The organism is Microcoleus asticus IPMA8, from assembly GCF_013179805.1.
GTDB lineage: Bacteria > Cyanobacteriota > Cyanobacteriia > Cyanobacteriales > Microcoleaceae > Microcoleus > Microcoleus asticus.
In genome coordinates this window covers 1-50,743 of sequence record NZ_SRRZ01000044.1, presented here as the reverse complement: position 1 = coordinate 50,743, position 50,743 = coordinate 1, and the positions used below count along the sequence as shown (strand labels likewise).

The following is a 50,743-nucleotide window of genomic DNA, read 5'->3' as shown; positions in this document are numbered from 1 at the left end:
TATGATTCAGGATGTCGCTCATGTTTCTGTCTCAAAAAAGCTTTACGATCTTCTTGTACCACAAAATGTTACTATTTTGGAGATGTCTATTGAATTTATATAATAAGACTCGTCTGGTTCAAAGGATACATCTCTTGCCCGGTCTCTGCGAGTTGCGCTTCCTACAGGAATATATTCAATTCCCATTTCACAAAAGTAGAGTTGTAGCAAAAAATTAAGAAGACAACTGATTGTCTCATGTGCTTCACCCAGTGTCATAAACTCGATCCACCCATCAAGATAAGTTATCCGCAAACCCGGAGAGTCGGCCATCAAAGATTCGACATCCTCAAATTGCTCCCAAGTATAATAACCGGGGAGAATCAATCGCTGTTCTGCAAGCGTACCTATTTCTTCTAAAATTTTTGCTCTCATAGGTATCACAATCCTACTTGAATATTACTAGCCCCTACCCAGCACAAACCAGGCAGGGGCATTAACTCACATTCTAACTTAATGAACTAGCTCGATCGCCCTTTTAGTCAACGCCTCAGCAGTCAACCCATTAAACGCCATCAACTGACCAGCACTAGCAGTAGTTTCCCCCCGCTTCCAAGCGAAAGTATCCCGCGGGCAATTGCTGCGGAGCATCACAGGTTCCAACATCCCAGAAGCACCGCCTGTCACGCCAATTAAGGCATCTCCGCCAAACATTTCGGCAAATTTCTCATCGCTCAAAAAGCCGCCGTCAGCTTCCGAACAAGTATCCCAAGCAACATCGCTAGCACGATACAAACGCCGAGGATTCACAACAGAAACAATCCGCACTCCAATGCCTTCTGTTTCCAAAAATGCCGCCGCTTCAAACACTGGCATTAACGTCATGTCGCCGACAACTGCAAACACAACTTTCTTGCTCCCCCCTTGATTGTGGGGAGCTTGCGGGGAATCGACTTCGTGCAGCACTATTGCACCGTCTTGCAAACCTTGGCGAGTCTGTTCAAAAGTAGTGCGAATTGGCAGTGGCGACTTGCTCGCAGTAATCACAACTCCCTTATTTCTAGCAGTCAAAGCCCACTCGTAACAAGCTTGAATGCTGTTAGCATCCGGTGGAAACAAAGGAAATACATTTCCGTTCCGCATCATCGCCGCAAAATAAGCCTCAATTTCCGGCCGCTGGTGCGTCCAACCGTTGCGGCCTTGTTCCAATGCACCCGCTGTAAATAAGGTGACAGTTGCCGGAGTTGGACGGCGCAATTCTGCCATTGCTTGGGTTACAGTTTGCCAAATTGGTAAACCGTTGATGGCAAAAGATTCGTAGGAACACCACAAACTCCGCGCTCCAAATAGCGATAAACCTACGGCTAAACCGGCGCAAGCATCTTCGCTCAAAGGTTCGTAAACTTGACCGTTTGGCGATTGATTGTACAGGTCATCTGTCGTCGGGTGAATAATCTTGAGAGCTTGGTTGATATTGGCAATTGCCGATGCTTCATTGCCGTCAGCATTAGTGACAATAAAAGTACGATCGCGCTCGCCAACTTTCCCCACCAAAACCCCCATTGCTGTTGTCGAAATCTTCGCTTCTCCCCCAACAGCAAATTCTTCCAAAGGCAATTCGCCTAAATCTGCCAGCGGCAATGTAAACTCAGTAACAACTGTTTTTGCCGCCGGCCCGCCGCCCGCACGCTCGCAATTTGTCCGTACCAACTCCCAAGCAGCAGCAGTCAAAGCGCGCTCTTTTAGAGCACTGACAATGTGCGGAGCATCCAGCGTATCTTTCGGATAAAGGTTGTGAGATTTTGCTCCGCGTGCGTGGACGCCGGCACCTTTCAACTGTTTGATAATAAACACAGTTAATTTGCCGCCGAGAGCAGATTTTGCCGCTTTGTCAACTCCTTGTAAAACAGCTTTGGTAAATGCCATCCGCTGTTTGAGCGAAAAAGCAGTGCTGTCAACATAATCTTCCGGTTGATTTTTATCGTCAAATTCCTTAGCATCAACTAAGATAACTTCTTCAAAACCATTGCCTTGCCAATAAGCAATCATTTCAGCATTAGTTTTAGTCGAAACCATGCTGTGATGTTCCTGAGAATATCCGTTCCAAACCAAGACAGGCAAAAAGTTAGTAATGCTGGGATAAGCAGTGTGGAAATGCGCCATGCTGCTCATCGGATAGGGTTCGCCCATACCGCCGTCGCCCATTGTGAAAGCAAACAGTTTTTCGCGGTGCAAAAGCGCTCCAGCCATTGCGAAATGCTGCCCTTGTCCGAGGGGGCCCGCCGGTGCTAAAAGGCCGGGAATGAAACCGGAAAGATGTCCTAACAAACCGTCTTTTTCTCGGAATTTATCGCGCACTTGCTGCACGTTAACAATTCCCATATCCTCCAAAGATCGATCGAGAAACATGGCACTGTAAAATCCCGGCGCGTGATGGCCGACTTCGGTGACAATGTTCTTGTGTCCGAGCATCACCAAAGCGGCATAAGCCTCAGCTTGGCTAGCAAAACCCCCCGGATGTCCCGATGCCTTGCTGGCGGTAACTTGCAGCGTCAGGTAGCGCAGGGCGTCTGCTCCCAGCATCGTTTGAAAGACGGCGACGGGATCGGCAGAATCGGCGATCGACTTGCTCCCCTCGGCGATCGCAGGTGCTTTTCCATAAGTCTCAAAACCAGGGACTGTTTCAGAAAAATATTGAATGCCTTCGCAAAAAGCGGGCGTTGTTGACGTTGCCTGCGGAGTAGTTGCTGTCATGCTTGATACCGGAAAAATTTGAATTGGATTAATGTAAGAGTAATTTTATAGCTTCCGTGTTCCAAAAAAGCATTAGTTCTATTATGTCAGTGATAAATAAGTAAAATCTCTCTATTTTTCAGCTAATAAATAGTTATTTGAGAACCCCGAATTATTAAAAAAGTCGGGGTTCTGTGTTTAGCCATTACTAATTCCTCTAAAACCTCAAATCGCAAATCTAAAATTGTTCCAGCCGTTCCCGGACATCAATATAAAGCACTGTACCGCTTTCAGAAAGAGAAGGCATAGCCTTTTGATTCCCCAACCAAACAAAAAAACTGCTAAGTGCAGGAGTTGGATCTTGATCGCGGCGCAGCGTGTAGATCAAACCCTCGCAAGGCCCATTAACGCGGCTAGTCGTGCAAATCGCTTTCTGGTTATTTACAATACCCACAGTGACATAATTTAGCTGTTTATTTCGGTTATAATTCTCAAGGCGCTGAGTCACTTGTTGGCAGCGAGTTAGAGGATCGTAGCCCGAACTAGAAAAGAAATTAGAATTCCAGCGAATCCAAGGCTCTCTGAACCCTTGCGGATTTTGATACACAGTCACCGGCTCGCCCGTTGAGGTATCGCACACAAATCCTCCATAAACCTGATTCGGTTGGTTTTGACCCGACGCGCTGCTGAGAGAAAGATTGCTAAGAATATCAAAGCCATTACGCTTATTTTGTGATACCAACGCCATAAAAGCATCGATTGGGATTGCCGCGTTCAACCCCGTTTTTATCTCCTCAATCTGACCGTTCCACTGACTCCTAATTGTGCCAACAGTATCCCCCTGACCGTGAATTCCTACCACCCTGCCATCAGCATCAAACACAGGCCCGCCGCTCATCCCGCGCCTGGTTACAGCTTGGTAGCGCAGACGGTACCCCGATGAGGCGCTGCCCAAGCGAGAAGAGATGATACCAGCAGTAAACTCAAGTTTTCGTTCAAATCCCGAAATTGGCAGCGGATAGCCAGAAACGTAAATAGCAGAACCGACAACAGCGCGTTCTGACTGGCCCATTGGTGCTACTGGATACTGTTCTCGGCTCTGAAACTGTATCAAAGCCAAGTCTATATCCCGGTCATTTTTCGGGAGTCGCTGTATTCTAATCGCAGCATAATCCTTCTCCAAATGAGTGCGAATGCTGTATTTTTGAGCGAGGCTTGCCACCACATGATTAGCTGTCAGAACAGTGTAAATATTACCCTGTTTGGCAATAATTACTCCCGATCCACTAGCAAAAAAACCCAGCGTGTTGTTGACTTCCACAGTTGTCAACATCGCTAGCTGGGCAATTTCTTCGGGTGTTTTGGCACAAGCAGCATATTGTTGGCTGACAACCGCAGCCACTGTTACTGCACCGGTCAAAATGATTGTCAGTGCGTCAAACCGCAAACCCCACGAATTCATCGCTAACTCCCTAGATCAGACGAGACGAACTGCAAATATATACTGATAGGAATTCCCCAACTGGATTTAACCATTTTTTCCAATAATTCCGTTGTCGGTTCACTTCCATCTTCAAAAGCATAGACTCCAAAATCTGGATCTCGATACTTACCTCGACCGTTAATCCCAACCAAGAAACCTTTGACATTAAAAATTGGGCCACCACTCATACCGATTTTAACCTCATTTGTATAACCCAAGCTATAACCTTGAGGCAAAGATTTGGGCAGCAGCAGTTCTACGACCCCCCCCGCTACAGCCAACACCTCAGCACCGGCAGGGAATCCGGCCGCCAGCAGCGGCTCTCCCACCGCTGCCGGCTCGGCGCTAATCGGTGCTACTTTATACTCGATCGCGCTGCGAAACTCAACGATCGCCAGATCGGTATCGCCCAGCCTCCTCGGAACTCCCAGCGGTTGGTGGAGGATGCCGTCGCCGGTGACAATTGTCCGATCGCCCCGGACGATCGCCACAACGTGCCAATTAGTAAGCACCGTATAGGTTTGCCCCTGCCGCCGGACGATCGTCCCCGAACCAAAAGATTTCCCCGTCTGGATGCGTACCGCTGTTTGACGCGCCAAGTTTTCCACATCCACCGCCGGAATTGGCAATGGGATTGAAAAATTGCCAATCTTTAAGGCAGTCCGGACGGCGGGAAAAAAAGGGGCAGTTCCGCCCCATCGGCAGTGTTTTCCCCTAGCTTTTCCCTGACATCAATGTAAGGAATTTTACTACTTTCAGCCACTGAGGGCATCCCGACCAGTCCTTGGCGCCAAGCCAACAAGTTATACAAAGAGCCGATCGGGTCTTGACCGGGCCTGAGTGTATAAATCAAATTTTGACACAGACCATTGATTTGATTGGCCGTGCAAATGACATTTTGACCGTTCATCTGACCCGCAGTAATGTACTTCAGCACCCGGTTGCGGCGATAGATTTCGAGGCGTTGACTCACTAATTGACACCGAGTTATCGGATTGTAGCCAGAACCGGAGAAATAATCGGAAGTCCACTCAATCCAAGGCTCTACGGCACCTTGAGGGTTTTGGTACACCGTCACCGGCGCACCGGTCGAGGTGCTGCACCAAAATCCACTTTCCCCGGGTGCAAGCAGACTGTAACTCGGTTGAGAAGCAACCGTCAGGCCGCTGAGGGCGATCGCTGTTGCCGCCACAACTTTTGTCAATAATTGCTGTTTCATAATGTTTTCACTCTTTTGGATGGGATGCGGCACAAAAATTCCCAAATGCTGCGATAACACCCTTGACGCGCCTGTTCATTACAGATCCGCTGACTTGGGAATTATGTTATTCGCGACTTGACCAGAAACCAAGTTTTTTTACGAAAACACTTCGTTGCAGCCCTTATGCTTGCTTAAAAAACCCGGTTTCTTCGGTCTTGATGCGTAAGTCCTGATATTGTTCGCGACTTGCGCATGACCTCTAACCGCCCCGAAGGGGAGCTTAAAATGCGCGCGCAAGTCTAAATTCTGTGCTCTTTCCTAGTAATCAAACTCAGGCTGCCGCAAACCGGAAAGAGGCTTTTCACCTCAGACATTGGGATGGCTCGAATTGCAACGGTACATCACACCACTGACAAGGTATTTGATATGACTTGCGATCGGCGTCGCTAGCTCGATCTGCTGAGATACGGAGACGGTAGGGTCGTACAAATGAAGGGTCTTACCCCTCTTACGTAATCTCACTCTCAAATAAAGGTATTAACAAGAACTCTTAACTTGTTTTCTTCTCCGTACTGCCAGAAATACTTCTAAGTGAGTGTAATCAGGAATTAAGTGCTTTCTACCACCAAAGTTCACCCTCCATACACTGACGTTTAGTAAAGTATTAAAAACTATGAACCGTATCTACAAACAGTTGGGGTATTTAGCAACTGGATTAATTCTGCTCGGCGCTAGCAGTTGTTCTAGCTCAGATGCAGCTAACTCGGCCGAAAACCAGAGCCAACCCCCAGCAAGCGCCCGTCAGTTCCTACACCTACAGCTAACGGGAAATCAAATTGAGTCTCGCTCAACTCAAGCACCTTCGCTCTCTAACTCTGTTGCCCCAGTTTTAGGCAGTTCGGTAGGAGCAGAGAATACTGTCACCATTAAGGTTTATAAGGTAGACAATCTGTGTCAAACTCTGAAGCCGGAAACAGTTACAGGCCCAGACAACCAGTTAATGTCATCGGCTGTTAATGAAGTGTTAAAGCAACAGGTTTTCGCTAGTCTTGGCTTGGTTGGTTATCGGCTCAGGATCGATCGCGACCTCGGAATAGCTACCGTGGATCTGCGAGCCTCGGGAAATTCCCGGCAGAAATTGCAAAATCTGTCTAGTTGTCAGATGTTAGGTTTGTTCGGGGGTGTGCGCCAAACTTTAACCAGTTACGATCCTTGGCAAATCAAAACTGTTCGTTTTACAGAGCTTGGAGAGGACATTTTGAGCACGGTTCGAGAATAATCTATTAAAATGATTGGAGATGGAACTTATACCATTTTCGATTGGCGATTTTCGATTGGCGATTGGCGATTTTCCCTTGGAAATGACCGCTCGCTATCCGGGTTAGAAGTTTCCGGCAGTTGCATTTTTTGGGAAACTCCTATTGCGCAATTTCCGGTTAAAAAGTGGAGTTCGGAGACTTTGAATAAACGTTCAAGGCCTGTTATTTGTGTCGATCGCGAGTTACGCACAAAAACTTCAGAAACCGGGTTTTTCTAACCAGGACAGCTCCCCAGGAGCGAGGTTTCTGGGCCCAAAAGTATTGATGTTCCCCAAGCCCTGTAACAAACAACACCGCAATTTCTATGACACTACCTGACGGCCCCAAAAACCCCCGCTTAGTCCAGCTAATTCAATGGATTGGCGATCCGCTGACATACATGGATCTATGTGCCAAAAATTACGGGGAGATTTTCACGACTCGATGGGGCAACCTCAAACCATTCGTCATGATCCACAACCCGCAAGCGATCCAGGAAATGCTCAACAGCAAAGCTTTTGACGCTCCAGGCGATATCAACGGTATTCTTAAACCCTTGCTGGGAGAACAATCCATGATTGTGATCTCTGGAGAAAAGCACAAACGCGATCGGCAATTATTAATGCCGCCCTTTCATGGGGAACGGATGCGGAATTACGGCAAACTAATTTGCGATATCGCTCAAGATGTTGCCAGCAAGTGGTCGGTCGATCGACCTTTTACGGCCCGCACCGCCATGCAAGAAATCACCATGCGGGTAATCTTGCAGGCTGTCTTCGGCCTGGATGACGGGCCGCGGTTGCAGCAACTGTCCCCGCTGCTAGCTGCGATTATCGATACGATCGGCTCTCCTTTGCGCTCGAGTATGCTGTTTCTAGACTGGATGCAGCAAGATTGGGGGCCCTGGAGTCCTTGGGGACGGATGAAACAGCAGCAGCGGAAAATTAACGAACTGATCGATGGCGAAATAGCAGAACGCAGACTGCAACCTGATGCCAACCGCACCGACATTCTCAGCTTAATGATGGCCGCGCGCGACGAAAACGGGCAACCGATGACGAATGAAGAATTGCGCGACGAGTTGATGACCCTGCTGTTTGCAGGCCACGAAACCACAGCAACGGCCCTAGCTTGGGCATTTTACTGGATTCACAGTTTGCCCTCGGTGCGCCAAAAGCTGCTGCAAGAATTGGACAGTTTGGGGGAAAATCTCGACCCGATGGAGCTTTCCCGCTTGCCTTATCTGAGTGCAGTTTGTCAGGAGACGCTGCGAATTTACCCGGTGGGAATGCTGACGTTTCCGCGAGTGGTACGATCGCCCGTGGAACTGATGGGACATCAACTCGAACCGGGTACGGTTGTTTTCGCCTCGATTTATTTGACCCACAGACGGGAGGATTTGTATCCAGAACCGCTGCAATTTAAACCGGAACGGTTTTTGGAGAGGCAATTCTCGCCTTACGAGTATCTGCCCTTTGGAGGCGGCTGCCGCCGCTGTATCGGCTTGGCGCTGGCGCAGTTGGAGATGAAACTGGTGCTGGCAACCATTTTGCGCGATTTCGACCTAGTATTGGCCGAGAAAAAGCCCGTACAGGCCAAACGCCGAGGGGTGACTTTAGGGCCTGCCGGCGGCGTGCGGATGGCCCTGCTGGGGCGGCGGATGCCGCAGCAGAAGCGTGAACCTGTTGCTAGTGGGGTTTAAAGTCGCAGCAGTTGCAGCGGGCGATCGAACTTTCAGCTTTGAGTGCAAACAATTTAGGGAGAATGTGCGATCGTCCGCCAATGCCGCGATTTTTTGTAGCACCGGCTACAGATAAATAGCTAGAATCCTTAACCTGTAACCCTCGCCCCCTCTCAATTTTCAAATTTTAACTCTAAAATAGTAGGAGCCTTGCAAACACAGCCTGAAAGCAAAAGTGGGTGATTGCAATAGTCCTCTTGATATCTCAAAAGCCTCCCTGCCATACTTTAAAAACATATGCATACCCTGTTATTCAGCAAGGTCGGAAGCGTGTTGGCATTGCCTGCAATCTTCCGGCCTCTTTATTTTTTGGGCTACTTCAGGCATTGGGTACAAGATGCAGAAGGCAAGGCAAAACTATAAATTCTCCCCATGTCCCCATCTGCCCCTCTCCCCAATCTAGAGCTTCTGCCTCTAATTGAAATAGCATCCGACACCAAGTTTAAGGAATCACTAAGGAATAATTAATAACTTCTTAAATGATCTCTTTCTGTGCTTCTCTCAATCTTCTGTTTTCAGAAATTCCGATACCGAGACAGACTTCGGGAGACTCTCCAGATCTTGAATTTCGCTTTCGTGGGCAAAAAACTCGACTTCTTTGTCGTCAATCTGGATCTGATAGCTAGCGGTAGCTGTCACAATCCGCCGCTTTTTTTTATCTTCTATTAAAACCCAACACACGACAGGTCTTACCCATCTTTCAACGTGCTGGCTTTGCTTCGTACTCCCAAATGCATACCAGCCTTTAGCTTCAATAATTTGAAGCACTTTAAAATCGTTACTTGCCATATATTTCTATCGCATTAACTTCAGTATTCTTCTTAGATATAACGGCTAGCTTGCTAAGCAGGGCAAAGGTTTGGCAATTCCAATCCGCACTAGACAGCCTGATTTTTAGGCAGGAGAAGCGGGTTGGCAGGGCCTTGTCTGCGTTGTTGCCTGCTAAATGTAGTGCGAGCTTTTTGTACTCTCCCACAATTACCGTAAAGTATCTATACCGCATCCTCAAAAAATATTCTCGCATTAGCCTCAACAGCAGCCAACTAGACCTTAGCTAGCTGCATCTAAGTGGATGCCAACTGCTTCTAACGCCTGGTTGTGAAAGCAATCTGCATACAATCTTGTTAAGACTTTTTGCTGCAATCAACTATCATCTTTACCCGATGGGGTAAAACTTAACTAGAGGTTGCCGCTTTCAATTCTAAGCCTCGGCGCGCCTAATTCCTAATTAATTGTATGGTGTAGTTGATAATTGCCAAACCGTCGATCGCACTAAACTACCGTGTCTGACTCTTCAATTACCATCACCGTTAAACTGTTCGCCGCCTTCGGTGAAGCCTACGGCGTTTCAGAACTTACATTAGAACTTCCTCCCGAAACCCCTGTGTCTCAAGTGCTCGAAAGCTCGATCGCCCAATACCCTCAATTAGAACAATGGCGCGATCGCACCCGCTTCGGCCTCAACCTGGAATTCGTCTCCCCCGACACCATCCTGCAAGACGGCGACGAAGTTGTCCTCATCCCTCCCGTCAGCGGCGGGTAGGCTAAGTTGGTCAATCAAAAATTCGAGGTTTTGTAGTTGTGTTCGATCGCACGACTGCCCAATTGTTAGCCCAAAAAAGATTTATTAAGTTTTGTAACAATTCCGTCGGCAAATCATCCTTGAGTTCGCTCTGGCTCGCGTGCTGGCCTGACAATCTGGATTTCCAGCCAGATCCTGAAAACAAGTCAAATCCTTGTGGGGTGGGCGTCCCGCCCGCCCAAATATCAAAGTTAAATACACCGCTGTTTAAATGAAAAATCAATCCCGACTAAAAAAATCGGGTATGGTTGACGGGGTAAATTGACCGTGCTAATCTTGCACAAGAATAAGAAAACATCGCAAAACTAGAGAGTTGAGCTATGACCCAGGCGACCAGAACCCAATCCACAGCAGCAACCTTCACAGCCCTCAAATGTAAAGAATGCGGCGAAGAGTACGAACTCCAAGCAAAGCACGTCTGCGATTGCTGTTTTGGCCCGCTTGAAGTCAAGTACGACTACGACGCCATCCGCCGCACCGTCACTCGCCAAACCATCCAAGCCGGCCCCAACTCGATCTGGCGCTACCGCGCATTTTTACCAGTCGCTACAGATAACGTCATCGATGTCGGCACCGGCATGACTCCTTTATTAAAATCCCACCGCTTAGCCCGCCGCCTCGGTCTAAAAAATCTTTATATTAAAAACGATGCCGTCAATATGCCCACTCTCAGCTTTAAAGACAGAGTGGTGTCAGTCGCCCTCAGCAGAGCGAGAGAATTGGGTTTCACAACGGTATCCTGTGCCAGCACCGGCAATTTAGCTAACTCCACCGCTGCGATCGCCGCCCATGCCGGACTCGACTGCGTAGTCTTCATCCCCTCCGACTTAGAAGCAGGCAAAGTCCTAGGCACTCTGATTTACAATCCAACTGTCATGGCAGTTCACGGCAACTACGACCAAGTTAACCGCCTCTGTTGCGAAGTCGCCAATACACATGGCTGGGGATTTGTCAATATCAACTTGCGTCCCTACTATTCCGAAGGCTCGAAAACCCTGGGCTACGAAGTTGCCGAACAGCTAGGCTGGCAATTGCCCGATCACATCGTCGCTCCCCTCGCCTCCGGCTCTTTGTTCACAAAAATTTACAAAGGCTTTCAAGAATTCACCGAAGTCGGTTTAGTGGATGAAAAGAAAGTCAGATTCAGCGGTGCCCAAGCTGACGGCTGTTCCCCCATCGCCCAAGCCTTCCGCGAAGGCCGCGATTTCGTCAAACCGGTCAAACCGAATACAATTGCTAAGTCGATCGCGATCGGCAATCCAGCCGACGGTATGTACGCCCTCGACATCGCCCGCAAAACAGGCGGCAACATCGAATCCGTCAGCGACACCGAAATCATCGAAGGCATGAAACTCCTAGCAGAAACCGAAGGCATCTTCACCGAAACTGCAGGTGGCACGACAATCGCAGTCTTGAAGAAACTCGTAGAAGCAGGTAAAATCGACCCCGACGAAACTACCGTCGCCTACATTACCGGCAACGGCTTAAAAACCCAAGAAGCCGTCCAAGGTTACATCGGCGAACCCATCACCCTCGAACCAAAAATAGAAGCGTTCGAGCGTGCCCTAGAACGCGCCCGCACCCTCGAACGCTTAGAATGGCAACAAGTTTCGGTTTAACAGCTATTAGTCAGTAGTCGGCAGTCATTAGTCATTAGTTGTTAAGCTTTTGACTGATGACAACTGACCGATCGCTGAGGACTAATGACTGAGGACTAATAACTAATAACTCATGACTACTGGCTAAGGACTAAAAAAATGACTGTCAAAGTTTTAATTCCCACTCCCCTGCAAAAATTCACCAACAATCAAGCCACCATCGAATGCGGCGGCGACAACATTTCCGAACTGATTGAATCGCTGGAAACAAATTGTCCCGGCATCAAAAAAAGCCTGTGCGATGAAAAAGGAGAACCCCGCAGATTTCTCAACTTCTACGTCAACAGCGAAGACATCCGCTTTTTGGATGGCTCAAAAACAGCCCTCCAAGATGGCGATGAAGTTAGCATTGTTCCAGCGGTTGCTGGTGGCTGATTAGTTTTAAAATAAACGCAAGCGAACGCAGATAGATTTAAATAAGTATCTGCGTTCACTTGCGTTTATTTACGGTTAAAAAACAACTCCCTCGCTACCCGAGGGAATTATACCAAAGCCGGGATTTGGTAAGTAGCTCTCATCACGTTTTAATTCCGCTGAAACGGTTTGTGAAAGATTCTCCAAGAATAAACCCTGCCCAAACAAAGCAGTAAAAGTAATCCCAAAAACCCAAAAAGCCACCGACTTTTTTATGCGGGCATTCCAAAAAATTGTAGCGATTGGGGGCTTTGTATAAGACTGCTTCCTGAAATACATCGAGTCGAAGTTCTTCAATCTTGACAAGTTTGAAGGTCTTACCGAGATAAATCTCAGGACTTACGTCGATCGATGCTGACGTTTTTTAGGTGCAGCTACTTACTTATGAAACCAAATCTAGGTTTGTAGTTGCGCTTGGGCGCCCAAGCGCAACTACAAATCTAAAACTTATTTCTTTGCGCAGTGCGTTAGGGAATTATCGCACTAGGAAGCTGCCCTTGCAGCAGTCCGGGGACGGCGCCGGCCCGTCACCTGATTGGCAGGAGATGGCAAGGATGGCGATGATGGCGATGATGGCGAGGGCGATGATAATAGCTTAGGTGCTTCCAGGGAACCCGGAGATACTTCTGCCTTTTCCGATCGCACAAAGGACGCTTCTTCAGGAATTTGCATCAGGAATACCAGCAAGGGATTGCTTTGAAGTTCCCGGCGCATCACTCGCTGAATAGCCTTTTCTATTTGCGTTTGAACTCCTACCCAGTCAACATCAACTTGTGAGTCTGAAGCAGCAGGTTTTACAAATTCTGACCAGCGATCGCTCAAAACTGTTTCAATGGTTTGAGTGATTAATTTGATCACAACTTCGCGATCGGCTGATGTCACTACACCTTTCAAGTGTACTTCCGGCTTAGCAACTAATTTGCCTTCCCAATTCAAAGCCGCCGCTACAGTTACAACGCCATCTCCAGCCAATTGCTGGCGTTCCTTGAGGACGTTCGCTTTGACAACGCCCGATCGAGAAGAATCTACCAATTCAATTCCTGAAGGCACTTTACCGCCCACTTGCATGGAATTTTCAGTTAATTCTACGACATCGCCGTTATCAATAATCACCATATTGCTAGCGGGAATGCCCATGCTTTGAGCCGTCTTGGAGTGCTGGATCAGCATCCGGTGTTCCCCGTGCACTGGCAAGAAGAACTTGGGACGAGTCATGTTAATCATTAACTTTTGGTCTTCCTGACAGCCGTGACCCGAAACGTGAATGCCTTTGTCGCGGCCGTAAACCACGTTTGCTCCCAGCATCATCAGTTTATCGATCGTGTTTACCACTGCGATCGTATTTCCCGGAATTGGATTAGCCGAGAAAATGACTGTATCGCCCTTTCTGATTTTCAGTTCGTGATGTTCGCCGTTAGCAATGCGAGTCATCGCCGCCATCGGTTCGCCTTGGGAACCTGTGGTTAAAATCAGAACCTTGTCATCGGGTAAATTGCGGATTTCTTTCAGAGGTTTGAAAAGACTATCTTCGCATTTGATGTAGCCGAGATTGCGGCAGTGAGCGATGACGTTAAGCATCGATCGACCAACTACTCCTACATACCGATTGTTTTTCTTAGCCAATTCTAAAACAATTTGCAAACGGTGTACCGACGAAGCAAAAGTCGTGATCATTACCCGTCCCGTTGCTTGAGCGATAATTCTGTCTAAATTCGGAGCAACAGAACGTTCTGAAGCAGTAAAACCGGGAACTTCCGAGTTAGTAGAATCGCTGATCAAGCACAGCACGCCTTTTTCGCCGTACTCCGCCAGTTTCTGCAAGTCAAAATGTTCGCCGTCCACAGGAGTGTGGTCAATTTTAAAGTCTCCGGTGTGGATCACAATTCCCACTGGAGTGTGAATTGCTACCGTGAAACTGTCGGCCATCGAGTGAGTGTTGCGAATGTATTCGACTAAAAAATGCTTGCCAATTCTTACCGTGTCGCGGGGTCTAACTGTCCTCAATTCTGTGCGGTGAGACACTCCCGCTTCTTCCAATTTTCCGGCTAGCAAAGCCATCGCCAAACGCGGCCCGTAAATCACCGGAATTTCAAATTGTTTGAGGTGATAGGGGATGCCGCCAATGTGGTCTTCGTGACCGTGAGTGACGATCATACCTTTAATTTTGTGGCTGTTTTCCCGCAGGTAAGTCATGTCTGGGAGGACAATATTTACACCGTGCATTCCATCTGTCGGGAACGCTAAACCTGCATCTAAAAGAATTATTTCGTCGCCGTACTCGAACACACAAGTGTTTTTACCGATTTCGTGCAGCCCGCCGAGGGGAATCACTTTTAGAGCAGATGCAGTTGTATTTTTGATCATGCGTATCCTTTGTTAGTTATTTTGTTATTTGTCTGTTGTCTGTCGTCTGTCGTCTGTCGTCTGCTGTTCGTTGGTAGGGCAATATTTTTCCAACTATTTATGGAAAACTCCCCTGGGGGTTTTACTATCCCCTACATTCAGTTGTCTTTTGCCTTCAGTCTTTAATCCTCTGTCTTTAATTTTTGACTGTTAGCTAATTACTAACAATTAATTACTAAGGACGGATGACTAACAACTAATGACCGATCGCAACCAATATTCAGTTGTCTGAAAACTCGTTCTTGCCTGTCTAGATAGCTGATACTGCGGCTAGCTGGCTCAGTACGTCCTTTAACTTTTGAGTCATCTCAACGGGCGGATCGCACAGGGGCAGACGGGTGGAACCTACATCCCAGCCTTGAAGTTTAAGAGCTGTCTTGACGAGAATGGGATTTGTGGTGAGAAAAAGAGCTTTAAACAGGTCAAAAAGTTGCAAGTGAATCTGGGTAGCGACTTGAACTTGACCGCTCTCGAAAGCTTCGATCATCTGTTGCAGTTGCTCTCCTACCAGATGGCTGGCTACGCTAACTACACCAGATCCTCCTACCGCCAACATCGGCAAAGTTAGGGAATCATCTCCAGAATAGATGGCAAATTCAGGGGATGTCAAGCACCGAATTTGACTTGCTTGATCCAAGTTGCCACTTGCTTCTTTTACGGCCACAATATTGGGGATTTCTGCCAATCTCGCAACCGTCTCCGGCAACATATTCTGACCGGTGCGACCGGGGATGTTATATAACATTATAGGGAATTCTGGAGCAGATTGCGCGATCGCCCGAAAATGATTGTACAAACCTTCTTGCGGCGGCTTGTTGTAATAAGGAACCACCTGTAAACAGCCGTCTAACCCGAGTTTAGCTGCTTTTTGGGTAGCTGCGACTGCTTCTGAAGTAGAATTCGATCCGGCTCCTGCGATTACAAAAGCCTTACCGGCCACCGCCTTTTGTACCACCTGAAATAATTGGTACTCTTCATCCCAGGTCATAGTGGGAGACTCGCCCGTAGTTCCGCACACTACCAAGCTATCCGTACCGCGATCGGCTAAATGAACTGCCAGTTGTTCTGCTACCGCATAGTTAACGCTGCCGTCTTCCTTAAACGGCGTAATCATTGCAGTCAGAACCCGTCCAAACTTTACCACACTTTCTCCGATTTTAGACTGTTGATTTTTGATTTTAAATTTTTGATTTCAGATGAAAGGTTTATCTAAAATCCCCCATTTCAATTTTCAAGTTGCCAGGGTTCCCCCTAATTAGAAGCCGCAGCCACTGGGGTTCGCAACAAATCTTTTTGGGCCAGCAACTCAGCTATCTGCACCGCATTTAAAGCCGCCCCTTTGCGGATTTGATCGCCAGACAGCCACATCTCCAACCCGCAGGGGTGAGAAATATCTTGGCGAATCCTGCCGACTAACACCTCATCCTTACCGCTGGCGTCTGCAGGCATCGGGAAATAATTAGCTTGCCAGTCTTCTACCACCTTAACCCCGCTTGCCTGCTTTAAGATTTCCTTGGCCTCGATCGCGCTAAAAGGCTCTGCAAACTCTAGATTAATCGCTTCCGAATGAGCGCGGAGTACGGGAACCCGCACGCAAGTTGCCGTAATTTTAATCTCGTCCGTACCAAATATCTTCCGAGTTTCGTTAACCATTTTCATTTCTTCTTCACAATACCCCAAATCGTTAATCGGGGTGTTGTGCGGAAACAAGTTAAATGCTAAGGGGTAGGGAAATATATCTGTTTTGGGCATTTCCCCCTGCAAAATTGCTCTTGCTTGAGCTTTCATTTCCTCCATTGCCCTCGCCCCAGCCCCGCTGGCAGACTGGTAAGTCGCTACCACTATGCGCTGTACCGGCTTAACTTTGTGAAGAGGCCAAACGGCAACTGCCATCAAAATCGTCGTGCAGTTGGGATTAGCAATTATACCTCGGTGAGCTGCCGCCGCTTGGGGATTGACTTCGGGAACCACTAGCGGTACGGTCGCATCCATGCGGAAAGCGCTAGAATTGTCAATGACCACTGCTCCGGCTGCCACCGCTTGCGGAGCCCATAATTTAGAAGTAGAGCCGCCGGCGGAGGCGAGCACCAGATCTACATTATCAAACGATCGCGCTGAAACTGCTTCGACCGGCAGCATCTCGCCGCCAAAAGGCAATGTAGTGCCTGCTGAACGTTCCGAAGCCAGCAGCTTCAAGTTAGAAATCGGAAAACTCCTGCTGTGCAAGAGTTCTAGCAACTCAGCACCGACTGCGCCGGTGGCTCCTAAAATGGCAACTCGATAGGATTGAGACAAATTACTTTCCTCCAAAAATTATACTCTAAACGATCGAAATCAAAAATTTAAATAACTGCAATTCTCAATATCAAACTTAATTAATGTTATGCGACATCAGGAGCATGAGAGGATGGCAATGGTGCAGTTAACCGAAACGGGCGATCGAACTTCCCGATCGAGCCGTGCGATCGTACCCAATGCCAGTTTAGCATCTTTTGCCGTTAGCGAAGCCCTCGAAGAGGATCGCCCCCCGCCAATCCGCACGTTCTGCCAGCAGGCGCATCCGTTGACTTTGACAGGCTGCCCAAAACATTGACATCTAAGGGCGATATGTGCTATGGTTCATCGGCGATTAGTGGACTTAACCTCCACTTTCCTAGCAGCAAAAGCTAGTATCCTCACACTAAAACTATTTGGCAAAAGCCAAAAAAGTAGCCGGTTACGACTTACAGTCTCATCCGGTAGAGGTGTTTGTAGTTGTGCCGCTACAAGTCAAAGCGTACAAACTTAAAATGCAGGCAAAGTCAGATTTGTATGTATTTTATTACACTATTGTTAAATATCAAAAAAGCCGATGAAAGTAACCCAGGAAAAACTTCCAGCTAGCCAAATTGGTCTGGAAATCGAAGTACCGTCAGAAAAGTCAAAACAAGCCTACGAGCAAGTAATTAAACAATTTGCTCGCGAGGTTAATATTCCTGGGTTCCGCAAAGGCAAAGTTCCCCGTCAAGTTTTGCTACAGCGCCTGGGTCAGACTCGCTTGAAGGCGACGGCTTTGGAAAATTTGATTAATGAGTCGCTGCAAAAAGCCCTCGAACAAGAAAAAATTCCGGCAATTGGCAGTTTTGAACTGCGCACCGAGTTTGAAGAATTACTAGCTAAGTTCGATCCAGAACAGCCTCTGATTTTTTCGGCTAAGGTTGACGTAGAACCCGAAGTGAAATTGGGTCAGTACACAGGTTTGCAGCTTCAAGCAGAAGAAGCTAAGTATGATGAGGCTCAGGTAGATGAGGTACTGGCAAAATATCGATCGGACAAAGCTACTCTAATCCCCGTAGAAAGCCGGCCGGCTCAGTTGGGAGACACGGCTTTGGTTGATTTCTCCGGTAGATTTGCGGAAGCACCCGAAGGCGAAACTCCCGCAGAAATTCCCGGCGGTCAAGCAGAAGATTTTCAAGTAGAATTGTCGGAAAATCAGTTTGTACCGGGCTTTATCGAAGGCATGATCGGGATGAATCCGGGAGAAACCAGAGAAGTTTCCGTGCAGTTCCCTGATGAGTACAGCAGTGAAGAATTAGCGGGAAAACCAGCAGTCTTTACGATTACCCTCAAAGAACTTAAGGAAAAAGAATTGCCGGAGTTGGACGACGATTTCGCCCAAGAAGTCAGCGAGTTTGAAACTTTAGCAGAACTCCGCGCATCCCTCGAAACTCGGTTTAAAGCAGAGCAAGAAAACAAGACATCAGCTAATAAGGAAAAAGCTATATCAGCAGCACTCGTGCAGCTAATAGAAGTGGAAATTCCCGAAACAATGGTCGATCGCGAAATCGATTATTTGTTGAATCAACAAGCCGTCCAATTGAAAAATTACGGCATAGATATTAACCAACTGTTTACGGAAGAAAATATGGGCCCGATGCGGGAACGCTCGCGCCCGGAAGCAATCGATCGGCTCAAGCAGACTCTAGCTCTGGCAGAAGTAGCCAAGCTGGAATCCTTATCTGTGGAAGACGCAGAAGTAGCAGCAGAAGTAGCAAAAGTTAGAAAGCAGTTTCCCAAAGGAGATTTTGATCCCCAAAGGTTGCAGGAATTTGTAAGGGAAGACTTGCTCAAACAAAAAACCCTGAAATGGTTGGAAGAAAAAGGGACAATCGAACTCGTCCCTGAAGGCTCTCTGAATCCGGCAGCAGAAGAATCAGAAGAATCAGACGCTGAAGTTTCAGAAGAAGAAGCAGCCACAAGCGTCGAAGTGGAAGTTGTAGGCGAAGAATAGAACTTAATGTGTTCAAATGTCCTAATTGGGGGCATGGAATCAACCGTGGTTTTAACCGCTCACCCGCAGCTTACTGCAAGCTGCGGGTGTCTATTAGAAGCAGCAACGATTTACAAGTAAGTGTTTTAACTCATTCACGCCCCCAGCGTTGTGCAAAGCGCACAAAGCAATCTCACGTACTCAAAACTCCGCATTTCCCCGATATCCGTTCAGAAGAGGCATAATAGTTAAAAGCTGGCGGCTTAATTTAAAGCTTTCATCAGCAGCAAATTGTCTAGAATCCTTGACTGGTGTCTTATGGTTGTATCTCAATCTTCCAATTACCTAATTACAAGCTATAACGATTTTGATGTCAGTACCAGCCCCAGCAATGTAGTGCCGATGGTACTAGAACAGTCGGGGATGGGCGAGCGGGCTTTTGACATTTACTCGCGCTTGCTGCGGGAGCGAATTGTGTTTTTAGGAACTCCCGTAACCGACGAAGTTGCTGACTCGATAGTGGCTCAGCTATTGTATCTGGATGCTGAAGACCCAGAAAAAGATGTCCAAATGTACATAAATTCCCCCGGCGGCTCGGTGACGGCCGGCATGGCAATTTATGACACAATGCAGCAAATCCGCCCGGATGTGGTGACGATTTGTTACGGTTTGGCAGCGAGTATGGGCGCATTTCTGCTGACAGCAGGAGCAGCCGGCAAGCGGATGTCTCTTCCGAGTTCCCGGATTATGATTCACCAGCCGCTTGGAGGCGCTCAAGGTCAAGCAGTTGATATTGAGATTCAAGCCAAAGAAATCCTTTATCATAAGCGTAAGCTGAATCAACTGTTAGCGCACCACACAGGTCAACCGATCGAGAAATTAGAGGCGGATACAGAGCGCGACTTTTTTATGTCAGCCGAGGAAGCCAAAAATTACGGTTTGGTCGATCGAGTTATCGAAAAGGAAAACCTTCCGGCGGCGGGAGAGAATGTCACTGCACTGAATTAAGAGGCTGTTATGTCTAAGTACGACTCCCATCTAAAATGTTCGTTTTGTGGCAAGTCTCAAGAGCAAGTACGCAAGTTGATCGCAGGGCCCGGGGTGTATATCTGCGACGAATGCGTGGACTTGTGCAATGAAATTTTAGATGAGGAGTTGTTTGACTCGAGTGCAGTGCCGGCAGCGGCAGTGGCTCCGAAGCAGGAAACGACGCAAAAGCGCCGCGCTACCTCGGGCAAAAGTATGTCGCTGAGCCAAATTCCAAAGCCGAGGGAAATTAAAAATTATCTCGACGAAAATGCGATCGGGCAAGATGAGGCGAAAAAGGTGCTCTCGGTGGCAGTTTACAACCACTACAAGCGCCTGAGCTTTATCCATGCCAAAAATAGCGGCAAACACCCGCCGGAAGAAGTAGAGCTGCAAAAATCGAATATTTTGTTAATCGGGCCCACGGGCTGCGGAAAAACTCTGCTGGCTCAGACTTTGGCGGATATGCTAGATGTACCTTTTGCGGTGGCAGACGCGACGACGCTGACGGAAGCGGGCTATGTCGGCGAAGATGTGGAAAATATTTTGCTGCGGCTGCTGCAAGTGGCAGATATGGACGTGGAAGAGGCGCAGCGCGGAATTATTTATATTGATGAAATTGACAAAATTGCCCGCAAGAGCGAAAATCCTTCGATTACCCGAGATGTTTCTGGGGAAGGCGTGCAGCAGGCGCTGCTGAAAATGCTGGAGGGGACGATCGCCAATGTACCTCCCCAAGGCGGCCGCAAGCATCCCTATCAAGACTGCATCCAAATTGATACCAGCAATATCATGTTTATTTGCGGCGGCGCCTTTGTCGGTCTAGAGAAAGTGATAGAGCAGAGAACGGGTAAAAAGTCAATGGGTTTTATTCAGCCCGGAGAAGCTCAGCCGAAGGAAAAGCGGGCTGCTGACGTTCTCAAGCAACTGGAACCGGATGATTTGGTGAAGTTTGGGATGATTCCTGAGTTTATTGGGCGGGTGCCGGTGGCGGCGGTGTTGGAACCGCTGGACGAGGAAACGCTGATGGCGATTTTGACTGAACCGCGCAATGCTTTGGTTAAGCAGTATCAAAAGCTGCTGAAGATGGATAACGTGCAGTTGGACTTTAAGCCGGATGCGATTCGGGCGATCGCCCAGGAAGCATACCGCCGCAAAACTGGAGCGCGGGCGCTGCGGGGAATTGTCGAAGAATTGATGTTGGACGTGATGTACGAGTTGCCGTCGCGCAAGGATGTTGCCCGGTGTACGATTACTAAGGAAATGGTTGAGAAGCGATCGACCGCCGAGTTGTTGGTACTTCCGTCTTCGCTGCCCAAGCCAGAGTCAGCTTAAAAGCAAGGTTTTCAGCACAGCCACTTATGGAATCTCGCATTCAATCATACCTGCGCTTTGCCGCGAGCCAGCAGCGCGACACCGAGCGGATCGGGCCGTTCCTCGCTACATTCAGCCGCCACAGTGCCAACCCTTATCTGAACTATGCAATTCCCGATGACGGCGCCGCACCCTCGCTCGCCGATGTCAACGCCCTAATTGCTGCCTACTCTCAGCGCGGGCGACAGCCGCGTTTGGAGTATGTCGCGAAACTAGCGCCGGCTGTCGAAGAAACGCTGATCTCCGCAGGTTTCACCGTTGAGGGACGCTTGCCGCTGATGACTTGCACTCCGGGTTCCGAGCAATTGCTTCCCGTCCCCCCGGGCATCGAACTAATTTTGCCAGTTTCCGAGGCCGAGCTCCTCGGTACAGCCGCGGCGCAACACGAGGCTTTCACAGAGGCTGCACCAAGCTCTGAAGACGTTGACACTCTTCGGAAAAGTCTGGCAGCAGGCAGCATCGCGGTACTCGCCCGCGTAGCAGCAACGGGCGAACCTGCCGGGGCTGGAATGTTTACTGTGCCGGCAAATCAGACGACAGAAATCGCCGGTATCGGCGTGCGCGTCCCTTTTCGCCGGCGGGGCATAGCAGGGGCCTTGACGGCCCGGCTGCTGCGAGAAGCTTTCGACGCGGGTGTTGCGGTGGCGTTTTTGATGGCGGGACACGAGGAGGAATTCCGAGTTTACACCCGCGCTGGATTTTGTGCGATCGGCGAAATTTTACACATTTCGCTGCCGCAAGCATAGATTTACCAATCTATAAAATCATCCTCATTTAACTCAGAAGATAACTCAGAAAAATCCGGTTCAGATTCTAATCTAAAAGTTTCCGACTCCCAAATCTCCAAGTCCTGCGATAAATCGACTACTTCCCCGTCAAACATATCAGCCAACTTCCTAGCCGAATTTGCGACATCTCGCGCGTCATCACGCACCGCTACAGCCTGAGCGTTAGAGTCATTTTGAGAGTCTGTAGAGCCGTTTGTGGGCGATAGCGATTCGGAAATTGCCGGCACATTAACCGCAGTATTTTCAGCCGCTGGCGGGTGTTTTTGTTCTTCTCCACCATTCCCCAAAAAATCATCTGTAATCTCAGAACCCGCCAAGTTCTGCACCTGTTGGCCCGCATCATCCGCAGGATTAGAATTCCTGGGATTTTCGCCAACACGTCCGTTAGAAGTTGGCAAATTATTGGGGCGGGAACTATTACTTTCACCGGGATTTGTCAAGCCAACTTTTACTGTTACTCGACGGTTAAAAACTTGCACAAAAGCTTCTTCTATATTAGCTACTTTGTCTTTAACCATATTGAGCAACGGCTGCGAACTAATCTTAACATGAGCAGTATCATTGCTAAAAATTACTAGCTGTCCGTGTTGGCGAAGCAGCGATTGAGTTCCGTGCGGTCGCACGCGGTCAAGTATCTGTTCCCACACTCGATTTAAATCGATTTCATCGGCTGAATTAGTCGGTGAATAAGTTGTTTGATTCGTTTCAGCAGTTGGTACAGGTGCGGGAATCGCAGCAGGAGGTGTGCTTTCTGTTCTATTAGCCACAGGTGGCAACTGAGGCGGAGGATTTTGCGAATTGGGAACTGATGATTGTTCAATATTAGATGTCTGGTTCCCCCCTTTAGCAAGGGGGAGTTGGGGGGGGTGAATTTGTGATGGAGCAACATTTTTCGCTGGTTCGGCTGCCGGTTGCTGCTGAGTTCTAATTGCTGAGGGCAGCAACCCCAACAGCGTTACTTCCAGCCACAATCGCGGCTGAGTGGTATTTTTAATTTGCACTTCGTGGGTTTGCAAATGTTTCTGACCTGCCAAAATTAACTCGGCATCCCAATTGCGGGCAAAATTGCCAAGTTTTTCCCAAGTTGTAGATGTTAAAGCTACTAAATCTGACCGTTTCGGTGCTGCTTTGGCTATTAGCAAATCTCGGTAAAAGCTGGCGAGAGTTTGCAGTACGATTAGCGGTTCCCGACCGCGATCCATGAGGTGGCGGCTCATGTCTATTAGTGCTGTAGCGTTATCTGTATCAATAGCTTGCAGCAAATCCATTAAATCATTTTCAGGGACTGCACCGACTAGATCCCAAACTTTTTCGACTGTTACTTGACCGGGAAATAAGCTCAGTTGGTCTAGCAAACTTTCGGCATCTCGCAGACCTCCTTGGGCCATTTGAGCGACCATTTGTACTGCATCACTGGCAATATTGATATTTTCTAATTGGGCAATTTTGTGCAAGTGAGCAATCATTGCTTCGAGGGGGATGCGGCGGAAGTCGAACTTTTGACAACGAGAAATAATAGTTGGTAATACTCTTTGTGGGTCGGTTGTGGCGAGGACAAATACAACGCGGTCTGGCGGTTCTTCTAATGTTTTTAATAAAGCATTAAATGCCTGGGTACTGAGCATATGAACTTCGTCTATTACATATACTTTATAGCGGCACTGTACGGGGGCAAATTGAGATCGTTCGATTAAATCCCGAATGTTATCTACTCCCGTGTTGCTGGCGGCGTCAATTTCGATGACATCTAGCGTCGAACCTCGGGCAATTTCTTGGCAAACGTTGCATTTGCCGCAGGGTGTCGGGGTGGGGGCAACCGTAGAAATACAGTTGAGAGATTTGGCGAAAATTCTGGCACTGGAGGTTTTACCGGTGCCTCTGGGGCCGGTGAATAGATATGCTGGTGCTATGCGCTCTTGTAGGATAGCGCTGGTGAGGGTTTGGGCGATCGCCTCTTGACCGACTAATTCGGCAAATGTCTGAGGGCGATATTTGTGGTGCAGGGGTTCGTAAGTCACGATCGAATATGGGTGGTATTAGCTGTAATCTTAGCTAAGGAGACGTTGTTCGATCGCACCACAGCTCGACTTTCACAGCAAGCCACCCGGTGGGCTTGCAAGGCGGGAGCGAGCGCACAGTAGGAATTAGCACCCTCCCAACGTCCGCGCCTCGATCGTCCGGGCGATCGACTGTTCTCCTTGATGTTTTCTGCTGTTCGCTCCCAGAGTTACTATTAATTTATGTGTATTTCTTTTTATTTTGCTAGAAACGGAGACCGCCGAACAAACATTTTTTTTCGCTCTATTGGTATAATATATTACAGACAATTCACCATTTCTTTTTGCCACTGCCAGCGCAGGATTTTCCGAGATTTCGGAAACCTGCTTGCTATTAAAGATAAAGTATTAATTAGAGGGTGCGTGCTCCAGTTGCAGAAATCCAGTTGTACCAAGATGATGGTGGAATGATGTCAATGTTGGTTGATCGAGTTGCACTACCAGCTCTACTCTGGAGTCCTGTATAAATATAGCGTCAAATTTTACCCTTTAAAAGCCCATGTCAACCCAAATAATCCTTGTAGAACCAAGGTTGGCAGTAGCCTCTCCCAAACCTAAACAGGCTAAACCCGGACATCCGTCCTCAGACCAACTCTTCATGGGAGCCTCGGGATTACTGTTGTTATTGCTTATCGGTTTAGCGGTGTTTACCAAGCTAAAACTCGACGATTTGAACAAAAAGCTCAAATTTGAGGAGTTTAGAAATCGAGAACTCCAGAAAAAATACAAAATGGCTCTGGAAACAATCTCAAAAATGGAAAAGAATCCCGACCTTATCCACTCCCGAGACTTTAATTTAGACTACTTGAGAATGCGGATGGCGGAAGAAGTTTTTCACTTTGGCATTGTGAACCAGATCAAGCAAAAAGTCAAAGACAAAATTAGTATTGCCCTACGTCCGACGCAGAGTGCGGTGGGAGAGAAAAACGGGTCGGCGGGCACCGGCAGGCAAGTGGATTCGATGTTTGATATCGAATACGAAACTGGCGATCCCGCAGTAAAAATAGAAAAACGAGTGCTGTTTCGGATTCAAATTAAGCTGATGAAACTGCCGACTCAGGCAACATCGGCGACAATTAATCAAATTATTGACTGTTTGGAAACTTATCTGAGTCCTTCTGACGACCACGACAGTTGGCAGCCGACAATTCAAGGTCGCATCGTTCATATTGAGTGGGATCAAAAAGCAAAGCCGACGCCGATGTTGGTGCTGGAACAGTCGAATGAAGGGGTGAATGTTACCTTTAGGACTACGAGAACGCCTGCAGGCCGACCTGCAAATGACCTTGAGAGGCAGTTGACAGGAGCGAAAGGCCAAAAAAATGGCAAAAGTAGTTCTAAAACTTCATCCAAAGGTGCAACAAAAAGTCCTGCTAAGGTAGGAGGAAAGCGTCCCGGTTCTCGCAAATAAGTTTAGGTGGATTAATTTTATTTTTCCGAAAGAACGCCTGTGGCAGCGGCTGTTGATGTATCTTGTGCGAGGTAGCCGTCTTCCATGTGAATAATGCGATCGGCTATGTCTAAAATGCGGTTGTCGTGGGTGACCAGCAAAATAGTGCAGTGCTGTTCTTTGGCCAAACCTCGCATAATTTCTACCACATCTCGACCTGATTTACTATCTAGGGCTGCTGTGGGTTCGTCGGCTAATACTAATTTCGGCTGGCTGACTAATGCCCGGGCGATTGCAACTCTTTGTTTCTGTCCGCCAGAAAGACTGTCCGGGTAATAATCTATTCTTTCTCCCAAGCCTACAGCTTGCAGCATTCCCTCTATTTTATCATTAGTTTCTTGGCGAGAAAGATGGCTGTGCAGTTCTAAAGACATCTGCACGTTTTGCCTAGCTGTCAAGCATTTGAGCAAATTGTGAGCTTGGAAAATATAGCCGATGTCGCGCCGGACTTTAACTAATTTATTTTTCCCGGTTCCCCGCAATTCTTGGTCGAGAATTTTAAGACTACCTTCTTGGATCGATCGCAAAGCTCCAATCAAGGTTAACAATGTTGTTTTACCAGAACCCGAAGGTCCAGTCATCAGTACGATTTCGCCCGGATAAATTTCGAGGTTGATGTCAAATAATGTCTGTTTGCGAAGTTGTCCTTCCCCAAAGGAATGATTGAGATTTTTAATTGAGACAACTGGTAAAGTATTCATTGGTAATTTGTAGATCTTAATTCGTAATTGGTAATTGGTATTTCCTTCTTCATTCCTTCTTTCTTCTTTCTTCTTCCTACTTCCTTCTTCCTTCCTTAAAAAATATCTGCTGGGTCAGCCGCCTGCAACTTCCTAACTGCGATCGCCCCCGACACAGAACACATGACAACTGTCATTGCAAAAACAGTTCCAGCTTTCATCAAAGTCATGTACATTGGCAAACTCGTAGCACTTCTCGCTAAATTGTACAGCATAAAAGAAACCCCAAACCCAGGTAAATAGCCAAGAATGGCCAAAATCAAAGCCTCTTGAAACACCACGCCCAAAAAGTAAATATCCTTATATCCCATCGCCTTCAGCGTAGCGTATTCCGGTAAATGATCGGTAACATCAGTATAAAGGATTTGATAAACAATCACTATCCCGACGATAAATCCCATTGCCGCGCCGAGAGTGAAAACAAATCCGATTGAGGTGCTTTCTTCCCAATATTTTTTTTCAAAAGCTACAAACTCTTCCTTGGAAGCAATTGTCACGTCTTGTGGCAAAGTTGCTCTCATTTTTTCAATAACTGCCTTGACATCCGTTCCAGGGTGCAAGTGAACAATTCCTATATCAATTAAACCTTTAGTTCTTCTAGTGTGAAAAATCCGCAGAAAGTTCAAATCGCTAGTAATAATATTCCCATCAGCACCGAAAGATGCTCCTAAAGTAAATAACCCTTCTACAGTAACGCGACGGTTATCTATTTCAGTTTCCACAGGCTTTCCCTGCTGGAAATATTCCGCTACTGGCCCAAACTCCGGGCGAGAAGCTTGGTCGAATAAAATTACATCCGAAATTTGGATTTTGTCCAAATTATTCTGGACTTCCGGCATATCAAAAATGGGATTAGCGGGATCGAAACCGATTACCATCAATTGGCGGGTATTGCGTTTTTCTGGTTCGGGATTTTTCCACAAGCCAAAGCCTAAATATACCGGGCTAATTCCTGTAACGCCATTAAAACTCAAAGCTTGATACAAGCGGCGCTGGGGAAAGCTTTTCATGGCTATTAAAGCCGTTGACTGAGGGCTGGTGATAAAAATATCCCCTTTTAACTTCGAGTGAAAGCTAATGGAGCTTTCAAATAGCGCGTCTCTAAATCCAAACTGCATAAACATCAGCAAGTCGGCAAATCCAATGCCGGCTAGCGCGATTACTAAGCGCATTTTTTCGCGCGTTAATTGTGCCCAAGCTAGCGGTATTTTTGCCATAAAAGTCGATTTTCTATCTTAGATTTTCAAGTTGGATTTGGGATTCAATAATTTTAGGACTTAAGCAGGGTGTTGAGAAACCGGGTATTTTACCCTTATATTTGATTCAAACCCTTAATCTCGGTAAAAAAGTCGGTTTCTTGAGTCCCCATGCGTAAGTCCTGTAAACGTAAAATTTAGATATTTATTTTAACTTCAACCTGTAAGTTTGTTAGGGCTGCAACTTTCTTGCTCGATTCGGGATCGAGGCGAATTCTTACTTCGACCACTCTAGCATCGGTGTCGGCTGCGGGGTCTGTATTGAGGACATCTTTTTTGCCGATTTGTTTGCCGATGCGATCGACTGTGCCTTCCAAAGTGCCTCCAAATACCGGGCTGCTGACGGTAGCGCGCTGGCCGTTTCGCACTTTGGCGATGTCGGTTTCGTAAATTTCTGCTATGACGTACATTTGATCGGTGCCGCCTAGTTCTACGATGCCGTCTTGAGTGTTGACACGTTCTCCTTGTCGGCTGTGAACTTTGAGGATGGAGCCGGATACGGGTGCTTTGACGTAGCTTAAGTTTAAGTCTACTTGAGCTTTTTGTTTGGTGGCGATCGCACTTTCAATGGCGGCTTGGGCAGCTTGCACGTCTTCGGAACGGACTTCGGCAATTTGGTCGAGATTTGCTTTGGCTTGATTGATTTGTTCTTGGCCGGTTTCTGCTTTTTGTTTGAGTATTGCTTCGGCTTGATTGATTTGTTCTCTACCAGTTTCTATCTTTTGATTTAAAGTAGCTCTAGCTTGGTTAATTTCCTGCCTGCCGGTTTCTAACTTGCGTCGGAGATTGGCTCGGGATTGATTGATTTCCTGCTTGCCTGTTTCTACTGTTTGTTTGACTGTCGCTTTTGTTTCGACTATTTGCTCTTGCAGTGTTTGCACTGTTTTTTCTAATACAGCTTGAGCTTCTTTGACTTTGTGGCGAGCCGTATCTACTACTAAGCGTTTGGTGTCGTAGGCGGAAGCAGAAATTGCGCCTGTTTCTGAGAGTTCTTTATTGCGTCGTTCCTCGGCTTCGGCGTTCGTCAATTCGGCTTTTAGTCGCTCGACTGTAGCGTTTTGAGAGGCAATTTCGCCGCGCAATTGAGCTTCTAACCTAGCCAATTTGGATTGCTGCACCTCTGTTTCTCTTTCTAGTTGTGCCTCAAATTTGGCAAGATTAGCTTGTTCGGCTTCGGTTTCTCTTTGCAGCGCGGCCTCGAATTTGGCGACGTTAGCTTGTTCGGCTTCGGTTTCTCTCCGCAGTTGAGCTTCTAATCGGGCGATATTGGCTGATTCGCCTTCGGTTTCTCTTTGCACTTGTGCTTCAAACTTGGCAACTTCTGCTTTTTGAGCGCCGACAACGCCGGTTTTCGCGCCTGCTTGAATTTTCGCTAATTCTGCTTGTTTGACTTTGATTTCTTTGTCGGCTTGTTGGAGGATTGCTTGGAGCCGATCGCGCGTATCGAGAACTGCTATGATTTGTCCTTGAATAACTCGATCGCCCTCTTCCACCTGCAAGAGTTCAATTCTTGCTCCCTCCGACGCCGAAGGGGCCGACAATTTGATAACTTCCCCCTGCGGAGTCAACCTACCCAAAGCTGTGACGCTGGTGGGGGTGGCTGCGGGAGTTGCAGCAGCCGTTGCAGCCGCTGCCTTTAACTCTTCGGCTTTTCTAATTTGAGATACTTGCCAAAAACCGACTCCTGTGGTAACGATAGTGGCAGCGATCGCTAAACCGATGACTCCTCGCCCTGGGGGTTTTAAAAATGATTTATCCTTGACCCGTGATTCCTTTCCCATGACTTATAAAGTAGGTGATTTCCTCATTAAGTTTTGCCCACCTACTATGAAGTAGTGTAAACCAAATTCAGCTATTTAGGAAAATCAAACAGCACCTCAGTCATGTAATGTTCGGCCCAATCTTGACCGAAAGCTTTTTCGAGTACGCGGCGGGTTTTGTCGTTTTGCTGCTGCTGGCTGCAGTAGTAAATATGAGCGTCGAGAATTTTCGATTCTTCGGCGGCAGAGACAGGTTCAGAGGCGACTGCCTGCTGGCAGTGAATTTCCACGTAGGATTCAACTATGTCCAGAAATCTGTTTTCTTCTTCCATCGACTCTGGCCGCACAAACAGACAAAATTCTGAGAAAATATCCCCCCATTCTGGAATTTGGCGGGGAGAAGAAAATTGATTGACCGGCAAAATTTCCAGTTGAGTTCGGTAGGTTTCCGACAAAGTTCGCTCTCGATTGAGGGGAGAAAGGTCTGCGATCGCGGCGCTAACTTGGCCTTTGCCTGCTACTATATCCGTACCGAACATCGGCAAAGCATAATTCGGTCTGGGAAACATCACGCAGTGCAGTATGTCAAGTACCGGCCCGACTTTAGCGAGTTCGAGGTGTATTTTGCGGAACTGGGGCGTTTGATAGCAGCGGTTTTCAATGATCAGTTTTTCTCCTTCCAAGCGCCCTTCTACGTATCCCAACTCAGCGGGCAGGTGGTAGGGTTCCAGGTCTAGATAGCGGTGCCATACTGCTTCCATCCGGTCTGCTAAATTGCGGATGAGGTAGTGCTGTTGTTCGCGGAGGGAAGGCTGGGATATTTCTAACATTCCTATTTATCGGGGGATAGCTTAATAAAACTTGATTCTACTGTTGCAGGATGCAGGAAAAAAGGTAGATACTTTAACAATATCAGTAGATTGACTTACGATCGAGCAAGTTTTACAGGAGATTTTGTATGTTTGGTCTGGGATTGCCCGAAATGGGCATTATTGCGGTAGTCGCTATTCTAATTTTTGGCCCCAAGAAAATTCCTGAGTTGGGAAATGCTTTGGGCAAAACGCTGCGGAGTTTCAAGGAAGGGGTAGGTCTAGGTGATGATGAATCGGTTCCGAAGGAGAAGGAGAATGAGGAAGAGGGTCAGCCGAAGATGTAAATTAGGTTTGTAGTGAGGAACTTATACCGAATCCGGGTTAGAAATCCGCGCTCTGACTCAGCGGTTGAAATTGATCGTACACAAACTTTCGCCCCTCTCTTGGAGACTAACAAATAAAGGGGGTATTTAAGCCAGATTTGGTATGAAGTCTGCGGTTGAAACCGCTCCTCAACAAAGTTTCGTTCCTCTCTAAAAGATTAAGAAATAAGGCGTGTTTAAGCCCATTTTGGTATTAAGTGTGCGGTTGAAACGCTCCTCAACAAATTTTCTTTCCTTTCCAATAGGCTAAGAAAGAAAGGGGTATTTAAGCCACATTTAATATTAAGCTGTACAGGAATTAATTTTGACTATTTTATTTCTTGAAACTATCGTGTGGGGGCAGTAAAACGCGCCCCAAAAGTTAAAGATAAATGCCGCAACAGCTTAGTTTGAGCGAGTTTTATGAGGGCTGAAGCCCACACTACGAATTTATTCTATAAATTTTTGTTCTCTAACTTCGAGGGAATAATCTTTGACAGCTTGGGTAATCGTTTCTCGCAAATTGGCGTAAGCTTTCGCAAAAGGCGGCTGTTTTTCAGAAAGTCCCAACAAATCGGAAGTAACTAAAACTTGACCGTCGCAGTGCGGCCCGGCCCCGATACCAATGGTAGGTATAGTTAATTTTTGGGTAATTTGAGCCGCTAAGTCTGAGGGAATGTGTTCTAAGACGATCGCAAAAGCACCAGCTTCTTGAAGCGCGATCGACTCTGCTATGATGCGATCGGCTGCTTGGGCAGTTTTTCCTTGTTTTTTATAACCGAGTTGGTGTACCGACTGCGGAGTTAAACCGACGTGTCCCATCACCGGAATTCCGGCGGATGTCAGTTGCGAAACTGTGGCGGCCATTGCTGGATATCCACCTTCTAATTTTACAGCTTGAGCGCCTGTTTCTTTCAAAACTCTCCCGGCCGAGTGCATGGCTTGCTGCGGACTTTCTTGGTATGTCAAAAACGGCAAATCGACAACAATTAATGCTTGTTCAACTCCACGGCGCACAGCTTTAGCGTGGTGCAGCATTTCATCGAGAGTTAGCGGTAGCGTAGTTTCGTAGCCTAAGACTGTCATGGCGAGGGAATCGCCGACTAGGATGATATCTACGCCTGCTCGATCGATGAGTTGGGCGATCGCATAATCATAACCTGTCAGGGCAACAATTGACCGCCCTTGTTGTTTCCACTGAATTAATTGATGAGTAGTGACTGACATTTTAGTGCAAAAATATAATATTATTTCTGGATATTACTTATAATATCAAATCCGGGTTCCATACTCGTCGATCATTCGGAGCTTGAAATCGCTTCTTGTCAAACCAAGTCCGAGCAGAGGGGGACTAAGAGTAAGAGGCGAAAATTATCGGGATTTTATACCCGAATATAACTTTGGCTTCCCTCTGCTGGCAAAACAATCAACCGCTGATTTTTCAAGTCTGGTTCTAAACCCAAATCTTCGAGGGGAATTAAGCCGAGTAAAGGTTCTTCTCCTGCGGGAATTTCTACACAATCATACCTGCCTTCCCGGCCAGCTACGGCAAGAGTGACATCTTTGAACAGACGAAATTTTCGGGTTCCTATTGCCGTATGTCCGTCGATTTCACCTAGCATTGGCAAACCCAACTGACTGATAATATCTGCTGGTAAGCAGAGTCGAGTTGCGCCTGTATCGACTAAGACGTTATCGATGGTGATAGAGCGTATTTGCTCTGCGGAGATGAACCCTCTTTCTCCCAGAATTTCATCGATGTGATTGGTGACGGTTATTGTTGCGGTGACTCTGCCCATTTTTTTGTCCTTTTGTTTTGCTATAGAATGTTTACGTTACTTTTCGACTAAATAATCTATAATTTAGGCTGCATATTGTACATTTTAACAATATTTGTAACTAAGAGCGATATTTTTATTTATTCCTGAATTTCTGCTAATAACTGTTCCCCGAAAGGATGTTTTTGCAATTGATCAAATGTCAAATGTCCTTGACTGATTCCTTCCCGCCACAACCCAACATAATTTTTCCACACAACCTGAATGTTGGGGTGGTTTGCGGGCAACTTGCTGCGAAGAATTTCCACAGCTTGCAAACACAGCGGTTCTGCTACCGAGTACCTGCCTTGGTAATAATAAAGTAAAGCTAAATTGCTGAGGTGAGTGGCTAAACTGGGATGGTCTTCGGGGAGCGAGCGCCTGTCTATTTCTAATGCTTGCAAATACAGCGGTTCCGCTTCCGAGTACCTTCCTTGGGATTGATAAAGTAAAGCTAAATTGTTGAGGCGAGTGGCTAAACTGGGATGGTCTTCTGGGAGCGTTCGCCTGCCTATTTCTAATGCTTGCAAATACAGCGGTTGCGCTTCCGAGTATCTGCCTTGGGATTCATAAAGTCCGGCTAAATTGCTGAGGCGAGTGGCTAAACTGGGATGGTCTTCTGGGAGCGTTCGCCTGCCTATTTCCACTGCTTGCAAATACAGCGGTTCCGCTTCCGAGTACCTTCCTTGGGAACGATAAAGTTCGGCTAAATTGTTGAGGTGAATGGCTAAACCGGGATGGTCTTCTGGGAGGGTTCGCCTGTCTATTTCTAATGCTTGCAAATACAGCGTTTCTGCTTCCGAGTAGCGACCTTGGGATTGATAAAGTCCGGCTAAATTGTTGAGGCTAGTGGCTAAACTGGGATGGTCTTCTGGGAGCGAGCGCCTGTCTATTTCTAATGCTTGCAAATACAGCGGTTCCGCTTCCGAGTACCTTCCTTGGGATTGATAAAGTCCGGCTAAATTGTTAATATTAGTTGCTAAGCAGGGATGGTCTTCTGGGAGGGAGCGCCTGTCTATTTCCGCTGCTTGCAAATACAGCGGTTCTGCTTCCGAATACCTGCCTTGGGAACGATAAAGTTCAGCTAAATTGTTGAGGTGAATGGCTAAACCCGGATGGTCTTCTGGGAGCAAGCGCCTGTCTATTTCTACTGCTTGCAAGTACAGCGGTTCCGCTTCCGAATACCTGCCTTGGAAATAATAAAGTGCGGCGAGGTAATTTAAACTACTTGATAATGCCCGTTCCACATCTAACTCTTGTTGAAGGGCGATCGCCTTTTTAAAATAGTCGATCGCCAATTCATACTCTTGCTGAAAATTTTCGCACTCTCCCGACTGTATCCTTCTGTCATAAATCTTCCCCATACTCGCATAAAGACTTGCCAAACTGGGGTCTTGGAGTCCTTTTTTCTGTTCGGTTCGCGCGATTAAATCCTGCAAATCTTCCAGCGGAATCAAACTCGGCGGTTCGCGATCGTCCTCTTCAACTATGGCTCGAAACGGTTCAAATTCTGTTTTGGGAACAGCCGCAGTTTTTTTCGTATCAAACCGAAATACACCTTTCCGCCAACTCCAAAAATCAGGAGACTCATTGCTAATCAGAATTTCAATTTGTCGCGTCACCCACAAGACAATCGAAAACGGAAACTCCCGCAATGCTTCCCGCGTCCATTGCAAATAACCAAAAAACACTTGTTGTTCCGATCGACTTTCGCCAAATTGTTTAAAAAACCGCAGTTTTTCCACACCCGTCACGGTGATCACGGCTTTTCCCCGCTGCTGCAAATATGCTTCTTGTTCGACTAAATTGGCGATCGCCGATCGCAAACTCGGTTCACCCCTCGCCAATTCTACGCGATAGCGGCGGATATCCGGTTCGAGTTGTGCTTCATAATCGGAAATCAGGCGATCGCGACAGTCGCTATCATCGCAAACTGCGATTAGCAAGTTGAGAATATCTTTACCCGCTTCAATTGACACGAGTAAATCTTCATAATTATCTTGGTTTTGACTGTTGAGATTCGACATAATTGTTTGTCATTTGTATCGAAGTCTCGATCCCCCTAAATCCCCCTTAATAAGGGGGACTTTGAGAATACTCTTCTCCCCCCCTTATTAAGGGGGGTTAGGGGGGATCGACTTTGGACTCAGACATTACCTTAGTCCCCCTTTGCGGAGACTTCGTTTGTGTAGAAGCGGTTTCAACCGCCCTTTCAACCGCCGACTATAAAAGAAATTATTCACGCGGAAAATCATCTCGCTGCTTTAACAATTCTAGCACGATCGGGTGAATGTCGTACCACAAAACACCATTGCGATACTCCAAAACATACAACCCGTGCAGCAAGTCCAAAAACCCTTGTGCTTTCGGGTCAGCAGGTTTAAAATCTCTGTAAGTTGCAATCAACATCTCATAATCAGTCGTTCCCAAACGGGTATCGAAATCGATCCGCAATTTATTAATCGCTTCCTCAAACACCTCAGCATTAATTTTAACTGCTGCTTCTGGATTCCGCCGCACCAACCGCAAACAAATGCGGCAGCATTCGTTAGCAATTCTAATCAATTCTCGCAATACTCCACCGCTGTATGCGACAACGCGCTCGAGTGTTTCCGGTTCGATCAATTCGCTTCCCAAACGTTTAGCTAAAATCTCTTTCAATCTCGCCGCCGGTTCCGCCATTGCAACAGCATCAGCATTCCGGCTTTCGCCGCGTTTAAACAGCTTTGTGACTGGCATGAACACGATTTGATCGTTAGTTTCCGTTTCCACGGTAGCGGCTAAAGAGACATCTCGCAGCGCGGAAATAGGAGTTGTTAAAATCATCCTAAAATTCGGCAAAAACAGCGCTTTGATATGTTCTTGATAAACTTGGCGGACGACACCTAAATCCAACTTGTCCAGGTCATCAATCACTACAATTACGTCTTTTTTCGCGCCTTCTTGAACTACGGCAGCAATCTCGTTAATTGTCGCCACCAAATCAGAAACTTTGCGAATAAATTCTTGTTTGATTTCTTCACGAATCGTTGCATCAGCTTTTAACTTGCCTGTAATCATCTTAAACAAGTCAAACCCCACCGATCCGCTGGCGCCCAATTCGTCAATTGTTGTTTTAGTTTTAGTGGCAAACCACTTCTCAAATGAGTCTTTAGTGGATTTTTTGATGGGAATTTGCTGTTTTTCGGCTGCATCCATCAACTGAACAGCGATCGCAAACAAAATATTGATATGATTAACATCCGACATTTCAATCAAGTCGGAAATTGAGAAAAAGACGGTAAAATAGCGATCGTCCATCTGGCGGCAAAACTCCGCCAACAGTGTAGACTTGCCGCAACCGCGATGTCCGCTAAAAATAATTTTCCCCCTACCGGAAGGGTCATCTTCGACTAATTGCTCTAATTGTTCGAGGACTTCCGTCCCGTATTCTACTCGGAAGTTTTTCACTTCTTTCGGAGTTATCAGCGGCGATAACTCCATATTTGCATAGGCTGTCCGAAAAGATTCTAGTAATATTTTTGACATGGCACTCTGAGGCTATTATTTAATGTTATGGATGATTATAAGCTTTCTAGCACCTAAATTGTAGATTTTTGGGCAGGTAAGATGCCAACCCTACAAGAGTTTTTTTGTCTCCGTAGATATCCCGGATTTTTTACCGATCGGTCATTTGGGTGCTGTCCCCGATCGAACTGGCGATCGCAAATCTTGCGTCAAATTCCAACATCCATTGCGATGCTCAAAAATATAAGCACCGGGTTCTCCATAAGTGCGGATCAGATCGCCATTGTTATCTTCTGCTTCCATATCTATACCAAACTCGGCTTTCACATAATCTACGCGGAATGTTTGGCGATCGATTTTTTTGACATTTATCTTCAGTTTATTGTTCAGTTGCTCGCGGAGGCTAAGTTTTTTTGTGGAAGAGTCCACATAGATGTACGAATAGTCGATTAAGCCAATTCTAAAATCATCGTAGTTTTGCTTACCGATGACCTTTAAAAGCTTGCTGGGATTTTGATAATCTCGGATTTGGATATCCGACCAAGTATAGGTATTGCGTATCTCTTTGTTTTGATAGTCGTAGCCTCTAACAAAGTCCCCGAAAAAGCTTCGGTATTCCTCTAGCGAACACGATACAGGCGCCGATTTTCTCGGACTCTCGATTTGCGAGACTTTGACATTTGCGATCGAATGTCGATCGGCTCTAACATCGTTTTGGTTTGTCCAAAAGTCAGGGATCGCATTGTGGCGTTGCAAAATTGCGGGATGATTTTGATTGTTTTGTGGGATGGGCGTCCCGCCTGTCCGCTGTATTTTCAAAGCAGGCGGGACGCCTACCCCACAAGAATCACCCTCAAATTTTGCAACGCCTGCATTCGATATTGCTACAGATTCCTGTGCTGTTTTGGCAGGATTTGAAGCTTTCGTAGAAGAGCCGGCACAGACTCCAATTAATGCTAGCAGCAACAGAGCCATCATCTTTCTGTAATTCATGCAGATTTGTCCTCCATCAATGCTTCAATGTGATGCGATCGAATCTCACAGTCCACAATTAGAAATAAACATCTCGCGTCGAATTGCTAACCATTCATTGCTGCTGGCTTTATCACCTATACTAATTTGCTGCCCTGTCGTTTGAGGATGACGGCTATAAAAAATTATATCTGCAAGGCGATCGTAGGTTTGCTCGTATGTTTCGCCGTTAATTACTGTGAATTCCCATCCTATATCTCCTGGTTCGGGCCTATTGCAGACTTCTTGTGCGGGCTTAACTCGCGGATCGATTTCTGCGCGTAATCTCTGCCATTCATTGATATAGTTGCGATCGCCAGCTTGCAGTTTGCGATTGTTGAGTTCAGGATTAACCTTGTAGAACAAGAAATCCGTTAATCTATCAACGGTTCGATCGCGCGATTCGGCTTTGGCTAGATTAGCCCCACCGAGCACAAGGGCGATCGCCAGAGTACAAACCATTGAAAATCTTGAGACTGGTTTAATTGACAGCGACTTGATTTGCATACTGATTTGGTATTTATTTTTACCGCCAACCCAACCACCTTAACAGCGGCACAATTAAATAATGACTCACTCCCAAACAAAGCCCGATCGCACTTCCCAACAAACCAAAAAATACAATTGAACCCCAAATTTGCAGCCAGCCTAATGTAGCGTTAGACAGTGACAAAATCCCCAAGAAACTCCCCGGAAAAATGTTCCAAGCATTCAGAAACAGAAACATTCCCGTAGAGAAAACAGCCACTACCAAAGCGTGAACTAATTGATGGCTGCGCAAACCCATTCCCACAGTCAGAGAGGCGATCGCAAAAGCTCCCAAAATAACCCCCTGCACGCCGCTAGAAGCTGTTGCTTCCATCCAGCACAAACCCGCCAACAAATAGCCCTGAGCTCCCATCAATCCAGACAGCCAATACTGTTTTTGCTGGCGAAAACTCCCCGCATCCGTCAAACCGATCGCAGTTCCCAACCCCGCAAACCCAAACAGCAGCACTTCGGGCCCGACAGCGAAAGTCATATTAGGAATTAATTGGTGCAAACCTTCATTCAGAAAACTGGCAATTTGCGGGCCTAGAGGCGAAGCATAGCCCAAAACCAAACCGCCGATCGCCCCCGCACTTCCACCAACGCCACCGAGCACCATTTCCCAGCCGGTATCCAGAGAAGCTACCACCATTTGGGCGATCGCGCCGAACAGCAAAACCGTCAAACTTGCCGTTTTTTGCGCCCCCGCCACCACTACTTGCCGGCAGAATTCTAAAATAGCTTGACCCGCAGGGGCGATCGCGATTTTGCCCTTACTCCTAGCATAAATCTCCTGCAAACGCGCCCTAACATCGCCAGCCGTCGCCGGACGCTGCTGTACGTTCGATCGCACCATATCGTCCAACAAATTCGCCAAAGCCGGACTCACAGATACAATGTGGCGCCACCGCAACTCTCCCGTCATCGGATCTTCAATTTCCGCCGGATACTTCCCCGTCAGCAAATGAATGCAAGTCCGCCCCAGCGCATAAAAATCCGTCGCCGGCACGACACCGCCTCCCACAATTTGTTCCGGGGGACTGTACCCGGGCGAAATCAACCGCGTCGAACTCGGAGAATCTTTCCCCACCCGTTCGACACCGCCCATTTGTTTAACTCCCCCAAAGTCGATCGCCACCAATTGCAGTCCGCCCAAACCCTTGTTAAGCAAAACTTGGGGCGATTCCGGGTCTCTCAGCATCAAATTTGAGGGTTTAATGTCGCGGTGAATAATTTGACACCTGTGCAATTCCTCTAAAATTTCCACAGCTTGACTCAGCCAACTAAACACCCATTCCTGCGGGCAGCCCTGAGGGTGTTCGTCGAGAACCTCTTCTAAAGTTTTGCCGTGAATCTTTTCCATTACCAAACAAGGCAGCCGCTTCGCAGCAGGATTTTCCTCGCCGCCTGCAAAATTTTGGGTTTGGACGTGAAAATAACCGTCAGGATCGACTCTAGGGACGCCAGGGTGCCGCAAAAGTGCCAAAACCCAAGCTTCTTGCTCGAACAGTTTCAGCGCTTTCGGGGCAGTTTCGAGCAACACTTTCAGGACGCGCTCGGTTTGAGTTTCTGTGTCCCAAACTGTGAAAATCGCTGCAAAACCCCCGGAACCGAGGCCTTGTAGAGGCACGTAGCGATTTTTTAGCCGCAGCGGTGCCCCGCAACTATGACAAAAATTGTTGCCCCAAGTCTGAGGGTAGGGTCTTGGGCAATCTGGATTGATGCAGTGGACGGCTTTTGAAGGGGGGTGAGGCACAACCAGAGTAAAAATGGGGCTAAATATCCATAGTAGACTTACGCGCTGCTAAGGCAGAAACCAGGTTTTCAGCGAGGTTAAATTGCTGTAACGACGGATTTGGTTTGAGAAACAAGCTTGCTGCACAAGTCCTGTCCATATTATGTGCTATGCTGTCGATTTTTGAGTTGGCGGTCTGAGAGTCACGGGATTTTAGATTTGAGATTTGAGATTTTAAATTGCTACATACTAAATTGTAGTTGAGATCGATCGGGCGATCGATCTCAACTGCCAACCACAGCTTTAGGTATTTCTAACTAATTTCCGCTGACTCATTACCCATTACCAATTCTGATTTTTAAGTATTAAATTCTTTACATAAACAGTATTTATCCGCTGTTCGGCTCGCTGCACAATATATTTCGATCGAGCGAAATTCCTCTTCCGGCTCTGCGATCCCCAGCCTTTCCTCCTGCATCCTTGGTCGCTTACATTCTATAAGATATGTTACAAATATTTTCCTAATGTAAAGCAAAATAAATAATACTTATGATGATTAAAAGAATATTAAAATTCCAGAGCGCCAGTTTATTGATATATTTTTAACAGCCTGCGATCGGGCAAAAAAATTAAGCGAATACTAGGAAGCGAGATATGGCTTACGCGCAAACCCAAACTCAATCAAAGGCTGGGTATAAAGCCGGAGTTCAAGACTATAAACTAACGTATTACACGCCGGACTACACGCCGAAAGATACAGATATTTTGGCTGCTTTCCGCGTCACACCGCAGCCGGGAGTTCCCCCAGAAGAAGCTGGAGCTGCTGTGGCTGCTGAATCTTCTACAGGTACATGGACGACTGTTTGGACTGACCTCCTGACCGACCTCGACCGCTACAAAGGTCGCTGCTACGACATCGAGCCAGTTCCCGGCGAAGACAACCAATACATCTGCTTCATTGCTTATCCTTTGGATTTGTTTGAAGAAGGTTCCGTCACAAACTTGCTGACCTCTTTGGTCGGTAACGTTTTCGGTTTCAAAGCCCTGCGCGCTCTGCGGTTGGAAGATTTGCGGGTACCCATTGCTTACCTGAAAACCTTCCAAGGCCCTCCTCACGGTATTACCGTTGAGCGGGACAAATTGAACAAGTACGGCCGTCCTTTGCTGGGCTGTACAATTAAGCCCAAATTGGGTCTGTCTGCTAAGAACTACGGCCGTGCCGTTTACGAAGTTCTGCGCGGCGGTTTGGACTTCACCAAAGACGACGAAAACATCAACTCGCAACCGTTCATGCGCTGGCGCGATCGTTTCTTGTTCGTTCAAGAAGCTATTGAAAAAGCTCAAGCAGAAACCGGCGAAGTCAAGGGTCACTACCTCAACGTAACTGCCCCCACCTGCGAAGAAATGATGGAGCGGGCTGAGTTCGCTAAGGAAATCAAAACCCCCATCATCATGCACGACTACCTGACCGGTGGTTTCACTGCAAACACCACCTTGGCCAAATGGTGCCGCCGCAACGGTATCTTGCTGCACATTCACCGCGCCATGCACGCCGTGATTGACCGTCAGAAAAACCACGGTATCCACTTCCGCGTGCTTGCCAAGTGCTTGCGGATGTCCGGCGGCGACCACCTGCACTCCGGTACAGTTGTGGGCAAACTCGAAGGCGAAAAAGGCATCACGATGGGCTTCGTAGACTTGATGCGCGAAGACCACATCGAAGAAGACCGCAGCCGCGGTATTTACTTCACCCAAGATTGGGCCTCCATGCCCGGTGTCATGCCGGTTGCTTCTGGTGGTATCCACATCTGGCATATGCCAGCCTTGGTTGAAATCTTCGGCGACGACTCCTGCTTGCAGTTCGGCGGCGGCACCTTGGGCCACCCTTGGGGCAACGCACCTGGTGCAACTGCTAACCGCGTGGCTTTGGAAGCTTGCGTCCAAGCTCGTAACGAAGGCCGCAACTTGATGCGCGAAGGCGGCGACGTGATCCGCGAAGCTTGTAAGTGGAGCCCCGAACTGGCTGTTGCTTGCGAACTCTGGAAAGAAATTAAGTTTGAGTTCGAGGCAATGGATACTGTTTGATGATTTTGGGTTTGAGATTTTAGGTTTTAGGTCGCAAACTTGCTGGGAAGTCTTTATCTTTGAAGAAGATTTACCAGTAAGTTTGCATCCAAAATCTAAAATCCAAAATCTAAAATTTGAGGGAGCTGGGGTCAAAAATGGATCTCAAACAAGTTGCGAAAGACACCGCTAAGGTGCTGGCAAGTTACCTAACCTATCAATCCGTGCGGATGGTGGTCGCTCAGTTGAGCGAAACCAATCCTCCTCTGGCAATCTGGTTGAACGACTTTTCCACTAAGGCCAAAATCCAAGATGGAGAAGCTTACATTCAAGAGTTGCTGAGGGAAAATCAAGATTTAGGATTTCGGATCATGACTGTGCGAGAGTATCTGGCTCACGATGTGACAGAATATTTGCCAGAAATGGTTTCTACTGGCATTCAACAGGCGAATATGGAACACAGACGCCAGCATTTAGAGCGAACTACGCAACTTAATTGGTCTGTTTCTAGCAGTAATCCTGAAACATCAATAGATTCTGAACCGAATCTGGATAATTTGTCGAGTTAATCGATCGACAAGTGCGATCGAACACACACCTTAGAGATACAAAAAATGAAGACTTTACCTAAAGAGCGTCGTTACGAAACTCTGTCCTATTTGCCCCCGCTGAATGACGCCCAAATTGCCAAGCAACTCCAGTACATCCTGGATCAAGGCTACATTCCCGGCGTAGAATTCAACGAAACCTCTGCTGCTGAAATGCGCTACTGGACTTTGTGGAAGTTGCCTTTGTTTGGTGCTCGCAGCGTCAAAGAAATCATGTCTGAAATTCAAGCTTGCCGCCAAGAAAATCCGACGTGCTACATCCGCGTCATGGGTTTTGACAACGTGAAGCAGTGCCAAGTGCTGAGCTTCATCGTCCACAAGCCTAACACCAGAGGCTACTAAAAAGTATTGGCTGGCTAATCTAAATTTTAGGTTAACAGTCATTGCAGATTAGAGGCGGGGAATTTTCCCTGCCTCTTTTTTTATGTTTGTACTAAGGACTTTAATCCTTCTTCTTCCTTCTGCTATAGCTTACAAATAGCTTTTAAAACTTGCAGCAACAAAATTGAAGGTTCAGGCTCCATCAAAGTCAGAAAGGGCATTAGGTGATAGGTTGGGGGATTTCCTCTGCGGATATTGACAAACTGATAAAACTCTCCGCTAGTTGCCAATCCCCAAACAGACTCTTGATCTTCTAAACTTTTAGAGGCGTAAGTTAGAAGTTGGGGCAAACCAGCGCGGGGAGCAATTAGACTATTTTTAGATTCTATTACTAAAATCCAAAATGGTATATCAGCGGCAATTTGTTTCTCTTTATTGATTGCTAAAATGTCAAATCTGCCTGTAATCGTTGTGTCTTCATCTTCTATAGTTATGTTAGCGATGTCTTGTTCTAGACTCATCTTGATTGGGCGGTAGAAGCCAGCCAATCGCATTAAGGGAAACGTAGTTAAAGCCTGTACCAGTCCTTCAGAGACTCTTTCCACTGAGAGGTATTCGCGAAAATCTTTGCGGATTTGGGCGAGATCTAACTGTTCTATCTCTGTTAAGGATTCTAAGGATAAAAAATTTGTGTACGTGTCATTATTAAGCTGCTCTTGGAATTTCAAAAATTGACTTACTTCACCGAGCGTTATATTTTTGGCGTTAATAGTTGTTGTCATATTTTGATAGGTATTTAAGTTTTAGTTATAATTATAACATAGAGATTGTGACAGTCAATTTGTACCATTCTTAGGAACAGGCAAGATGCCTGTTCCACGACATATTAAATTTTTTGTGGGGCGGGCATCTTGCCCGCCCATGGAAGTGACAAATGGGATAAATGCGAACCTAATCTATCCTTTCCATCACAATCCCATCAACTACTTCATAACCCCAATTAAAATGTCGATTGGCCAACTGCTGGGCCATGTCATATTCGCCAAAATTGCAGAGTTCAACTAACATTTGATATGCTTCATCTCTTTCTCGCTGCAACCTTTCCCCCCGCAGTTTTTCTCTCTCTTCCTCAGAAGGGTTGGATCGCTCTTCCCCCAGCGGATTGATCTCGCTAATTCGTTTCATATCAGCCTCATTAAAAAGGGATAGATTCTACGATTTCACCGTCAACTATTTCGTAGCCCCAGTCCGGGTTTGCAGCGATTTGTTTTTCAACTATACTTCGGCCGAGAGGAGTTTGGTAAGCTTTTTGCAAAGAGGAAATACTGGGAATTTCGGCGGGAGTTGGCGATGCTGTTTCAGCAAGTTTCGGCAGTGCTGGAATCTGGTCAGATGTAGATTGATTGAGGGCTAATTGCGGCGCGATCGCCCCTAATTTCCGCATCACGCTATCTTTGGTGATTTGCGGTTTTTCGTTGAAGGAAGAGGGCAAATATGGGGTGTCAACACCTTGGCTTTTGGCTTTGAGTGCATCATCAGCAATACGATCGCACTTTCGCAAAAATCCCTCCCACAAATCTTTCCCCAAAACCGGGTTTCTCAAGTCAGCACGAGCTCTGGAGACTGCTGCTTCTAACGGTTCTCCTTTGTGGACGTAATACTGAATTCGCTCCTCTTCAAAGGCCGGATAAGGCACTTCCGGCTCGATTTCCCAATCTCGCTTAACTTTCTGACTTTCTCCTAAAGGGATTCCGGCGACAAATTCCTCCCAAAAATTCGAGGTTAAGCCTTTTGTCATACCGTCAATAATTTTAAATGCCCATCCCGAAGGATGACCGAATCCTAAGCTGTGTTCTTTTGCGTATTCTTCTAAAGCTCGCTGAAAGTTGTGCAGTTGTTCTTGGGAGTTCCAAGGGCCGCTAAATCGGTAATTTGGGGTGACAGCAACCGCTATTTGCTGGCGGGGTTGCCCGAAATATTTGTCGGTTTTAACTGTATGATTTGGGGGTGATGTTTCGGGGAATATTTCTACAGAGTGATTGTTGTTTTCGCGGGTTGTATGTGTTATCATATCCGCAGCATTAATTGTCCCGAAGTTATTTAGTTTTTCCTCGAAAGCGTCAATGTCCGCCCAGAGTTCTAGGGTTTCCGTGTTGGGATTTGGTAGTTTTTCTTTCAGGAGCGATCGCACTTTGAGTTGCTGTCTCGCTAATTTCTGTTCTTCCTGATTTAAACCCGTGGCTTTTTCTATTTCACTGCTGTTAGTTTTCACCCATTCGCCGGAGTAAGAATGTTGTGCTTGCCATTGCAATAATTGGCACAGAAAAATACTGGCTGTGACTCCGCCGGTGATGTTGGCTAGTTTGGGATAGTAGATAGCGGGATTTCCTAGATTGCCTAAAAATATTCCTATTTTCATTTTGTATATTCTTAATTCCCTTGAATCGTAGGGTGTTTATGGGCGCACCTTACCTTCAATCCTAGCGTGCGCCTAGGCCCACCTTACCTCGACTAAACTAGCATGGATAAACTTAAGATTTTCTTTAAGCTTCTGTCTATTCCCGACTGAATGGAGTTTCTAGAGGAAAGATGGGGATCGCATATTCGATCGCCTGATTGACAGGACTGAGTTAAACGTAATAATAAATTATTTACTGTACAGATCCTCCCAAAATGAATCCAGAACGCCAAGAGGCTTATTTGAACTTAATCGAGCGAGTGCTTACCTGTCCCAACGGCCAAGAACCAGAGGTTTTGAGTTCCTGTTCCGATTTAATTGATGCGGGATTTGTGCAAATGCTAATCCAGATATCGGCTTCAATGGCCCGCGAAGGTGACGAAGATACTGCTAATTTTTTAGTGCAACTTGCTCGTTTGCTGGGGAAATCTTTGGGTTTGTCGCCGGATTTGGTGCCGGCGGGGTACAGCAGTGCACAGGGGTAGACAAGAATGGCGATCGCCTGGTTGTATCGTGTTTTGAGAAATGAGGGCGATTTCTTACCCTTGGGGATAGCTTCGCCTCACCTACTTTTTAAATGTAGCGATGGCTTTACAGTTGATATTCTAGAGGCTCGCAAAAATCATTCACCCCAGTTTTAAATACATAAATAATCACCGAAGTCACCAAAATCTCCGGGCAAGTTTTTGCTGCCACTAAATCTCTAAATGCTGCATTCAATTGTCCGTTTGTCAACTCTTCTTTAACCTCTGATTTGCAGATAGCAACGCGGCATCTTTTTGCCAACCCGTCTAACCAATTTTCTGATATATTCGGTTCTTGTCCGGCTTGAATTGCTAGAGATATCGCTGCATCTTCGATGTTACCTTCGCAATCTTCGATTTCATCGAGGGCTTTTAGGGCTGCGGGATATTCTGCTAATTGCGAGCGAAATTGGGCAATTTGTTGTGAGGTAATAATCACCATATTATTTTCCTGTTTTCTCTGCTTGCGGGACAATTTTAGCAATTAAAGGTGATATTATAGCATTTTTTTGATTTACGTGGGAATTGGGCGATCGAACTTAATTACCTTTTCCACGGATTTTTTGCACTTCGTAATAGTCGAGCTGGGGCTTGAACCCCGTATTAAAGCTTAAGTTAGAGCTATGAGGAGGGAGATTATAATTGACAAAAAGCGGCGCTAAAATAGGTTAGTATAACTCATATTTCTAGGGAGTTAGGAAAAATGACAACCGTTACTTTAAACTTAGATACTGTCGAACTAACAGACGAACAGTTTTACCGTTTATGCCAGATGAATCGAGATTGGCAATTTGAACGGACTGCTAAAGGAGAAATCATTATTATGTCACCAGTAGGCGGAGTTAGCGGCAATCGAGAAGCCGATTTAATTACAGATTTGGGCTTGTGGAACCGTCAAACCCAGCTAGGGAGAGTGTTTAGTTCTTCTACAATTTTTCGCTTGCCTAATAATGGCGATCGCTCTCCAGACGCAGCTTGGGTTAGCTTAGAAAGATGGTCTGTTTTAACAGCAGAAGAACAAGAGAAATTTCCGCCAATTTGTCCTGATTTTGTCATAGAATTGCGTGAAGCGAAGCTATCCCGAAGGGAATCGCGCACAGACCCCCTGCGGCCGCTTCAGGAGAAAATGCAGGAATATCTAAACAGCGGCTTGCGCTTGGGTTGGCTGATTAATCCACAAGACCAACAAGTAGAAATTTATCGCCATTCTCGCGAAGTAGAGATTGTACAATTTCCTGTGAGTTTATCGGGAGAAGATGTCTTGCCCGGATTTGTGCTTAATTTGCCGATGATTTGATATTGCCTCAAATTTTTCCTGTTTCCAACTGTATTTTCTTCGGACAAATATCATCATCGTACCAACCAGTCAAAGCCACCGCCAAAGCATCCGCCGCATCGTCGGGTTTCGGAATGTAACCCAACTCCAACTCCCGCGCCACCGCCTCTTGCACTTCCGATTTATCCGCATTACCGCGGCCGGTCAAAGCTTGCTTAATTTGAGCCGGCGTAAACTCGAACAGCGGCACTCCACACTGCGCCAATACTAGCGTCAAAACGCCCCGCGCTTGGGCTACAAGTATGGTATTTCCCATCTTGTAAAAAAACAGTTTTTCGGCAATTGCTAGATCGGGTTTAATCTGTTCAATTACCTCGTGCAAATCGTCGTAAATTGTTTTCAACCGCTGTCCCATTTCCTGTTTTGGCGTTGTTTGTATGACGCCGCAATCAATCAGGGAAACGCTGTTTTTATCTTGTTTGCCGGGGACAATTTGACAGGAAATTGCCCCGTAGCCAAGATTTGCTAAACCCGGATCTAATCCTAAAATTCGTTTTTCCATTGCAGAAATTAGTAATTGGAAATGGGAAATGAGGTATTAAAAATTTGGGAAATGTTTCATCACCACCAATTACCAATTACCAATTACCAATTACCCCTCAGTTGCTTCTAGGCCGAATACCCGATCGAACACTTTTGTCACTTTATAGCCTGAATCTATTGATTCTAGCGGGTCTTTCCGCAATCGGTGCCGCAAACACAGAGTCATCACCCGGCGAATATCGTCCACAGTCACCTCTGTGCGGCATTCCAAAGCCGTGAAAGCTTTCGCCGCGCGGTTTGTGACCAAATCGCCCCGCAGTCCGTCTACGTCCAATTCAGCGCAAACTTGGGAGATTTTTACTCGCAAATCTCGATCGATAGTTACCGATTTCAACCTTTCCTGAGCTTCCACCAACTTCTGCTGCATATCATCTTGTTCGTGTTGATATTTCGCGAGAAACTCCGGTGGATTTTGGTCAAAACTCGATCGCTGTTCGACAATTTCCACTCTTAAATTCGGGTCTTTTACAGTCCGAATTTCTGCGTGCATCCCGAATCTGTCGAGCAACTGCGGCCGCAATTCTCCTTCTTCTGGATTCCCGGAACCGATTAAAATAAACTTAGCCGGGTGGCGGATCGAAATGCCTTCTCTTTCAACAGTATTCCAACCGCTGGCGGCGGAGTCGAGCAAAACATCGACTAAATGATCGTCGAGCAAATTGACTTCATCAACGTAAAGAATGCCGCGGTTAGCTTTAGCTAAAAGCCCTGGTTCAAAAGCTTTAACACCTTCCGACAAAGCTTTCTCAATGTCGATCGTACCGCAAACTCGGTCTTCGGTAGCGCCCAAAGGTAAATCTACCATTTGAACTTTCTTGCGGGCGATTTTAAGGTCAGTTTGAGATAAAGTGCGATCGCGCACCTCATCGCTCATCAAATCCGGATCGGTGGGATGACTGTTAAAAGGATCGTCAGCCACCACCTCAATTTCCGGCAGCAAATCAGTGAGGGCGCGGATTGTGGTAGATTTACCAGTACCTCGATCGCCCATAATCATCACCCCGCCAATTTTGGGATCGATGACATTCAACAGCAGCGCCAGTTTCATCTCCTCCTGGCCAACAATCGCAGTGAAGGGAAAAACAGCGCGGCGGGCTGCGGTAGCGGTAACGGTTGGTAGAGCGCCCGCATTTAGGGTATTGCTGACTTCGGCAGTAGGACTCACAGGATAACTCAAAATATAATAATTGCTTGTTTATTGTGACATACAAGCGGACAACAATCGATCGGCAGCCTTGAAATCCAAGTACAGAGTTTGTCTGATTCCTCTCAAAACCCCGCCAAAAACAGACTATTTCTGAGACACAGAACGCGCAAACTGTAAAATTTGTTGCTGGCGTTCATCAGACAAACGTTCAACCATCGCAGCTAATAGCTCAGATACAGACAACCAACGCCTTTCTTTCGACTTCCAAACAACTAAAAAATGCTCGGTAGACAGAGTACACAAAGCTATCGTTTCGCCACAGCGATCGCTAAATTCTACCTCGTAATTTCCATCATCATAACAATCTACAATTGCCCCTCTAACACCCCGGTGTAAATTAGATTCAGGTAATGTTACTAACAATTAGACTGCATCAAATAATTCTGGCAGGATCGTGCTTACCTCCGAACGAATTATGAATAGATTCAATGTATTGCTCAATTTCCTCATCCGTGCAACTGACTCCATTCTGCCAAAGTTCATATTCACTGATATCGATATCTTCATTCCAAACCAGTGCATAACCACCAGGTTCAATTTTATAATTCCTGAAAAAGCCAGGATTGCTTAACATCGCAAACATCGGATTGTCTAATAACTTAGAGATGTTATATTTCTTAATTTCAAGATTGGCAAACTTGACAATCAAGGTGTTATCGTCAATAGCTTTAGCAGAAACAATGCGCTCAGGTTTCATAAAACAATCACAGTTATTTTATTTGTAATTGCTCAACCCCCTTGACAAGAAGACGAGATAGACATTAGATCAAGAAATGGAAAAACTCCCCGACTTAAAGCAACTATCGAACGAGGCGAAAGAAGCCTTGATAGTAGAGCTATGGCAAGAAATCCAAAAACTCACCGCCGCTTTAGCCACTACAGGGGAAGCAAAACCAAATAAAGTTCCCACCAAAACCAGCAAAAATTCTAGCACTCCGCCGTCGAAGGGATTCAAAGCCAATATTAAGCCATCGAAAATTGAGGGGGTAAAAAGAGCCGGGAGCGTAGGAAGAGCAGGAGGGGGAAGAGAACTACATCCTGAACCCGACCAAACAATCATCGCCCAACTCAAAAATTGCCCCCAGTGTGGAGAGAAAGTCACCACTGCTGCCCAAAAATTGCAATCTGTCTACGAAAACATCGAACTACCCCCAATTCACCCCATCGTCACCCGAATCGAACGTTATGGTGGTCAGTGTGCCTGCTGTCAGACCGAATATGTTGCACCTGTACCATTGGGGATGGAACCAGGTTCACCGTTTGGCAGTTCAATTCAAAGCTTAGTAACATATCTGCGTTACACTCATGCCATCAGCTATGAACGGCTGTCGTCCATATTGGCATCTGTATTTGGACTCAAGATATCAGAAGGAGCAATCGCCAACCTATTAGAGAAAGTCAAAACGAGTTTAGATGACCAAGTAACTCAAATACTCCATCGGTTGCGGCGGGCAAAATTAATTTGTTCAGATGAAACGAGTGCGAGAGTTAACGGACAAAATCAGTGGGAGTGGGTGTTTCAGAACCAGGATGTTTGTTTACACGTTATCCGCCCGAGTCGAGGGACTGGGGTAATTAACGAAGTTCTAGCAGAACACCGTCCTGATATCTGGGTGTCAGATTTATTTAGCGCTCAAAAAAATCACCCAGCCCCACAATGGCAAGTGTGTTTGGCCCATCAACTGCGGGATTGCCAATATGCGATCGATGCAGGGGACAGAATTTTTGCCCCAGCGATGAAGAGGTTATTATTAAGGGCTTTTATCATCCATCGACGACGAGAAAAAATCGACGATGCCAGACTCAATCGATATCGAGAAAATTTACAGGAAAGATTAACCGGGATTTTGAATTTAGCGCCACACCATCCGGATGGTATGCGGTTACGAAAACGCTATAGTGGGCTAATTGACAATTTATTTCTATTTCTGGAAGATGCGACAATTCCACCCACGAATAATAGTAGTGAACAGGCGATTCGGATGAGTGTAATATTCCGCCGTGTGACTAATGGCTTCCGTTCGGAATGGGGGCGAGATTTGTTTGCTGCTGTTCGTTCAATTGTTAATACTGGCAAGCGTCAGGGCTTGACTGCTTATCAATCTATTCAACAAGCTCTCTCTACTGATCGCTCCCTTTTTCGCCCTAGTTGAGCAATTACTTTTATTTTAATGGCGGAAGTTTACTAAACTCTTGACTATTCCACATATCCAGCAGTTCTTTCTGGTACAAGGTAGCCCATTCTATTACCAGCTTTTGAGCCCGATTCGGTAAATCTCCTTCAATAATTTCTAAAGATTAAATGCAGATCAAAGGAATGAAAATTTAATAACATCAGCGATGTATAATAAATAAATGAGTGAATATGAATAGGTTTATGTTGCGGTAGAGATGTCAAATATTATACCTACTTGGTTCTTCTTATGTCGCCCAGGATTTTTTGATTTAAATCATTTGTTACTAACTTAATTTATGTGTTACTCAGACGAAATTACGGATTTAATGCGAAAACATCATCAGTCTTTATCTGAAAAAGAGCAAAGAAAATATGCAGCGATAGAAGCCGTAAAACTTGGTCGTGGTGGAATTATTTACATAGCCCGAGTTTTGGGAGTAGACAGGAATACAATAGCCAAGGGTATTAAGGAATTAAAAACTGAATCAGACACTACTTTTAATCAACAGAGAATTCGCCGACGTGGAGGAGGAAGAAAAACG

The 50,743-nt window shown here is 46.6% G+C and carries 50 protein-coding genes and 1 pseudogene; 20 read left to right on the top strand and 31 right to left on the bottom strand.

The annotated features are described in order from the left end of the window. Positions 1-42 precede the first annotated feature (42 nt). The 5 genes from E5S67_RS13750 to E5S67_RS13730 form a co-directional block, all read right to left on the bottom strand. Positions 43-414, bottom strand: a complete 372-nt coding sequence (locus E5S67_RS13750; protein ID WP_246276777.1) for a PDDEXK family nuclease — start codon at positions 412-414, stop codon at positions 43-45. A 78-nt stretch (positions 415-492) separates the two neighbouring features. Further along, positions 493-2,733: a phosphoketolase family protein gene (locus tag E5S67_RS13745; protein ID WP_172188051.1), complete on the bottom strand. Its 2,241-nt coding sequence runs from the start codon at positions 2,731-2,733 to the stop codon at positions 493-495. 217 nt (positions 2,734-2,950) lie between these two features. Then, positions 2,951-4,174, bottom strand: coding sequence for a COP23 domain-containing protein (locus E5S67_RS13740; RefSeq protein ID WP_172188049.1), 1,224 nt, complete (start codon positions 4,172-4,174; stop codon positions 2,951-2,953). Between the two features lie 2 nt (positions 4,175-4,176). Continuing rightward, a complete protein-coding gene (locus E5S67_RS13735) occupies positions 4,177-4,824 on the bottom strand; it encodes a S1 family peptidase (RefSeq protein WP_216670426.1) in 648 nt (215 codons plus the stop codon). A gap of 23 nt (positions 4,825-4,847) precedes the next feature. Continuing rightward, the gene (locus E5S67_RS13730; protein WP_172187979.1) at positions 4,848-5,414 is read right to left on the bottom strand and encodes a COP23 domain-containing protein; all 567 of its coding nucleotides are present in this window, start codon (positions 5,412-5,414) and stop codon (positions 4,848-4,850) included. Between the two features lie 655 nt (positions 5,415-6,069). Here E5S67_RS13730 and E5S67_RS13725 point away from each other — a divergent pair. Beyond that, positions 6,070-6,675 carry a hypothetical protein gene (locus tag E5S67_RS13725; protein WP_172188047.1) on the top strand — a complete coding sequence of 202 codons (606 nt, stop codon included), beginning with the start codon at positions 6,070-6,072 and terminating at the stop codon, positions 6,673-6,675. Between the two features lie 344 nt (positions 6,676-7,019). Next, on the top strand, positions 7,020-8,396 hold the full coding sequence (locus E5S67_RS13720) for a cytochrome P450 (protein WP_172188045.1): 1,377 nt from the start codon (positions 7,020-7,022) through the stop codon (positions 8,394-8,396). Here E5S67_RS13720 and E5S67_RS13715 read toward each other — a convergent pair. Both E5S67_RS13715 and E5S67_RS13710 read right to left on the bottom strand, forming a co-directional pair. Then, positions 8,383-8,559 carry a hypothetical protein gene (locus E5S67_RS13715; protein ID WP_172188043.1) on the bottom strand — a complete coding sequence of 59 codons (177 nt, stop codon included), beginning with the start codon at positions 8,557-8,559 and terminating at the stop codon, positions 8,383-8,385. The two genes, E5S67_RS13720 and E5S67_RS13715, sit on opposite strands and share 14 nt — an antisense overlap. Before the next feature lie 377 nt (positions 8,560-8,936). Then, the gene (locus tag E5S67_RS13710; RefSeq protein WP_172188041.1) at positions 8,937-9,224 is read right to left on the bottom strand and encodes a hypothetical protein; all 288 of its coding nucleotides are present in this window, start codon (positions 9,222-9,224) and stop codon (positions 8,937-8,939) included. A gap of 493 nt (positions 9,225-9,717) precedes the next feature. On the opposite strand from E5S67_RS13710, the gene E5S67_RS13705 reads away from it, so the two are divergent. From E5S67_RS13705 to E5S67_RS13695, 3 genes are all read left to right on the top strand, one after another. Beyond that, positions 9,718-9,978 (top strand): MoaD/ThiS family protein, encoded by a 261-nt coding sequence (locus E5S67_RS13705; RefSeq protein ID WP_172188039.1) that lies wholly within the window; start codon positions 9,718-9,720, stop codon positions 9,976-9,978. Positions 9,979-10,337: 359 nt separating this feature from the next. Then, positions 10,338-11,636: a threonine synthase gene (gene thrC, locus E5S67_RS13700; RefSeq protein ID WP_172188037.1), complete on the top strand. Its 1,299-nt coding sequence runs from the start codon at positions 10,338-10,340 to the stop codon at positions 11,634-11,636. A gap of 138 nt (positions 11,637-11,774) precedes the next feature. Next, on the top strand, positions 11,775-12,050 hold the full coding sequence (locus E5S67_RS13695; protein ID WP_172188035.1) for a MoaD/ThiS family protein: 276 nt from the start codon (positions 11,775-11,777) through the stop codon (positions 12,048-12,050). A 522-nt stretch (positions 12,051-12,572) separates the two neighbouring features. Here E5S67_RS13695 and E5S67_RS13690 read toward each other — a convergent pair. From E5S67_RS13690 to E5S67_RS13680, 3 genes are all read right to left on the bottom strand, one after another. After that, on the bottom strand, positions 12,573-14,453 hold the full coding sequence (locus E5S67_RS13690) for a ribonuclease J (RefSeq protein WP_172188033.1): 1,881 nt from the start codon (positions 14,451-14,453) through the stop codon (positions 12,573-12,575). Between the two features lie 289 nt (positions 14,454-14,742). Continuing rightward, entirely contained in the window at positions 14,743-15,636 is an 894-nt protein-coding gene (gene dapA, locus E5S67_RS13685) for a 4-hydroxy-tetrahydrodipicolinate synthase (protein ID WP_172188031.1), read from the bottom strand. A gap of 107 nt (positions 15,637-15,743) precedes the next feature. Then, a complete protein-coding gene (locus E5S67_RS13680) occupies positions 15,744-16,787 on the bottom strand; it encodes an aspartate-semialdehyde dehydrogenase (RefSeq protein ID WP_172188029.1) in 1,044 nt (347 codons plus the stop codon). Between the two features lie 118 nt (positions 16,788-16,905). Between E5S67_RS13680 and E5S67_RS13675 the strand changes: the two genes are divergently transcribed. From E5S67_RS13675 to E5S67_RS13650, 6 genes are all read left to right on the top strand, one after another. Next, a complete protein-coding gene (locus tag E5S67_RS13675) occupies positions 16,906-17,085 on the top strand; it encodes a hypothetical protein (protein WP_172188027.1) in 180 nt (59 codons plus the stop codon). Positions 17,086-17,182: 97 nt separating this feature from the next. Then, on the top strand, positions 17,183-17,347 hold the full coding sequence (locus E5S67_RS13670) for a hypothetical protein (protein ID WP_172188025.1): 165 nt from the start codon (positions 17,183-17,185) through the stop codon (positions 17,345-17,347). Then, positions 17,344-18,762, top strand: coding sequence for a trigger factor (tig, locus tag E5S67_RS13665; RefSeq protein WP_172188023.1), 1,419 nt, complete (start codon positions 17,344-17,346; stop codon positions 18,760-18,762). The genes E5S67_RS13670 and tig overlap by 4 nt, the downstream gene beginning before the upstream one ends. 297 nt (positions 18,763-19,059) lie before the next feature. Beyond that, positions 19,060-19,749, top strand: coding sequence for an ATP-dependent Clp endopeptidase proteolytic subunit ClpP (clpP, locus tag E5S67_RS13660; RefSeq protein WP_172188021.1), 690 nt, complete (start codon positions 19,060-19,062; stop codon positions 19,747-19,749). Between the two features lie 9 nt (positions 19,750-19,758). After that, entirely contained in the window at positions 19,759-21,102 is a 1,344-nt protein-coding gene (gene clpX / locus E5S67_RS13655; RefSeq protein ID WP_172188019.1) for an ATP-dependent protease ATP-binding subunit ClpX, read from the top strand. 26 nt (positions 21,103-21,128) lie between these two features. After that, positions 21,129-21,887: a GNAT family N-acetyltransferase gene (locus E5S67_RS13650; RefSeq protein ID WP_172188017.1), complete on the top strand. Its 759-nt coding sequence runs from the start codon at positions 21,129-21,131 to the stop codon at positions 21,885-21,887. 2 nt (positions 21,888-21,889) lie between these two features. Here E5S67_RS13650 and E5S67_RS13645 read toward each other — a convergent pair whose 3' ends face one another. After that, positions 21,890-23,947: a DNA polymerase III subunit gamma/tau gene (locus tag E5S67_RS13645; RefSeq protein WP_172188015.1), complete on the bottom strand. Its 2,058-nt coding sequence runs from the start codon at positions 23,945-23,947 to the stop codon at positions 21,890-21,892. Positions 23,948-24,485: 538 nt separating this feature from the next. Here E5S67_RS13645 and E5S67_RS13640 point away from each other — a divergent pair. Then, positions 24,486-25,397 (top strand): hypothetical protein, encoded by a 912-nt coding sequence (locus E5S67_RS13640; RefSeq protein ID WP_172188013.1) that lies wholly within the window; start codon positions 24,486-24,488, stop codon positions 25,395-25,397. A gap of 17 nt (positions 25,398-25,414) precedes the next feature. Here E5S67_RS13640 and E5S67_RS13635 read toward each other — a convergent pair whose 3' ends face one another. The 4 genes from E5S67_RS13635 to E5S67_RS13620 all read right to left on the bottom strand — a co-directional run bounded on the left by E5S67_RS13635 (position 25,415) and on the right by E5S67_RS13620 (position 30,022). Further along, positions 25,415-26,137, bottom strand: coding sequence for a DevA family ABC transporter ATP-binding protein (locus E5S67_RS13635; protein WP_172188011.1), 723 nt, complete (start codon positions 26,135-26,137; stop codon positions 25,415-25,417). Between the two features lie 95 nt (positions 26,138-26,232). Next, positions 26,233-27,393, bottom strand: a complete 1,161-nt coding sequence (gene devC, locus E5S67_RS13630) for an ABC transporter permease DevC (protein ID WP_172188009.1) — start codon at positions 27,391-27,393, stop codon at positions 26,233-26,235. Between the two features lie 176 nt (positions 27,394-27,569). Continuing rightward, the gene (locus tag E5S67_RS13625; RefSeq protein WP_172188007.1) at positions 27,570-29,213 is read right to left on the bottom strand and encodes an HlyD family efflux transporter periplasmic adaptor subunit; all 1,644 of its coding nucleotides are present in this window, start codon (positions 29,211-29,213) and stop codon (positions 27,570-27,572) included. Between the two features lie 71 nt (positions 29,214-29,284). Next, positions 29,285-30,022 carry a phycocyanobilin:ferredoxin oxidoreductase gene (locus tag E5S67_RS13620; RefSeq protein WP_172188005.1) on the bottom strand — a complete coding sequence of 246 codons (738 nt, stop codon included), beginning with the start codon at positions 30,020-30,022 and terminating at the stop codon, positions 29,285-29,287. A 128-nt stretch (positions 30,023-30,150) separates the two neighbouring features. Between E5S67_RS13620 and tatA the strand changes: the two genes are divergently transcribed. Continuing rightward, the gene (gene tatA / locus E5S67_RS13615; protein WP_172188003.1) at positions 30,151-30,348 is read left to right on the top strand and encodes a twin-arginine translocase TatA/TatE family subunit; all 198 of its coding nucleotides are present in this window, start codon (positions 30,151-30,153) and stop codon (positions 30,346-30,348) included. A 468-nt stretch (positions 30,349-30,816) separates the two neighbouring features. Here tatA and panB read toward each other — a convergent pair whose 3' ends face one another. From panB to E5S67_RS13580, 7 genes are all read right to left on the bottom strand, one after another. Next, on the bottom strand, positions 30,817-31,593 hold the full coding sequence (panB, locus tag E5S67_RS13610) for a 3-methyl-2-oxobutanoate hydroxymethyltransferase (protein WP_172188001.1): 777 nt from the start codon (positions 31,591-31,593) through the stop codon (positions 30,817-30,819). A 155-nt stretch (positions 31,594-31,748) separates the two neighbouring features. Beyond that, positions 31,749-32,165, bottom strand: a complete 417-nt coding sequence (locus E5S67_RS13605) for an aspartyl protease family protein (RefSeq protein WP_172187999.1) — start codon at positions 32,163-32,165, stop codon at positions 31,749-31,751. 119 nt (positions 32,166-32,284) lie between these two features. Beyond that, positions 32,285-34,210, bottom strand: coding sequence for a tetratricopeptide repeat protein (locus E5S67_RS13600; protein ID WP_172187997.1), 1,926 nt, complete (start codon positions 34,208-34,210; stop codon positions 32,285-32,287). Positions 34,211-34,418: 208 nt separating this feature from the next. After that, positions 34,419-35,711 (bottom strand): ATP-binding protein, encoded by a 1,293-nt coding sequence (locus tag E5S67_RS13595; RefSeq protein WP_172187995.1) that lies wholly within the window; start codon positions 35,709-35,711, stop codon positions 34,419-34,421. A 141-nt stretch (positions 35,712-35,852) separates the two neighbouring features. Continuing rightward, the gene (locus E5S67_RS13590; RefSeq protein ID WP_172187994.1) at positions 35,853-36,683 is read right to left on the bottom strand and encodes a hypothetical protein; all 831 of its coding nucleotides are present in this window, start codon (positions 36,681-36,683) and stop codon (positions 35,853-35,855) included. Positions 36,684-36,728: 45 nt separating this feature from the next. Beyond that, entirely contained in the window at positions 36,729-37,163 is a 435-nt protein-coding gene (locus tag E5S67_RS13585; protein ID WP_172187993.1) for a hypothetical protein, read from the bottom strand. A gap of 64 nt (positions 37,164-37,227) precedes the next feature. After that, positions 37,228-38,985: a protein kinase domain-containing protein gene (locus E5S67_RS13580; protein ID WP_172187992.1), complete on the bottom strand. Its 1,758-nt coding sequence runs from the start codon at positions 38,983-38,985 to the stop codon at positions 37,228-37,230. Positions 38,986-39,618: 633 nt separating this feature from the next. Between E5S67_RS13580 and E5S67_RS13575 the strand changes: the two genes are divergently transcribed. The 3 genes from E5S67_RS13575 (at position 39,619) to E5S67_RS13565 (ending at position 41,978) form a co-directional block, all read left to right on the top strand. After that, entirely contained in the window at positions 39,619-41,049 is a 1,431-nt protein-coding gene (locus E5S67_RS13575; protein ID WP_172187991.1) for a form I ribulose bisphosphate carboxylase large subunit, read from the top strand. 137 nt (positions 41,050-41,186) lie between these two features. After that, on the top strand, positions 41,187-41,597 hold the full coding sequence (gene rcbX / locus E5S67_RS13570) for a RuBisCO chaperone RbcX (protein ID WP_172187990.1): 411 nt from the start codon (positions 41,187-41,189) through the stop codon (positions 41,595-41,597). A 45-nt stretch (positions 41,598-41,642) separates the two neighbouring features. Continuing rightward, the gene (locus E5S67_RS13565) at positions 41,643-41,978 is read left to right on the top strand and encodes a ribulose bisphosphate carboxylase small subunit (protein WP_172187989.1); all 336 of its coding nucleotides are present in this window, start codon (positions 41,643-41,645) and stop codon (positions 41,976-41,978) included. 122 nt (positions 41,979-42,100) lie between these two features. Here E5S67_RS13565 and E5S67_RS13560 read toward each other — a convergent pair whose 3' ends face one another. From E5S67_RS13560 to E5S67_RS13550, 3 genes are all read right to left on the bottom strand, one after another. After that, positions 42,101-42,739, bottom strand: a complete 639-nt coding sequence (locus tag E5S67_RS13560) for a restriction endonuclease subunit R (protein ID WP_172187988.1) — start codon at positions 42,737-42,739, stop codon at positions 42,101-42,103. A 169-nt stretch (positions 42,740-42,908) separates the two neighbouring features. Continuing rightward, positions 42,909-43,142, bottom strand: coding sequence for a hypothetical protein (locus tag E5S67_RS13555; protein WP_172187987.1), 234 nt, complete (start codon positions 43,140-43,142; stop codon positions 42,909-42,911). A 10-nt stretch (positions 43,143-43,152) separates the two neighbouring features. Next, on the bottom strand, positions 43,153-44,376 hold the full coding sequence (locus E5S67_RS13550; RefSeq protein ID WP_172187986.1) for a hypothetical protein: 1,224 nt from the start codon (positions 44,374-44,376) through the stop codon (positions 43,153-43,155). Between the two features lie 254 nt (positions 44,377-44,630). Here E5S67_RS13550 and E5S67_RS13545 point away from each other — a divergent pair, with 254 nt between their 5' ends. Next, positions 44,631-44,900, top strand: coding sequence for a hypothetical protein (locus E5S67_RS13545; RefSeq protein WP_172187985.1), 270 nt, complete (start codon positions 44,631-44,633; stop codon positions 44,898-44,900). Positions 44,901-45,006: 106 nt separating this feature from the next. On the opposite strand, the gene E5S67_RS13540 is transcribed toward E5S67_RS13545, so the two are convergent. After that, positions 45,007-45,381 (bottom strand): hypothetical protein, encoded by a 375-nt coding sequence (locus E5S67_RS13540; RefSeq protein WP_172187984.1) that lies wholly within the window; start codon positions 45,379-45,381, stop codon positions 45,007-45,009. 261 nt (positions 45,382-45,642) lie between these two features. Here E5S67_RS13540 and E5S67_RS13535 point away from each other — a divergent pair, with 261 nt between their 5' ends. Further along, complete coding sequence (locus E5S67_RS13535) at positions 45,643-46,236, top strand: Uma2 family endonuclease (RefSeq protein WP_172187983.1); 594 nt, start codon at positions 45,643-45,645, stop codon at positions 46,234-46,236. Positions 46,237-46,243: 7 nt separating this feature from the next. Here the strand turns inward: E5S67_RS13535 and ruvC are convergent, their stop codons facing one another. From ruvC to E5S67_RS13515, 4 genes are all read right to left on the bottom strand, one after another. Further along, positions 46,244-46,777, bottom strand: a complete 534-nt coding sequence (gene ruvC, locus E5S67_RS13530) for a crossover junction endodeoxyribonuclease RuvC (protein WP_172187982.1) — start codon at positions 46,775-46,777, stop codon at positions 46,244-46,246. Positions 46,778-46,867: 90 nt separating this feature from the next. Continuing rightward, the gene (gene bchI, locus E5S67_RS13525) at positions 46,868-47,983 is read right to left on the bottom strand and encodes a magnesium chelatase ATPase subunit I (protein WP_339382863.1); all 1,116 of its coding nucleotides are present in this window, start codon (positions 47,981-47,983) and stop codon (positions 46,868-46,870) included. 126 nt (positions 47,984-48,109) lie between these two features. Then, the gene (locus tag E5S67_RS13520; protein ID WP_246276776.1) at positions 48,110-48,388 is read right to left on the bottom strand and encodes a DUF4926 domain-containing protein; all 279 of its coding nucleotides are present in this window, start codon (positions 48,386-48,388) and stop codon (positions 48,110-48,112) included. A gap of 10 nt (positions 48,389-48,398) precedes the next feature. Further along, positions 48,399-48,722, bottom strand: a complete 324-nt coding sequence (locus E5S67_RS13515; RefSeq protein ID WP_172187981.1) for a DUF2442 domain-containing protein — start codon at positions 48,720-48,722, stop codon at positions 48,399-48,401. 76 nt (positions 48,723-48,798) lie between these two features. Here E5S67_RS13515 and tnpC point away from each other — a divergent pair, with 76 nt between their 5' ends. Continuing rightward, a complete protein-coding gene (gene tnpC, locus E5S67_RS13510; protein WP_172187980.1) occupies positions 48,799-50,178 on the top strand; it encodes an IS66 family transposase in 1,380 nt (459 codons plus the stop codon). Positions 50,179-50,188: 10 nt separating this feature from the next. On the opposite strand, the gene E5S67_RS34740 is transcribed toward tnpC, so the two are convergent. Further along, complete coding sequence (locus tag E5S67_RS34740; RefSeq protein WP_422614746.1) at positions 50,189-50,311, bottom strand: DUF4160 domain-containing protein; 123 nt, start codon at positions 50,309-50,311, stop codon at positions 50,189-50,191. Between the two features lie 186 nt (positions 50,312-50,497). On the opposite strand from E5S67_RS34740, the pseudogene E5S67_RS13500 reads away from it, so the two are divergent. Then, positions 50,498-50,743: pseudogene (locus tag E5S67_RS13500) on the top strand (ISAzo13 family transposase); the annotation flags it as partial.

Bases quoted from the DNA above. Each gene is read 5' to 3' on its own strand.
- E5S67_RS13745 (WP_172188051.1), bottom strand. From the start codon at position 2,733: ATGACAGCAACTACTCCGCAGGCAACGTCAACAACGCCCGCTTTTTGC.
- clpP (WP_172188021.1), top strand. From the start codon at position 19,060: ATGGTTGTATCTCAATCTTCCAATTACCTAATTACAAGCTATAACGAT.
- E5S67_RS13535 (WP_172187983.1), top strand. From the start codon at position 45,643: ATGACAACCGTTACTTTAAACTTAGATACTGTCGAACTAACAGACGAA.
- E5S67_RS13600 (WP_172187997.1), bottom strand. From the start codon at position 34,210: ATGTCGAATCTCAACAGTCAAAACCAAGATAATTATGAAGATTTACTC.
- E5S67_RS13640 (WP_172188013.1), top strand. From the start codon at position 24,486: ATGTCAACCCAAATAATCCTTGTAGAACCAAGGTTGGCAGTAGCCTCT.
- E5S67_RS13625 (WP_172188007.1), bottom strand. From the start codon at position 29,213: ATGGGAAAGGAATCACGGGTCAAGGATAAATCATTTTTAAAACCCCCA.
- E5S67_RS13545 (WP_172187985.1), top strand. From the start codon at position 44,631: ATGAATCCAGAACGCCAAGAGGCTTATTTGAACTTAATCGAGCGAGTG.
- panB (WP_172188001.1), bottom strand. From the start codon at position 31,593: ATGTCAGTCACTACTCATCAATTAATTCAGTGGAAACAACAAGGGCGG.
- E5S67_RS13635 (WP_172188011.1), bottom strand. From the start codon at position 26,137: ATGAATACTTTACCAGTTGTCTCAATTAAAAATCTCAATCATTCCTTT.
- devC (WP_172188009.1), bottom strand. From the start codon at position 27,393: ATGGCAAAAATACCGCTAGCTTGGGCACAATTAACGCGCGAAAAAATG.
- E5S67_RS13605 (WP_172187999.1), bottom strand. From the start codon at position 32,165: ATGGGCAGAGTCACCGCAACAATAACCGTCACCAATCACATCGATGAA.
- E5S67_RS13585 (WP_172187993.1), bottom strand. From the start codon at position 37,163: ATGGTTTGTACTCTGGCGATCGCCCTTGTGCTCGGTGGGGCTAATCTA.
- E5S67_RS13695 (WP_172188035.1), top strand. From the start codon at position 11,775: ATGACTGTCAAAGTTTTAATTCCCACTCCCCTGCAAAAATTCACCAAC.
- E5S67_RS13575 (WP_172187991.1), top strand. From the start codon at position 39,619: ATGGCTTACGCGCAAACCCAAACTCAATCAAAGGCTGGGTATAAAGCC.
- tatA (WP_172188003.1), top strand. From the start codon at position 30,151: ATGTTTGGTCTGGGATTGCCCGAAATGGGCATTATTGCGGTAGTCGCT.
- E5S67_RS13730 (WP_172187979.1), bottom strand. From the start codon at position 5,414: ATGAAACAGCAATTATTGACAAAAGTTGTGGCGGCAACAGCGATCGCC.
- E5S67_RS13690 (WP_172188033.1), bottom strand. From the start codon at position 14,453: ATGATCAAAAATACAACTGCATCTGCTCTAAAAGTGATTCCCCTCGGC.
- E5S67_RS13720 (WP_172188045.1), top strand. From the start codon at position 7,020: ATGACACTACCTGACGGCCCCAAAAACCCCCGCTTAGTCCAGCTAATT.
- E5S67_RS13515 (WP_172187981.1), bottom strand. From the start codon at position 48,722: ATGAAACCTGAGCGCATTGTTTCTGCTAAAGCTATTGACGATAACACC.
- clpX (WP_172188019.1), top strand. From the start codon at position 19,759: ATGTCTAAGTACGACTCCCATCTAAAATGTTCGTTTTGTGGCAAGTCT.
- E5S67_RS13565 (WP_172187989.1), top strand. From the start codon at position 41,643: ATGAAGACTTTACCTAAAGAGCGTCGTTACGAAACTCTGTCCTATTTG.
- E5S67_RS13725 (WP_172188047.1), top strand. From the start codon at position 6,070: ATGAACCGTATCTACAAACAGTTGGGGTATTTAGCAACTGGATTAATT.
- E5S67_RS13650 (WP_172188017.1), top strand. From the start codon at position 21,129: ATGGAATCTCGCATTCAATCATACCTGCGCTTTGCCGCGAGCCAGCAG.
- E5S67_RS13555 (WP_172187987.1), bottom strand. From the start codon at position 43,142: ATGAAACGAATTAGCGAGATCAATCCGCTGGGGGAAGAGCGATCCAAC.
- ruvC (WP_172187982.1), bottom strand. From the start codon at position 46,777: ATGGAAAAACGAATTTTAGGATTAGATCCGGGTTTAGCAAATCTTGGC.
- thrC (WP_172188037.1), top strand. From the start codon at position 10,338: ATGACCCAGGCGACCAGAACCCAATCCACAGCAGCAACCTTCACAGCC.
- rcbX (WP_172187990.1), top strand. From the start codon at position 41,187: ATGGATCTCAAACAAGTTGCGAAAGACACCGCTAAGGTGCTGGCAAGT.
- E5S67_RS13560 (WP_172187988.1), bottom strand. From the start codon at position 42,739: ATGACAACAACTATTAACGCCAAAAATATAACGCTCGGTGAAGTAAGT.
- E5S67_RS13595 (WP_172187995.1), bottom strand. From the start codon at position 35,711: ATGTCAAAAATATTACTAGAATCTTTTCGGACAGCCTATGCAAATATG.
- E5S67_RS13750 (WP_246276777.1), bottom strand. From the start codon at position 414: ATGAGAGCAAAAATTTTAGAAGAAATAGGTACGCTTGCAGAACAGCGA.
- E5S67_RS13540 (WP_172187984.1), bottom strand. From the start codon at position 45,381: ATGGTGATTATTACCTCACAACAAATTGCCCAATTTCGCTCGCAATTA.
- E5S67_RS13590 (WP_172187994.1), bottom strand. From the start codon at position 36,683: ATGAATTACAGAAAGATGATGGCTCTGTTGCTGCTAGCATTAATTGGA.
- E5S67_RS13675 (WP_172188027.1), top strand. From the start codon at position 16,906: ATGGTGCAGTTAACCGAAACGGGCGATCGAACTTCCCGATCGAGCCGT.
- E5S67_RS13550 (WP_172187986.1), bottom strand. From the start codon at position 44,376: ATGAAAATAGGAATATTTTTAGGCAATCTAGGAAATCCCGCTATCTAC.
- tig (WP_172188023.1), top strand. From the start codon at position 17,344: ATGAAAGTAACCCAGGAAAAACTTCCAGCTAGCCAAATTGGTCTGGAA.
- tnpC (WP_172187980.1), top strand. From the start codon at position 48,799: ATGGAAAAACTCCCCGACTTAAAGCAACTATCGAACGAGGCGAAAGAA.
- E5S67_RS13740 (WP_172188049.1), bottom strand. From the start codon at position 4,174: ATGAATTCGTGGGGTTTGCGGTTTGACGCACTGACAATCATTTTGACC.
- E5S67_RS13620 (WP_172188005.1), bottom strand. From the start codon at position 30,022: ATGTTAGAAATATCCCAGCCTTCCCTCCGCGAACAACAGCACTACCTC.
- E5S67_RS13710 (WP_172188041.1), bottom strand. From the start codon at position 9,224: ATGGCAAGTAACGATTTTAAAGTGCTTCAAATTATTGAAGCTAAAGGC.